At 37.5% G+C, this 57,671-nt stretch carries 57 protein-coding genes and 4 pseudogenes (2 of these 61 running past the window's edge); 37 read left to right on the top strand and 24 right to left on the bottom strand.

Features of this window, described 5'->3' with window-relative positions; all coding sequences use genetic code 11:
* The 6 genes and pseudogenes from pfkB to IV87_RS01380 form a co-directional block, all read left to right on the top strand.
* Positions 1 to 771: the 3' portion of a 1-phosphofructokinase gene (gene pfkB, locus IV87_RS01400; RefSeq protein WP_057805118.1), read on the top strand. 168 nt of this gene lie to the left of the window's left edge; the window shows 771 of its 939 coding nt (coding positions 169-939); its start codon lies beyond the left edge, outside the window; its stop codon occupies positions 769 to 771.
* A 3-nt stretch (positions 772 to 774) separates the two neighbouring features.
* Positions 775 to 1,060: pseudogene (locus tag IV87_RS11350) on the top strand (PTS fructose transporter subunit IIB); the annotation flags it as partial.
* A gap of 107 nt (positions 1,061 to 1,167) precedes the next feature.
* Positions 1,168 to 2,730, top strand: a pseudogene (locus IV87_RS01395) (fructose-specific PTS transporter subunit EIIC); the annotation flags it as partial.
* A gap of 163 nt (positions 2,731 to 2,893) precedes the next feature.
* Positions 2,894 to 3,244 (top strand): hypothetical protein, encoded by a 351-nt coding sequence (locus IV87_RS01390; protein WP_057805116.1) that lies wholly within the window; start codon positions 2,894 to 2,896, stop codon positions 3,242 to 3,244.
* Between the two features lie 31 nt (positions 3,245 to 3,275).
* A complete protein-coding gene (locus IV87_RS01385; protein ID WP_057805115.1) occupies positions 3,276 to 4,862 on the top strand; it encodes an alpha-L-rhamnosidase-related protein in 1,587 nt (528 codons plus the stop codon).
* A 24-nt stretch (positions 4,863 to 4,886) separates the two neighbouring features.
* Entirely contained in the window at positions 4,887 to 6,914 is a 2,028-nt protein-coding gene (locus IV87_RS01380; protein WP_057805114.1) for an alpha-L-rhamnosidase-related protein, read from the top strand.
* 88 nt (positions 6,915 to 7,002) lie between these two features.
* On the opposite strand, the gene IV87_RS01375 is transcribed toward IV87_RS01380, so the two are convergent.
* The 4 genes and pseudogenes from IV87_RS01375 to IV87_RS01360 all read right to left on the bottom strand — a co-directional run bounded on the left by IV87_RS01375 (position 7,003) and on the right by IV87_RS01360 (position 9,613).
* Entirely contained in the window at positions 7,003 to 7,185 is a 183-nt protein-coding gene (locus IV87_RS01375) for a hypothetical protein (RefSeq protein ID WP_057805113.1), read from the bottom strand.
* Positions 7,186 to 7,234: 49 nt separating this feature from the next.
* A pseudogene (locus tag IV87_RS01370) lies at positions 7,235 to 8,651 on the bottom strand (PTS transporter subunit IIC).
* A 105-nt stretch (positions 8,652 to 8,756) separates the two neighbouring features.
* Entirely contained in the window at positions 8,757 to 9,062 is a 306-nt protein-coding gene (locus tag IV87_RS01365) for a PTS sugar transporter subunit IIB (RefSeq protein WP_057748979.1), read from the bottom strand.
* 59 nt (positions 9,063 to 9,121) lie between these two features.
* Positions 9,122 to 9,613 carry a PTS sugar transporter subunit IIA gene (locus IV87_RS01360; protein ID WP_057805112.1) on the bottom strand — a complete coding sequence of 164 codons (492 nt, stop codon included), beginning with the start codon at positions 9,611 to 9,613 and terminating at the stop codon, positions 9,122 to 9,124.
* 231 nt (positions 9,614 to 9,844) lie between these two features.
* On the opposite strand from IV87_RS01360, the gene IV87_RS01355 reads away from it, so the two are divergent.
* From IV87_RS01355 to IV87_RS01325, 8 genes are all read left to right on the top strand, one after another.
* Positions 9,845 to 10,633: a DeoR/GlpR family DNA-binding transcription regulator gene (locus IV87_RS01355; protein ID WP_057805111.1), complete on the top strand. Its 789-nt coding sequence runs from the start codon at positions 9,845 to 9,847 to the stop codon at positions 10,631 to 10,633.
* Entirely contained in the window at positions 10,630 to 11,058 is a 429-nt protein-coding gene (gene lacA, locus IV87_RS01350) for a galactose-6-phosphate isomerase subunit LacA (RefSeq protein ID WP_057805110.1), read from the top strand. Before IV87_RS01355 ends, lacA begins: the two co-directional genes overlap by 4 nt.
* Before the next feature lie 400 nt (positions 11,059 to 11,458).
* Positions 11,459 to 11,977, top strand: coding sequence for a galactose-6-phosphate isomerase subunit LacB (lacB, locus tag IV87_RS01345; protein ID WP_057805109.1), 519 nt, complete (start codon positions 11,459 to 11,461; stop codon positions 11,975 to 11,977).
* 88 nt (positions 11,978 to 12,065) lie between these two features.
* Positions 12,066 to 13,061, top strand: coding sequence for a tagatose-bisphosphate aldolase (gene lacD / locus IV87_RS01340; protein WP_057805108.1), 996 nt, complete (start codon positions 12,066 to 12,068; stop codon positions 13,059 to 13,061).
* 65 nt (positions 13,062 to 13,126) lie between these two features.
* Entirely contained in the window at positions 13,127 to 13,804 is a 678-nt protein-coding gene (locus IV87_RS01335; RefSeq protein ID WP_057805107.1) for a DUF4867 family protein, read from the top strand.
* Positions 13,805 to 13,818: 14 nt separating this feature from the next.
* Positions 13,819 to 13,950, top strand: coding sequence for a hypothetical protein (locus IV87_RS11280; RefSeq protein WP_258390191.1), 132 nt, complete (start codon positions 13,819 to 13,821; stop codon positions 13,948 to 13,950).
* A gap of 158 nt (positions 13,951 to 14,108) precedes the next feature.
* The gene (locus IV87_RS01330) at positions 14,109 to 14,567 is read left to right on the top strand and encodes a MarR family winged helix-turn-helix transcriptional regulator (RefSeq protein WP_057805106.1); all 459 of its coding nucleotides are present in this window, start codon (positions 14,109 to 14,111) and stop codon (positions 14,565 to 14,567) included.
* A gap of 5 nt (positions 14,568 to 14,572) precedes the next feature.
* Positions 14,573 to 15,985: a DHA2 family efflux MFS transporter permease subunit gene (locus IV87_RS01325; RefSeq protein ID WP_057805105.1), complete on the top strand. Its 1,413-nt coding sequence runs from the start codon at positions 14,573 to 14,575 to the stop codon at positions 15,983 to 15,985.
* Positions 15,986 to 16,035: 50 nt separating this feature from the next.
* Here the strand turns inward: IV87_RS01325 and IV87_RS11005 are convergent, their stop codons facing one another.
* The 3 genes from IV87_RS11005 to IV87_RS01315 form a co-directional block, all read right to left on the bottom strand.
* Positions 16,036 to 16,200: a hypothetical protein gene (locus IV87_RS11005; RefSeq protein ID WP_156407365.1), complete on the bottom strand. Its 165-nt coding sequence runs from the start codon at positions 16,198 to 16,200 to the stop codon at positions 16,036 to 16,038.
* Between the two features lie 72 nt (positions 16,201 to 16,272).
* Positions 16,273 to 16,932 carry a histidine phosphatase family protein gene (locus IV87_RS01320; protein ID WP_057805104.1) on the bottom strand — a complete coding sequence of 220 codons (660 nt, stop codon included), beginning with the start codon at positions 16,930 to 16,932 and terminating at the stop codon, positions 16,273 to 16,275.
* Between the two features lie 180 nt (positions 16,933 to 17,112).
* The gene (locus tag IV87_RS01315) at positions 17,113 to 17,994 is read right to left on the bottom strand and encodes an aldose 1-epimerase family protein (RefSeq protein ID WP_057805103.1); all 882 of its coding nucleotides are present in this window, start codon (positions 17,992 to 17,994) and stop codon (positions 17,113 to 17,115) included.
* Positions 17,995 to 18,152: 158 nt separating this feature from the next.
* Between IV87_RS01315 and IV87_RS01310 the strand changes: the two genes are divergently transcribed.
* From IV87_RS01310 to IV87_RS01300, 3 genes are all read left to right on the top strand, one after another.
* On the top strand, positions 18,153 to 18,956 hold the full coding sequence (locus IV87_RS01310; RefSeq protein ID WP_057805160.1) for a Cof-type HAD-IIB family hydrolase: 804 nt from the start codon (positions 18,153 to 18,155) through the stop codon (positions 18,954 to 18,956).
* 298 nt (positions 18,957 to 19,254) lie between these two features.
* Positions 19,255 to 20,295 (top strand): zinc-dependent alcohol dehydrogenase family protein, encoded by a 1,041-nt coding sequence (locus tag IV87_RS01305; protein ID WP_057805102.1) that lies wholly within the window; start codon positions 19,255 to 19,257, stop codon positions 20,293 to 20,295.
* 144 nt (positions 20,296 to 20,439) lie between these two features.
* Positions 20,440 to 21,135, top strand: a complete 696-nt coding sequence (locus IV87_RS01300) for a hypothetical protein (protein WP_057805101.1) — start codon at positions 20,440 to 20,442, stop codon at positions 21,133 to 21,135.
* A gap of 188 nt (positions 21,136 to 21,323) precedes the next feature.
* On the opposite strand, the gene IV87_RS01295 is transcribed toward IV87_RS01300, so the two are convergent.
* The gene (locus IV87_RS01295) at positions 21,324 to 21,899 is read right to left on the bottom strand and encodes a histidine phosphatase family protein (protein WP_057805100.1); all 576 of its coding nucleotides are present in this window, start codon (positions 21,897 to 21,899) and stop codon (positions 21,324 to 21,326) included.
* A gap of 103 nt (positions 21,900 to 22,002) precedes the next feature.
* Here IV87_RS01295 and IV87_RS01290 point away from each other — a divergent pair, with 103 nt between their 5' ends.
* A complete protein-coding gene (locus tag IV87_RS01290; protein WP_057805099.1) occupies positions 22,003 to 22,356 on the top strand; it encodes a MerR family transcriptional regulator in 354 nt (117 codons plus the stop codon).
* A gap of 89 nt (positions 22,357 to 22,445) precedes the next feature.
* Positions 22,446 to 23,408, top strand: a complete 963-nt coding sequence (locus tag IV87_RS01285; RefSeq protein WP_057805098.1) for a zinc-binding alcohol dehydrogenase family protein — start codon at positions 22,446 to 22,448, stop codon at positions 23,406 to 23,408.
* Between the two features lie 93 nt (positions 23,409 to 23,501).
* On the opposite strand, the gene IV87_RS01280 is transcribed toward IV87_RS01285, so the two are convergent.
* The 3 genes from IV87_RS01280 to IV87_RS01270 form a co-directional block, all read right to left on the bottom strand.
* Positions 23,502 to 25,136 (bottom strand): APC family permease, encoded by a 1,635-nt coding sequence (locus IV87_RS01280; RefSeq protein ID WP_057805097.1) that lies wholly within the window; start codon positions 25,134 to 25,136, stop codon positions 23,502 to 23,504.
* A gap of 17 nt (positions 25,137 to 25,153) precedes the next feature.
* Positions 25,154 to 25,819: a histidine phosphatase family protein gene (locus tag IV87_RS01275; protein ID WP_057805096.1), complete on the bottom strand. Its 666-nt coding sequence runs from the start codon at positions 25,817 to 25,819 to the stop codon at positions 25,154 to 25,156.
* A 185-nt stretch (positions 25,820 to 26,004) separates the two neighbouring features.
* Positions 26,005 to 27,861, bottom strand: a complete 1,857-nt coding sequence (locus IV87_RS01270; RefSeq protein WP_057805095.1) for a cation:proton antiporter family protein — start codon at positions 27,859 to 27,861, stop codon at positions 26,005 to 26,007.
* Between the two features lie 257 nt (positions 27,862 to 28,118).
* Between IV87_RS01270 and helD the strand changes: the two genes are divergently transcribed.
* The 4 genes from helD (at position 28,119) to IV87_RS01250 (ending at position 34,308) form a co-directional block, all read left to right on the top strand.
* The gene (helD, locus tag IV87_RS01265; protein WP_057805094.1) at positions 28,119 to 30,413 is read left to right on the top strand and encodes an RNA polymerase recycling motor HelD; all 2,295 of its coding nucleotides are present in this window, start codon (positions 28,119 to 28,121) and stop codon (positions 30,411 to 30,413) included.
* A gap of 21 nt (positions 30,414 to 30,434) precedes the next feature.
* Positions 30,435 to 31,361, top strand: a complete 927-nt coding sequence (gene coaA / locus IV87_RS01260; protein WP_057805093.1) for a type I pantothenate kinase — start codon at positions 30,435 to 30,437, stop codon at positions 31,359 to 31,361.
* Between the two features lie 251 nt (positions 31,362 to 31,612).
* Positions 31,613 to 33,166, top strand: a complete 1,554-nt coding sequence (guaA, locus tag IV87_RS01255; protein ID WP_057805092.1) for a glutamine-hydrolyzing GMP synthase — start codon at positions 31,613 to 31,615, stop codon at positions 33,164 to 33,166.
* 206 nt (positions 33,167 to 33,372) lie between these two features.
* Positions 33,373 to 34,308 (top strand): hypothetical protein, encoded by a 936-nt coding sequence (locus tag IV87_RS01250; RefSeq protein ID WP_057805091.1) that lies wholly within the window; start codon positions 33,373 to 33,375, stop codon positions 34,306 to 34,308.
* 186 nt (positions 34,309 to 34,494) lie between these two features.
* Here IV87_RS01250 and IV87_RS01245 read toward each other — a convergent pair whose 3' ends face one another.
* The 3 genes from IV87_RS01245 to IV87_RS01235 form a co-directional block, all read right to left on the bottom strand.
* Complete coding sequence (locus IV87_RS01245; RefSeq protein WP_057805090.1) at positions 34,495 to 35,331, bottom strand: nucleotidyl transferase AbiEii/AbiGii toxin family protein; 837 nt, start codon at positions 35,329 to 35,331, stop codon at positions 34,495 to 34,497.
* On the bottom strand, positions 35,328 to 35,921 hold the full coding sequence (locus IV87_RS01240; protein WP_057805089.1) for a type IV toxin-antitoxin system AbiEi family antitoxin domain-containing protein: 594 nt from the start codon (positions 35,919 to 35,921) through the stop codon (positions 35,328 to 35,330). The genes IV87_RS01245 and IV87_RS01240 overlap by 4 nt, the downstream gene beginning before the upstream one ends.
* Before the next feature lie 341 nt (positions 35,922 to 36,262).
* A complete protein-coding gene (locus tag IV87_RS01235; protein ID WP_057805088.1) occupies positions 36,263 to 36,769 on the bottom strand; it encodes a MarR family winged helix-turn-helix transcriptional regulator in 507 nt (168 codons plus the stop codon).
* Positions 36,770 to 36,911: 142 nt separating this feature from the next.
* On the opposite strand from IV87_RS01235, the pseudogene IV87_RS01230 reads away from it, so the two are divergent.
* From IV87_RS01230 to IV87_RS01215, 4 genes and pseudogenes are all read left to right on the top strand, one after another.
* Positions 36,912 to 37,853, top strand: a pseudogene (locus IV87_RS01230) (ATP-binding cassette domain-containing protein).
* 13 nt (positions 37,854 to 37,866) lie between these two features.
* Positions 37,867 to 38,643 carry an ABC transporter permease gene (locus tag IV87_RS01225; protein ID WP_057805087.1) on the top strand — a complete coding sequence of 259 codons (777 nt, stop codon included), beginning with the start codon at positions 37,867 to 37,869 and terminating at the stop codon, positions 38,641 to 38,643.
* A gap of 412 nt (positions 38,644 to 39,055) precedes the next feature.
* A complete protein-coding gene (locus tag IV87_RS01220) occupies positions 39,056 to 40,270 on the top strand; it encodes a chloride channel protein (RefSeq protein WP_057805086.1) in 1,215 nt (404 codons plus the stop codon).
* An 89-nt stretch (positions 40,271 to 40,359) separates the two neighbouring features.
* Entirely contained in the window at positions 40,360 to 41,208 is an 849-nt protein-coding gene (locus IV87_RS01215) for an aldo/keto reductase (RefSeq protein WP_057805085.1), read from the top strand.
* Positions 41,209 to 41,386: 178 nt separating this feature from the next.
* On the opposite strand, the gene IV87_RS01210 is transcribed toward IV87_RS01215, so the two are convergent.
* On the bottom strand, positions 41,387 to 42,565 hold the full coding sequence (locus IV87_RS01210; RefSeq protein ID WP_057805084.1) for an SAM-dependent methyltransferase: 1,179 nt from the start codon (positions 42,563 to 42,565) through the stop codon (positions 41,387 to 41,389).
* Between the two features lie 279 nt (positions 42,566 to 42,844).
* Here IV87_RS01210 and IV87_RS01205 point away from each other — a divergent pair, with 279 nt between their 5' ends.
* Positions 42,845 to 43,852: an aldo/keto reductase gene (locus tag IV87_RS01205; protein ID WP_057805159.1), complete on the top strand. Its 1,008-nt coding sequence runs from the start codon at positions 42,845 to 42,847 to the stop codon at positions 43,850 to 43,852.
* 238 nt (positions 43,853 to 44,090) lie between these two features.
* Here IV87_RS01205 and IV87_RS01200 read toward each other — a convergent pair whose 3' ends face one another.
* The 5 genes from IV87_RS01200 to IV87_RS01180 form a co-directional block, all read right to left on the bottom strand.
* Positions 44,091 to 45,485: an FAD-binding oxidoreductase gene (locus IV87_RS01200; protein WP_057805083.1), complete on the bottom strand. Its 1,395-nt coding sequence runs from the start codon at positions 45,483 to 45,485 to the stop codon at positions 44,091 to 44,093.
* Between the two features lie 176 nt (positions 45,486 to 45,661).
* The gene (locus IV87_RS01195; protein WP_057805082.1) at positions 45,662 to 45,880 is read right to left on the bottom strand and encodes a helix-turn-helix domain-containing protein; all 219 of its coding nucleotides are present in this window, start codon (positions 45,878 to 45,880) and stop codon (positions 45,662 to 45,664) included.
* 12 nt (positions 45,881 to 45,892) lie between these two features.
* On the bottom strand, positions 45,893 to 46,363 hold the full coding sequence (locus tag IV87_RS01190) for a DUF2975 domain-containing protein (RefSeq protein ID WP_057805081.1): 471 nt from the start codon (positions 46,361 to 46,363) through the stop codon (positions 45,893 to 45,895).
* Between the two features lie 178 nt (positions 46,364 to 46,541).
* Positions 46,542 to 46,970, bottom strand: coding sequence for an Rrf2 family transcriptional regulator (locus IV87_RS01185; RefSeq protein WP_057805080.1), 429 nt, complete (start codon positions 46,968 to 46,970; stop codon positions 46,542 to 46,544).
* A gap of 8 nt (positions 46,971 to 46,978) precedes the next feature.
* On the bottom strand, positions 46,979 to 47,836 hold the full coding sequence (locus IV87_RS01180; RefSeq protein WP_057805079.1) for an NAD(P)H-binding protein: 858 nt from the start codon (positions 47,834 to 47,836) through the stop codon (positions 46,979 to 46,981).
* A 192-nt stretch (positions 47,837 to 48,028) separates the two neighbouring features.
* Between IV87_RS01180 and IV87_RS01175 the strand changes: the two genes are divergently transcribed.
* Genes IV87_RS01175 through IV87_RS01165 form a run of 3 tightly spaced genes read left to right on the top strand, consistent with a single transcriptional unit; the run spans position 48,029 to position 49,884 of the window.
* Positions 48,029 to 48,622: an NAD-dependent epimerase/dehydratase family protein gene (locus tag IV87_RS01175; RefSeq protein ID WP_057805078.1), complete on the top strand. Its 594-nt coding sequence runs from the start codon at positions 48,029 to 48,031 to the stop codon at positions 48,620 to 48,622.
* Positions 48,622 to 49,371 (top strand): SDR family NAD(P)-dependent oxidoreductase, encoded by a 750-nt coding sequence (locus tag IV87_RS01170; protein ID WP_057805077.1) that lies wholly within the window; start codon positions 48,622 to 48,624, stop codon positions 49,369 to 49,371. Before IV87_RS01175 ends, IV87_RS01170 begins: the two co-directional genes overlap by 1 nt.
* Positions 49,372 to 49,413: 42 nt before the next feature.
* Positions 49,414 to 49,884, top strand: a complete 471-nt coding sequence (locus IV87_RS01165; protein ID WP_057805076.1) for an Rrf2 family transcriptional regulator — start codon at positions 49,414 to 49,416, stop codon at positions 49,882 to 49,884.
* A 47-nt stretch (positions 49,885 to 49,931) separates the two neighbouring features.
* Here the strand turns inward: IV87_RS01165 and IV87_RS01160 are convergent, their stop codons facing one another.
* Positions 49,932 to 50,117, bottom strand: coding sequence for a hypothetical protein (locus IV87_RS01160; RefSeq protein WP_057805075.1), 186 nt, complete (start codon positions 50,115 to 50,117; stop codon positions 49,932 to 49,934).
* Between the two features lie 213 nt (positions 50,118 to 50,330).
* On the opposite strand from IV87_RS01160, the gene IV87_RS01155 reads away from it, so the two are divergent.
* On the top strand, positions 50,331 to 51,356 hold the full coding sequence (locus IV87_RS01155; protein ID WP_057805074.1) for a DUF4767 domain-containing protein: 1,026 nt from the start codon (positions 50,331 to 50,333) through the stop codon (positions 51,354 to 51,356).
* Between the two features lie 236 nt (positions 51,357 to 51,592).
* Positions 51,593 to 52,981 carry an amino acid permease gene (locus tag IV87_RS01150; protein WP_057805073.1) on the top strand — a complete coding sequence of 463 codons (1,389 nt, stop codon included), beginning with the start codon at positions 51,593 to 51,595 and terminating at the stop codon, positions 52,979 to 52,981.
* Positions 52,982 to 53,057: 76 nt separating this feature from the next.
* Here the strand turns inward: IV87_RS01150 and IV87_RS01145 are convergent, their stop codons facing one another.
* The gene (locus tag IV87_RS01145) at positions 53,058 to 53,555 is read right to left on the bottom strand and encodes a GNAT family N-acetyltransferase (RefSeq protein ID WP_057805158.1); all 498 of its coding nucleotides are present in this window, start codon (positions 53,553 to 53,555) and stop codon (positions 53,058 to 53,060) included.
* A 150-nt stretch (positions 53,556 to 53,705) separates the two neighbouring features.
* Positions 53,706 to 54,548, bottom strand: a complete 843-nt coding sequence (locus tag IV87_RS01140) for an oxidoreductase (protein ID WP_057805072.1) — start codon at positions 54,546 to 54,548, stop codon at positions 53,706 to 53,708.
* Positions 54,549 to 54,744: 196 nt separating this feature from the next.
* On the opposite strand from IV87_RS01140, the gene IV87_RS01135 reads away from it, so the two are divergent.
* From IV87_RS01135 to IV87_RS01125, 3 genes are all read left to right on the top strand, one after another.
* Positions 54,745 to 55,500 carry a flavodoxin family protein gene (locus IV87_RS01135; protein ID WP_082623485.1) on the top strand — a complete coding sequence of 252 codons (756 nt, stop codon included), beginning with the start codon at positions 54,745 to 54,747 and terminating at the stop codon, positions 55,498 to 55,500.
* A 227-nt stretch (positions 55,501 to 55,727) separates the two neighbouring features.
* The gene (gene arsC, locus IV87_RS01130; RefSeq protein ID WP_057805071.1) at positions 55,728 to 56,159 is read left to right on the top strand and encodes an arsenate reductase (thioredoxin); all 432 of its coding nucleotides are present in this window, start codon (positions 55,728 to 55,730) and stop codon (positions 56,157 to 56,159) included.
* Between the two features lie 40 nt (positions 56,160 to 56,199).
* Entirely contained in the window at positions 56,200 to 56,763 is a 564-nt protein-coding gene (locus tag IV87_RS01125) for a sugar O-acetyltransferase (RefSeq protein WP_057805070.1), read from the top strand.
* A gap of 68 nt (positions 56,764 to 56,831) precedes the next feature.
* Here the strand turns inward: IV87_RS01125 and IV87_RS01120 are convergent, their stop codons facing one another.
* Positions 56,832 to 57,560, bottom strand: a complete 729-nt coding sequence (locus tag IV87_RS01120) for an SDR family oxidoreductase (protein WP_057805069.1) — start codon at positions 57,558 to 57,560, stop codon at positions 56,832 to 56,834.
* A 93-nt stretch (positions 57,561 to 57,653) separates the two neighbouring features.
* On the opposite strand from IV87_RS01120, the gene IV87_RS01115 reads away from it, so the two are divergent.
* On the top strand, positions 57,654 to 57,671 hold the 5' end (the start) of the coding sequence (locus tag IV87_RS01115) for a MerR family transcriptional regulator (RefSeq protein WP_057805068.1). It continues 465 nt past the right edge of the window; only the first 18 of its 483 coding nucleotides appear in the window; its start codon is at positions 57,654 to 57,656; its stop codon lies beyond the right edge, outside the window.

Here is a 57,671-nt window from a genome sequence, read left to right as displayed (position 1 = left end):
GGAATTGGTGGTGGTTTTACCCTCAATTATATTGAAGAAGTTTTGAATCAAGCCGATATTCAAAATGATTTTGTGCATGTTAAAGATCCAACTCGCATTAACGTATTTACAAGAGTTCAAGATGAAAACCAAGAATATAAATTAGTAAATAAGGGACCACAAACTAATTCGGATCAAGTTTCACAACTGTTAGACAAACTTAGACAACTTGATAAAGATGATGTTTTATCCTTATCTGGCAGTTTTTCGGAGGGCATTCAATCTAGTATTTTAGTTGAAATAGCTAAAATTGCTGCAGCAAAGCAATTTAAATTAGTTCTAGATACTAGCTATAACGAAGTTATGGAGACGTTAAGTTATCACCCTTATTTGATTAAACCTAATGATCATGAATTGTCTAGTTGGTTTGGACTTGATCATGTTCCCAATCAAGAAAAAATAATTGCCATGGGGAAATCGTTAGTTGAAAAAGGTGCTCGAAATGTTTTGATTTCTTTGGGTTCAAAAGGCGCTTTGTTTATAAATGAAGCCACGGTTTTATATGGGAATGCTGCTAAAGGTGACGTTGTTAATACGGCCGGGTCGGGCGATACAATGCTGGGTGCCTTTCTAGGTGGTTTAATCACCGATTTAGACAATCAAGTCAATCTAAAACGAGCTTTAGCTGCAGGTAGTGATACGGCCTTTCAATCATGGATAACAGACTTTAAAAATGTACCTAATTTAGAAAAACAAATTCAAATTCAAGTTATAGAAGATCGGGGGAAATAGGTCATGGGAAAATATAAACTTATTGCGGCAACCGGGTGTGCTACTGGCATTGCACATACTTATATGGCTCAAGAGGCGCTAGAACAGGCCGCAAAAAAAGCTGGTGTTACTATCAAGGTGGAAACGCACGGACAAACCGGTGTTGATGATCCATTAACACAGGCTGAGATTGATGGTGCTAGTGGTGTAATTGTCGCTTCGGATGTGGATGTTGATGCAGACCGTTTTATTGGTAAAAAATTAATTAAAGTCCCAGTTGCACAAGGAATTCGTGAACCTGATAAATTGGTTGATCGCATTTTAAATGATGCAAATGTTCCGGTTTATAAAAGTGGCTCTGTGAAGGAAAAAGTGCAATCTGATTCAAACAAAGGTAAAAATGGCGACTCGCTTTGGAATACGATCTATGTTTCCTTAATGAATGGTGTTTCACATATGTTGCCATTTGTGGTTGCTGGTGGTGTGTTGGTTGCAATTTCCTTTTTCTGGGGAATTAATTCTGCCGACCCTAAGAGTGCAGAATACAATTATTTTGCCTACCTATTGAACACGATTGGATCTAGTACGATGAACTTGATGGTTCCGGTTTTATGCGCATTTATTGCTGAAGCCATCAGTAAACGTTCTGGAATGATTGTCGGTTTTGCAACAGGTATGATTGCTTTTACTAATGGAACTGGCTTTTTGGGCGCAATTGTTGGTGGCTATTTAGCTGGATATACGATCATTTTGTTACAGCATATTTTGAAACCGCTACCAGACAAACTCTTTAGAGGATTAAAAGCTATTTTCTTATATCCAGTTTTAGGTGTGCTTATTTCAGGCATGATTATGTGGTTTATCTCCTTACCGATGAAAGATTTAAATGTCGGGATGATGAATTTCTTAAAAGGGATGGAAAATGGTAGTCCCATTCTCTTGGGTTTGATTATTGGCGTAATGGCGGCTTCTGACTTTGGTGGTCCAATCAATAAAGCAGCCTATCTAACTGGAACTGCCTTACTAGCACAAGGTAATTTCTATTTTATGGCTGGTGTTTCAGCTGCATGTATTGCACCACCATTGGCAACTGGATTTGCAGTATTGTTTAATCCCAAAGCATATTCAAGTAATGAGCGTAGTGCGGGTTACGTTAACTTTCTCTTAGGATCTACACATATTACTGAAGGTGCGATTCCGTTTGCAGCCAAGAACCCGTTATTAAATATTCCGTCATTTATGATTGGTTCCTCAATTGCGGCAATTCTTACGTATATGACGCGTATTCAGGTTCCGGCACCTCATGGTGGTTTCATTATTTTACCTTTAGTTAACCATCCGTTTTTATGGGTTCTATGGATTGTCATTGGAGCTTTAGTTTCCGGAGCGTTGCTAGCCGCAATTGCTGGTCGTCAGGCAAAGAAACATGCAGTTGCCAGTGATGTTGGCGCAATTGATGTTTTGACTGGTGAACGAACAGAAGCTGAACCAGAGCAGTCAGTGCAGGAGTCAGCACCCACTAAAGAAAACGAATCGTTTGATCCAGGTGAGATTTTAACGATTGATAATATTCAATTGAATGTGTCGGCAACTTCAAGAGATGAGGTTTTAAAATATTTAGCTGATTTTGCAGTTCAAAATAATTTAGCGGATGATGCAGATAAAGTATTAACTAAATATTTAAAACGTGAACAAGAGGGCTCAACGGGAATGCAAGATGGAATTGCGATTCCTCATGCACAAGATGCCACCATTCATTCATCTAAAATGTTAGTTATTAAACTAGCTCAACCAGTTGAATGGCAAACATTTGATGATAAGCCAGTTGATACGATTATTTCGTTTTTGATTCCAGCAAACGATAGTGGCGCACATCTCAAATACCTTTCTAACACTGCTAAATTGTTGATGCACAGCGATTTCATACAGGAATTGCATCAAGCCAAGACTAAAGAAGAAATTTTAAATTTGATTAAATAATGAGAACAGGTTTATATCTTAAAAATGTAATCATATTTTTGGTAGTTAGCTATCAAGAAAGTGGTTACATTTTTTAATTAGTTTTATTTGACAGTGCCTCTTAACGCCCACATAATGGAGATATGAAGCGTAAACGACGTTAAAAGAGGGGCAGGCTAACATCATGTATAAACACTTAGTGGCAATTGTGGAAATTAAACAGAAGGGTTACATTTATCATTTTGTGTCTAAGGATGCGCAAAAGGTAAATCAAAGATATTATCAACTTACTCACAAGTTCTCTGATAACCTGTCAGAAAGTCTATACCAGACTTCTATTATTGAAAATAATGATCAGAGTTTAGATTCAGTTTTAAGCACTGACGGAAAAACGCATTCGATTCAATTAGTTAATGATCTAGAAGCCTTTGTAAAGCTGGTTTATGATAAGAAGCTCACCACACTTGGCAAACGGCTACAAGAGCGCGAAATGAATAATGTGGAACAGCTGATAAGATGGTTTAATGGGGATTAATACAAAGAACACATAAGAAAGCGAAGACGATATGGCATTTACTTTTCAAATTAATAACGATATAAAGTTCAAGTATAATCAAGATCTATTGAATAAAGCAAATCAGTATCGACCAACGATAAACTATCATTCTGTAAATGCCACCTCTCTAGGTAACTTGAACAAAAGTACGAATTCATTGGGCGGCTATAACATTAAAAAAGTTGCTGATATAAGCGAATTGCCAAAGCATAGTTTTACACAGGATGAAAAAGTTATCTTGGATTTTGGTGATCATTATGTTGGCCGATTTAGTATGAATATAAAAAAGCTTGGTTCACCTATGGATGCGCCAGTGTTTCTTAAATTTAAATTTGCGGAAATGCCTGTTGAACTTGCTGAAGATAGTGCCAATTATAGGGGATGGCTAAGTAAGTCTTGGATTCAAGAAGAATATATTCATTTGGATACATTACCCACTAGACTTGAATTGCCAAGACGTTATAGTTTTAGATACCTTGAAATAACAATTTTAGGTATTTCATCAAAGTGGCAAGTCGTTTTTGAAAATCCGGTTGTAACCACAGAAAGTTCTGCAGATTTGTCTAAAGTTAGTGTCCCAAAATTAGCAGATTCAGAAATCACTAAGATATATGCGGTAGGTTTAAAGACTTTAGAGGGATGCATGCAAGATGTCTTTGAGGATGGGCCTAAACGGGATCAAAGGTTATGGCTAGGAGATTTACGCTTACAAGCTCTGGCAAACTATGCCACTTTTAAAAACACTGATTTGGTTAAGCGTTGTTTATATCTTTTTGCGGCGATGCCTAGTAGTAACGGATGGCTACCGGCTGACGTGTTTACCAAACCAACTGAAATTCCAGATGATACATTTTTATTCGATTACAGTTTGTTTTTTGTTTCAATTTTAGCAGATTTCGAAAAATTCAGTCATGAAAAAGTGATTCTAAATGATCTTTATGATGTAGCCAAAAAACAGATTAATATAGCTTTGAAGCAAGTTTCAAAGCAAGGAGAATTAAAGTTAAACGATACATATCCCGTGTTTGTTGATTGGTCCAATGAATTTGATAAGACGACCGCTGGACAGGCCATCATGATCTATACTTTGAAGCAATTTATTGCGTTAGCGCGATTAGTTAAAGACCCGGAAACAAGGTTCTATAAGGCAAGGTTGGCAAGCCTAGAGGAATTCACCAAACAGCATTTATTTGATGAAAAAATCGGTTTATTTGTTTCAGGAAATGAACGGGAGATTAATGTAGCTAGTCAAGCTTGGATGGTACTGGCTCATGTTTTTAACGATCAGGAAAATCAGAAACTGATGCAGAACACAGTTCATCAATTGTTTCCAATTAAGAATATTGCAACACCTTATATGTATCATCATGTGACACAAGCTTTATTTGAAGCTAACTTAACTGATGAGGCGGTTAAATTAATGAAATCGTACTGGGGAAAGATGGTCCAACTTGGTGCTGATACTTTTTGGGAAGCATTTAATCCTGAGAAGCCTGAATATTCACCTTATGGAAGTTCGTTGTTAACAAGTTATTGCCATGCATGGAGCTGCACACCGGTTTATTTAATTGAAAAATACTTATTAAAAAATAATTAACGAATGAGTAATGGGAGACTTTTTATGGCTAAATGGATTTGGTATCATGGTGATTTTGAGATTTACCATGCAATGAAACAGAATTTTGATCGTGAAGAACGTGGAATGAAGTGGCCTGCGTATTGGTATACTTCAAACTGGAACCATAATGTGTATTTTTTTAAGGAAGTCCAATTACATCAGGCAGAAGCCTTCACGGTCACCATAAAGGGAGAAGGGTATGGCAAATTAATCAATTTAGAAAATGATGACGAAACTAAGTTTTCATTGATGAATTCACTGATTTGTCCCATTGGCCATTATCGTATCGAAATTTATGTCGCTAATCTTTCTGGATTACCGTGTGCTTATATTCAGGGTCAAAAAATTCAAAGCGATGAAAGTTGGCAAGTTTCTAATTTTTTGGGTAATTCAGTGGATGCTGGAACCAGTAAATATTTTTTGAACGTTGATCAAAATCCGATGAACTTCAAGTACACACATGAAATTAGACATGCAAAAAAAGTAGAAAACATTAAAGGTGGAGTTTTATTTGATTTTGGTCATGATTTAACTGCCAAAACGGTAATTAAATTCAAACGAGTCTTTCAACCACTGGTGCTTTGCTATGGTGAAAGCCGGACTGAGGCTTTGGATGTGCAGGATACCTATTTAGAGCATCAAATTCGACCAGATCATGATCCCGCAGGTAACTACGATAGACAGACCAATTGTTACACAACAAAATTGCGAGCTTTTCGATACATCTATATACCAGATGCTAAAAATTTTGATATGATTGGCACGTTAGCTGTTGATTTTGAATTTGTAAAATTTCCTAGAATTGGAGATTTTTCATCCTCAGATTCGAAGTTAACTAAAATTTGGCAAGTCTCGGATCGCACCTTACGTCTTTGCTCAGGAATTTTCTTTATTGATGGTATTAAACGAGACCGCTGGATTTGGGCCGGTGATGCTTTTCAATGCTTTTACATGAATCGGTATGACTTCTTTGATAAAGAATTAGTGGAACGTACAATTCTTGGGCTCCGTGGTGAGCTTGATATTAAACAGCATTTAGATACCATTGTGGATTATTCTATGTACTGGTTAATTAGTATTGAGCTCTATTATGACACGTTTGCAGATAAGGGCTTTTTAAAAGCCGTTTATCCGAAGATGAAACGTCTGATTGATTTTTCGCTTGAAGCAACGGATGAAAAAGGGTTTATCCATGAACGTAAAGGTGACTGGATTTATATTGATTGGGCTGATTTCGATCATCAAGGTCCTTTGTGTGCTGAACAAATGGTGTTGGCACGTGCTTTACAAAGCGTAATTCGAGTATTTAAACTTTTAAATCAAGACACAAAGGAGTATACGAGACGGTATAAAAAACTCAGAAAGAGTATCGATACATTTTATTGGAATCCACAAAAACATGCTTATATTGATAGTTATGAATCTGGGAAAGATCGAGTTAGTCGACATGCCAATATTTTCGCGATTTTGTTTGATTATGCTGATAAGAAACGAACTACTGAAATTTTACAATATGTTTTATTAAATCCAAAAATTGCACCAATTAACACACCTTATTTTAAATTTTGGGAGTTAGAAGCTTTTGCTAAAATTGGCTATTATAAGAAAGTACTTGATACCATCAAATCGTATTGGGGTGGCATGCTGGATAATGGTGCAACCACTTTTTGGGAATATTTTGATCCAAATGAAAGAGGAACTCCACGCTATGCAATGTACGGTGATAAATATGGTAAAAGCTTGTGTCACGCTTGGGGATCGAGTCCACTGTACTTGATAGGAAGATATTTGATTGGTTTAAAGCCAACGCACCCAGGTTACGTAACGTTTGAATTAAAACCACAATTATCATTGTTAGGCGACTTTAAAGGTAAGTTTCCCATCAATGCTGTTGGTGGCTACGTCGCATTAGAGGTTAAAGGAAATCTGTTGACCATGCAGGCTACCCAAATCGGCGGAACGTTATTAATTGATGATAAAAAGTTAACAATTCCAGTTGAACAGGCACGTTCGATTATTGTCCACAATTAACATAGATGGTTGTAAGTGAAGAGCATACAAAAAGACCAATCCTTGGGAGGAAGGATTGGTCTTTTTAATCTTATTTACACATCATTGTTTAAATTTTTAACACTTCACGAAGAGCAAAGAAGGTAACGACGAGCTGGCCAAGAGTTACCCAAAGATTATGATGTGAAATTGAAGCAATCACAGCTGCAATAATCACAACCACGGCCCACAACATAGTCTTTGTAATTTTTTCTTTCTTTTGTTTGTTACTTAATTCTGGTCTTTCGTTCATTTTTATTGACCTCCTTTGTTCAGTCATAATTAAAAGTTTAAATTAATAATTAGTCTTTGTTATCTGCTAATTCTTTAGCGTAAATAGCATTACGTTTCTTCATTTGACGAGCGTACCACCAGAAGATTAAGCAGTATGCTGCAAGTCCAATAACTGCGTAGAGAATGAATTTAATTTCACCTGTAGATGATTTACCTACTGCGTATGCTAAGAATTGTTCGATAGGACCTTCCTTAGTTGATTCAGCAATCATTGTACCGCCTTTAACACCGGCAGGGAATGCACCAACTGATTTAGCAACTGATGTAATAAATGGAGCACTTAATGTACCAGCCCAAAGGAAGATAGGTAATTCAACGGCACCAATAACGATCATTCGAATGATACGTCCACGAGTTACAACTAAAAGAGCTGGTGTAACACCCATGGCAATGATTCCACCTAAATAAAGGAAGAATATGGTTGCCAGGAAGAACTAAAGCTTCAAGTAAAAGAATAGGTGCAAGGACGTTTGCAGCTGCCCACATTTCAGAACGGCCAGCGATAAATGGCCAGTCAAGACCAATGTTCAACTTACGACCCTTTAAGTGTTTGTTAGCTAAGTCAGTAACACCTTGTGATAATGGTTCAACAGCTTTGATGAACCAAGAACCAATAAGTGAGAATAACTGCAAGCAGACACCACCAGTGAATGATAATGTAAAGATTGATTCAACACCTTGTTGACCAACCAAACCAATAAAGATACCTAAGTAACATCCAATAGCAAAGTTGCTTCCCCAGAAACCAATTTTTTCGTTTAGTTTAGCGGAATCAAAATCAAAACGGTCTAACCAACGGAAGAACAAATCATAAATCTTGTCTAAGAGCATGATCACAGGGTTCATCATGTAGTTTAAATGAGTTGTGGTCATAGGGTTATCGTTATTATGCAATAAATCATTAAAGGTTGGTTTCATTAAATCAGAGTTAACGATCTTTAATGCACCAATCAAAATAATAAGAGCAGTAGCAACCCAGAAGTTAGCTCCAAAGTAAATTGCCATTAAAGCAGTGAATGAAATATGCCAAATATCAAAAATATCAACATCAAGTGTATCAGTCCACTTCAATAACAACATACCGACGTTCAATAGAACCATAAGTAGCAAGCAGAATAGGGTATATGGTGATCCCCAAGTGATCGTTGCTAGTGGTGCCCAACCAACATCAGTGATAGAAAGTTGGATACCTGTTGATTTAACGAAGGCTGTTAAGGCTGGTTGGTAAGTTGTAGTAAGAATATTAATAATAGCACTAATACCAGTCAAAGCGATCGCTAAACGAATACCACCTTCAAGGGCTCTGAAGAACTTAACACCTAAAGCCCAAGCAATCAAGGTTAGAACAATTAACATAACTGGCGCAGCACCCAAATCAATAATTGGCTTGAATACCACGTTGGCAAAATGAATAATGGTCTGCATTTTGTTCAACTCCTTTAGTTTTTATAAAATTTTGTTACCAAATTTAGTGGAAGACTCCATAAAGGAAATATGTAGGTGAAGAGAAATGATTCTCTTCAAAAAATATTAACTTAAATGATTCTTTTTAATGGTGTCTTCAATCTTGTCATATACTGGAGCAGCCATAGCAGGCATTCTGTAGAGAATAGCACCAGCATCAATTTCTGGAACAGTTACATCAAAGCTCAAATCTGGCTTATTAATAGGTAAGAAAATTTGAACACCTTTCATTGTTTCAGGGTTAAGGTCTTTGATTTGAATAGCCTCAACACTAACTTGATAGCCACGTTTCTTCATTTCTGCCTCAACAGCATCCTTAATTTGGTGGCTTGAGTTAACACCAGCACCACAAGCAGTTAACATCTTAATCATAGTAAATTCCTCCTTAGAAATTTTTAAAATTTATTACCATAAGTTAATGAAACGAATATCTAAAACTTGGATTGCAAGAATGAATAGATTGCATCCGCAGAAGTACTCTTGAAGAAAGTCAAAAGCTGATTTTGTGGAGTTTTATTAATGAAATCCATGATCTGTGCAAGCACATTAGATTGTCCTTCAGGATCATTGTTCAAAATCATAAATAAGAAGCTAACTTCAAATTCTTGACTTGGATCAATCATATTGTTGAAAGAAATAGGATTCTTCAACTTAATTGGAACAACTTTACGTTCCTTCACAAACTCGGCTTCCGTATGTGGAATTGCAACGTTAGGGTATTCAGGTGAAACCACTGACAAGTCAATTCCAGTTGGATACTTATCTTCTCGTTCGTTCAAGTTCTTTAAAAAGTCTTTAGTTACGTGTCCCTTTTTATAAAGGTCTTCGGCAACTGACTTAAAAACATCAGCTCGTGAAGTTGCATCACTTACATAAACTGTGTCTCGATCAAAAAGAGAAGTCTCTGCTATCTTATCTGACATAATATATTCACCACCTCAATTACAAATGTGAAGTAATGTTCACTTTTGTTTGATTTCGTTTACAAATCTAATTATATACAAGCGCTTTCAAATGTCGACAAAAAATTTAAGTTTAAAAAATAGTGCGCGGGTATTGACTTTTAGTGAGAGCTCGTCTATTCTATAAATCGAAACATAAATAAACAAAAACGAACATTTTTGTTCTTAAATTATATAAAAGGAGGGAGGCTAGTGCTAAAAAATGAACGAGTAGCTACCATTTTGAGCACGGTCAATCAATCAGGTGTTGTCACCGTTCAGGAATTGGTTGATGCTTTGAATGTTTCGTCAATGACCATTCGACGTGATCTTGATGAACTTGAACAGGAACATCAAATTATTCGAATTCATGGTGGTGCACAAAGCCGACATTTCTCTGATAAACAGGAAGCTTCCTATATACAGAAACGAAAGCTGCATGTAACAGAGAAAAGCAGTATTGCACAACGAGTGGCAGGGATGATTGATGAAAATGAAACCATTTTTTTAGGCCCAGGAACAACAAACGAGTTAGTTTCAAAATATTTGAAGTTGACCAACTTACGTATTGTGACGAATAGTTTGCCAGTATTTGAACGTTTTAGAGATGAACACGGGAGTTATGAATTGTGTCTAGTAGGCGGAACATACCGCGAGCGAAGTGGTGCATTTATAGGAAGTTTAGCAATTGAGCTGTTGAAAAATATCAAGATGCACAAAGCTTTTGTTGGTGTTAATGGTATTAATGGTAACAGCATTATGAATGCTAATTCTGATGAAGGCCAGACGCAGAGCATTGCGTTAGACCAATCACAAGAAAAATTTGTGGTGGCTGATCATTCAAAATTGGATCGAAATGATTTTTATACGTTCTATCAATTAGATAGATGTGACGGTCTAATTACAGATCAGGATGTTGATCCACAGGTTTTGAAGCGATACCAGAAAATAACGCATGTTTTTACTAGCTTAGATAAAAAACAAAAGGAGAGATTTGCATGAAAGTCGTAATTGGCTCAGATAAAAAAGGATTTAATTTAAAGGAACAAGTTAAGAAATACTTGTTGGATCATAGTTATGAAGTTATTGATGTGAGTGAGAAGCCCGCAGATGACTTTGTTGATTCTTCATTGGCTGTTACCAAAGAAGTTTTGAATGGTGATGCTGATAAGGCTGTTATGTTTGATGAATATGGTGTTGGCTCAGCAATGGCAAGTAACAAAGTTAAAGGAATGGTTACTGCTAACGTTGTTGAAGAAAACACAGCTCATATGACAGCTATGCATAATGGTGCCAAGGCAATTGCAATTGGTAGTGGCATTGTTGGTGAAAAGTTAGCTTATAACATTGTTCAATATTATCTAGATACAGAATATGCAGGTGGTCGTCACCAAGTACGTTTGGATATGTTGGAAAAGATGATCTAAAGAGTGCGGAGTGAAGCGGTTATTTGCTGAGCAGAGCCTAACTTATCAATAATCCGGTTTGGGGATTGTTGATAGGTGTAGCTCAGCAGAGGCAAATGCTTCAAGGAGCCGATCTAGATAAGAGTGCGGAGTGAAGCAGTTATTCACCGAGTATGGCCTAGCGTATTAAATGATTCGGGTTAGGAATCGTTTAATATGTGTAGCCAAACGGAGGTGAATGTCTTTTGAAGCCTATCTAGACTAGAGTGTGGAGAAAGATAAGTATCTTTCAAAGCCAAACCAAAATGACCATCTACAAACTCACTTTGTAAAGGCATAAGAGTCTAAGAAAACAATCTCGAAATATAGTACATTCGAAACTGTTTTAGTTTTAAACATTAATATTGAGGAGGATATATACATGATTATTTCTATTGGTAATGACCATATTGTTACAGATGTAAAAATTCAATTATCAAACTTTTTAAAGGCTAACGGTCACACAGTTATTGACGAAGGTACCTATGATACAACGCGGACTCATTATCCCATTTATGGGAAACGTGTTGCTGAAGATGTCGCTGATGGTCGTGCCGATTTAGGTGTTGTTCTTTGCGGAACAGGTATTGGTATCAGTACTGCTGCAGACAAAAACGAAGGTGTCCGTGCAGCTTTAGTTTCAAACTTAGTTGCTGCTCGTTATGCTAAAGAAGAATTAAATGCCAATGTAATTGGTTTTGGTGGTGCAACAGTTGGTGAGCATTTATGTGAAGACATCATCTCTGTATTCTTAGACTCCGAATATAAAGAAACAGATGAAAACAAGAAATTAATCGATAAAATCGATCACATTGCTACTCCAAATCCAGAACAAAAAGATAACCCACATTTCTTTGATGAAGAAAATGAAAAATGGGCTGAAGGCGTTTATCACGATTAGTTGTAAAGTTACCGCTACCGACTTATAATGAAAGCGTTGAAATAAATCATGAGAAATCATGAAAAAACAAAAAAGGGGTAATCATTTTATGTTGAAATTAACACCAGGTAAGGAAAAAGGAATCAAAGCTTTATCAAATAAAGATGGCGTCATTGATGCTTTAGCTATTGACCAACGTGGATCACTCAAAAAGATGATTGGTGCTGCAAGTGGCAAAGAAGCTTCTCAAAAAGAAATTGAAGACTTCAAAGTTGCTGTATCAAGTGAATTGACACAATATGCAACAGGTATTTTGTTGGATCCTCAATATGGACTCCCAGCTTCAAAGGCTCGTGCAGATGGTGCCGGCTTATTACTTGCATACGAACGCACTGGTTATGATGCTACTGAACCTGGTCGTTTCCCAGACATTTTGGATGATTGGTCAGTACGTCGTTTGAAGGAACAAGGCGCTGACGCTATTAAGTTCTTGCTTTACTACGATCCAGACGAAGGCGGCGACATTAATCATCGCAAACAAGTCTTTATCGAACGTTTAGGTAGCGAATGCAAGGGCGAAGATATGCCATTGTTCTTGGAATTAGTATCATACGATGCTAATAACGATGACGCAACAGGCAAAGAATATGCCAAAGTAAAGCCACACAAAGTTATTGAAATGACCAAAGAATTCTCAAAACCTCAATATGGTGTAGATGTATTGAAGCTTGAAGTTCCTGTAAACCAAGCTTATGTTGAAGGATTTGCTAAGAACTCTGATGATGTTGTTTATAGCAAGGCAGATGCTGCTAAGTATTATAAAGAACAAAGTGATGCAACAGACTTACCATTTATCTTCTTGAGTGCTGGTGTTTCTGCTGAATTGTTCCAAGACGAATTGAAGTTCGCTAAAGAAGCAGGCTCAACATTCAATGGTGTGCTTTGTGGCCGTGCAACATGGCGTCATTCAGTTGAACCATTTGCTGGTGAAAGTGAAGCAGCTGGTCGTAAATGGTTACAAACACAAGGTCGTCAAAATATTGAAGACTTGAATAAAGTTTTGGCTGCTACTGCAACTTCATGGTACGACAAGGTTCAAAAATAATTGCTTTTAACCTTAAGGATTGTGCCGAATCGGTGCAATCCTTTTTCTGAAAATGGAGAAAATTTATGAGTAATTTCGATGAAATAAAAAAAGCTAATCCGGATAAGACCATTTATGACGTTAACAGTGATGAATTTGCTGATTTTGGTTTAGTTTATAAACAATATGATTTAAGTAAGGTCACAAGTTATATGGATTCTCAAGTGAAGATTCCAAGTGATCATAACGACTATATTCCTGATGATGAAACTATTGAAAATGATGCTGCTATCAAGCAAATTGCTGCTGATGTTTATGCGGGTATGCCAATTTCTGCTGGTCCTTGTATGGGACAAAGCACTTCATTTTCAGCAATTGAATTTCACCAGGGTAGTGAAGTTAATATTACGTTTACAGACGTTGTAATGGTATTAGGCAAACGACAAGACATTCATAACTATGAGTATAATGCTGAAGAACACGCTAAACTCTTCTTTGTTCCTCGGGGCACTGTTTTTGAAATGTACAGTGATACATTACATTACAGCCCATGCAAGGTAGACGATAGCGGTTTTAAGGCAATTGTGATGGTTTTGCAAGGCACTAATCAACCATTACCAGATGGCTTTAAAGCAACTAATAAAATGATTGTGAAGCAAAACAAGTTTCAAATGGCGCACGCTGTTAGAACTGATAAAATTGCACAGGGAATCTTACCTGGTGTCAAAGGAAAATTAATCGACATTAAGCCAATTCAAAACTAAAGAGGTAGATCGAAATGGCTGACACAGAAAAGAAAACATTATCAACAGAAGAAAAAAACGAAATTGATACCGCTGAAGAACTGCATCAACAAATGATTAAAGAACAAATTGCTGAATTTCCAGTTTCAAAAGTTGGCAGTAGATAATTAAGCTTATTTCTTAAATAGGATTATGATTTTTAACAGAATAATTTCATTAAGTCACCAAGATGATCAGCATCTTGGTGATTTTTTTGCATTTTTAACGTAAATTGTTTTATAATGTAAAACGTTAGCTTGCTAACGAAAATGAGGAGATGAAATTGATGCCAAAAGATCTATCTAAATACGGGCGGTTAGTGAAACATGCCAATAATACGCTTAGTCGCCATATTGATACCTTTGCAGCAGGTTACGGCTTAACTGGTGTTCAGTTATCAATCATTGATTTTCTTGGCAAATATCCGCAGCAAATGTGTTTACAACGTGATATTGAAACCGAATTTGCCATTCGCAGATCAAGTGCAACCACGCTTTTACAACGCATGGAGAAAAAGGGATTGATTCTTCGGTTAGTTGCCAAGGATGATGCACGCCAAAAAGAAATTCAACTGACCAAAAAAGCGCAACCGTTTGTTCAGTTGAATCGCGATTATATGAAAGTTCAGCGTGATAGTCTGGAGACAAACTTTAGTCAGGAGGAACTTTTAACGTTTACAAAAGTTTTGCAATTTTTAATCGTTGATGAAGCCGGAAAAAATTACGGAAAGGAACGCGAGAGATAATAAATATGAAAAATGAAACCAGTCAGCGTATTCGTCCCCAAGTTATTGCGGCTGTAATTGCGACGGGATTAATGTCCTTTAGTGGGGTAATTGTTGAGACTGCCATGAACATTACGTTCCCAACGTTAATGAAAGAATTTAATGTCACAACTAGTATTGTGCAGTGGTTAACAACCGGGTATTTATTGACCGTCGCGATCATTGTGCCATTGTCTTCCGCACTGAAAACACGGTTTAGAACCAAATCTCTATTTATTGTGGCTAACTTGCTATTTTTAACAGGATTAATCATGGATGCGGTAGCACCGATTTTCCCAATTCTATTACTTGGTCGCATTATTCAGGGATGTGGTACTGGGATTGCACTGCCGTTAATGTTTAATATTATTATTGATCAGGTTCCTAGCAGCAAGATTGGCATGATGATGGGGATTGGAACGTTAATTACAGCTGTCGCACCGGCAATTGGGCCCACATTTGGTGGTGTTGTGGTGGCTAGTCTAGGTTGGCGCTTTGTCTTCATCATTTTAGTGCCATTATTATTAATTTCTTTGTTTACGGGAATTAAAACGATTGAACAAAAAAGGCCCACACGAGCTATAAAATTTGATCCCTTGAGTGTTTTATTAATTGCCGCTACCTTTATTGGATTCATTTTAGGATTCAGCAACATGGGCGCGACAAGTTTTATGAGTTTATCCGTTGCAGGTGCAATTGTGGTAGGAGTGATTGGTTTAGTTGGGTTGATTTATCGCAGCTTACATATTGCTCAGCCGGTTATTGATTTACGAGTTTTAGAAAATGTGGCCTTTGCCGCGCATGTGTTTGTGTTTTTCGCATTACAATTAATTTCGCTAGGAATGTCCTTTATTTTGCCCAACTACATGCAATTGGTAAATGGGGCAACTTCCACAACCGCCGGGCTAGTCGTTTTACCAGGAGCTGCCTTAGGAGCAGTCATGTCACCCATTAGTGGACGTATTTTTGATCACTTTGGAGCCAAAAAGCCTTTACTCACGGGAAGTTCAATCGTGTTTATCGGCTTAGTTTTATTTACCGGTTTAGCCTTAAATGTTTCAAATGGATTGATCTTAACTATTTATGTATTTTATATGTTTGGTATCGGGTTGATTTTTGGCAATGTCATGACAAATGGGTTATCCACATTGAAAAACGATCAACAAGCAGATGGTAATGCGATTTTAAACACCATTCAACAGTTTGCGGGTGCGGTTGGTACCTCAATTGTTTCCACCATAATTGGGGCAAGTCAGTTAAGTAAAAGAGGCAATCAAGCTGATTTAACTGCGATAGGCTCACGCCACGCACTGTTAGTTTTGACAATTTTAATGGCGGTGGCAATTGTGGTACTGGTGTACGCAATCAATAAAGCCATTAAACAGAAAAATATAGCTTAAAAAATGAGCATGAGAAAATTGGCTTTCTCACGCTCATTTTTTAAAACTGGTTAATTTTTTTCTGTGGATAACTGACGAGGTGTAATTCCTAATTCTGCGAGTTGGCGATTTACCAATTCGTCGTGAATGCGGGCAAGGCGATCTTGTTCAATTTTATCCTTGCCAGTAGGCTCAATTAAACATGCGGGCATGTCGGTTTGCTTTTTATCAGTCATTTTGCCACCTGCTTTCTATCCTGATTGTCTCATGGTTAGAAACAGAATTAAAATAGTTTGCATAGAAGATTTTTATCTATCATAAGCCACAACTTCAGCGTGATTATCGGTAAAATTAAGAATGTTAAGACTGCCGTTTTTGATTGGTAGGTGAACATCTATTTGTGGGTTCAAGAGCTGAATCAAACTGCGGATGGCATCCATGTGGGAAACAACGAGTAACGTTTCTCCGTCGTGTGCCTGTTCTGCCAATTGATCGACACCAGCCAAAATTCGTTTTTTGAAAGTTTGAGCGTCTTCAGCTACTTTGAATGGATCGGCAGCATGCATAGCATCACGAGCTTCATAAAAAGTGTGTTCACTTAAGAAATCGTCGATGCCGCTGTAGCCTAAAGGTCGACAAATGGTGTCCCAAGTTTCAGGACCATTGGCGCCTTCAAAATAGCCAAAGAAAGCTTCCCGAATATTTTTGAGTTGGGTGATTTGCAAGGAATCATTATGGGTATCCTTTAAAATGATATGAGCGGTATTGACAGCCCGACTCAAGTCACTTGAAAAGGCTTGATCGAAATGGACGTTCAGGACCTTTTGGGCAGCTTGATGGGCATCTTGGATTCCTTTATCGGTTAAGGGAGCATCTGCCCAACCTTGCATGCGATCGAATTTATTGAGATAGGTTTCGCCGTGGCGAATGAGGTAAACAGTAAATTTTTTGATAAGAACGACTTCCATTCTGAGAGTGTCTAAAAAGTATTTAGCTTCTGGTCTATGCGAAAGAAACTGGATTCTTATGAAGCGTTTCTGTGACTTTTAGCAAAAACACTCTCTATATTATTTTATTAGTAAGATAAAAAGAACAGCGCAAAACATACGCTGCTCTTATTTTAACATGTTTAATTTGTAAAAAGTGGGTTATGAAAATTCAATGCCGTATTCAAATGATTGTGTTTCACCAGGTTCAGCAAAGTTGTTACCTTTCTTGTTAGCCCAATCAGTTGGTTGATCACTGGCTTGATCAGGAAGGCCAGCAAATGGTTCGATGCAAAGATAGGGTTCGGTAGCATTTTCCATTGTCCACAAGGTAATGTATGGAAAATGTTTAACGTTAAGTTTGATTTCATGTGCTGTTTGATCAGAGCGTAAGGTAACCGTTTCGATTTTTTTAGCATCTAAAATGATTAAACCGTTATCAAAGGTGCTGTGATCTAACTTCAAAACATTATCTTTATCCACGGCTGTAAATGGTGCTTTGGTGCCATCCCGGAATGGAGCAGGGTTAATGCCCAATTGTTGAATTTCCTTAGGATGAGGGCCAAATGTCAGAGTGTAGTCTTCAAATACACCGTCATCATCAATTGGAATATTGAAACCAGGATGTGAACCCAGAGCATAGGGCATCGTTGTTTTATCATTATTAGTGACACTATATTTAGTTAATAATTGGTTGCCCACTAATTTGTAGTCCACTTGTAAAGTGAAATCAAAAGGATAGTATTCCTTTGTCTTGGGGCTAGCTTTAAGTTGGAGTAAAACTTGATCATCGGCCTTACGAACATTTTCCCACTGTAAGTCACGGGTAAAGCCATGCTGAGGCATTGGATAAGTCTGACCATCCACAACGTAGTGATCATCATTGGATTTGCCAATTGATGGGAATAAAATTGGTGCATGGCGTTTCCAAGCTTTACCATTCCAGATGTAATCAAAGCTACCTTTTGCATCAACCACATGAGTAATTTGAGCACCAAGTTGGTCTATTTCAACTTCTAATTTGTTGTTTTTAATCGTAATCATTCATATTGCCTCTTTTCAATTTATTGGGTACAGGTATATGATGGAACAGTTGACAGATAATGTAAAGGCTTTCTAAAACGAAACTTCACAACTTTAACAAACTTTCAAAAAGTTGGGTTGGTTAACAGTAAAAGCAGGAGGTAGTTGGTTTGATTAAAATGATTGCACTAGATTTGGACAACACTTTGCTTAATGCGGACAAAAAAATAAGTGAAGCAAATACCCAAATTTTAAAGAAGTTGCATAAACAAGGCAAAGAAATTGTGCTATGCACCGGCCGACCAATTAATGCCATTTGGGATTGGCTAACACAGTTAGGTTTAATGGGTGAAAATGATTATTCAGTTAATTTCAATGGTTCGTTAGTTATTCGCAATGTGGACAAAAAGCCGTTGATGGCGGATGGTATGAAAAGAGCACACTTTGGCGACCTGCATAAGTTCTGTTTGGCTAACGAGTATCCTCTTGATATTTTGGATTTTAGCGGTGTGTATCCCATCAATGATTTACCACTCTCAGGTTACGAAAAGCGATTAGGGGGCAACATGCACTTTTTACACGTGCCATTCGCGAAGTTACCAGTCGTTGATTATAGTAAGGCTGTGATTTGTACGGAACCAGCAACGTTGGATCACATCGTGGCGCACATGCCGGCCCAACTCAAACAGGAGTTTCATATCGTGCGTTCGCAGCCAATGATTCTAGAGTTTTTGAAACCAGGAATTGATAAAGGATCCGCATTGGATGTATTGTTGAAACATTTTGAGTGGACACGTGATAATTTGATGACTTTTGGGGATGCTCAAAATGATTTAGAAATGTTAGCTAGTGCAGGTGTAGGCGTCGCAATGGCTAACGGTACCCCAGAAGCTAAACAAACGGCCAATCAGGTGACAGCGGTGGATAATGATCATGATGGCGTTGCAAACTTTTTGACAACTTATTTTGCAGCAAATAATTAAGTTACTTCTAAAGGTTGAAAACATTAAAATCGCTTCAATAACTGATGTTAAATGACTTGGCCTATAAAAAATAGTTAAAGTGCCGTCTTTCAGACCGGGTGAGCTGTAGGACGGCATTTTAATCTAATTTTGTTATCAAGAACACTTTTATATCAGGCAACGAGATGTGTTTTGAGCTTTCAACCTTTAGTTTAATTAAAAAAGCTTACGAAAGAAGCTTGCCTTGAAGTGCACACTAAGGTTTATGATTGTGTTGTTGAGTATTAAAAGTCATTAAAAACATTAGGAGATGGATTTTTTGAAAGCAGCAGTATTTATTGAACCTGGAAAAATGGAAGTTCATGATGTTGACAAACCAAAAATTGAAAAACCAACGGATGCACTTATTAAGATCGTGCGCGCCTGTGTATGTGGTTCTGATCTATGGTGGTATCGTGGTATTGCCAAACGGGAAGCTAATTCATTAGTGGGACATGAAGCAATCGGTGTAGTTGAAGAAGTAGGTGCCGACGTTTCTGATATTAAGACTGGTGACTTTGTGGTAGTTCCATTTACACATGGTTGTGGACATTGTGCGGCCTGCTTAGCTGGTTTTGATGGGGATTGTTTAAACCAAGAGGCCGGTGGCAACGGTGGTTATCAAGGTGAATATTTACGTTACACAAACGCTAACTGGGGATTAGTCAAGATTCCTGGTAAACCAGCTGATTATTCAGATGAACAATTAAACTCACTCTTAACTTTGGCTGATGTGATGGCAACCGGTTATCATGCAGCTGCCAGTGCAGAAGTTAAAAAAGGTGACACAGTTGTTGTCATGGGTGATGGTGCCGTTGGTTTATGTGGCGTAATTTCGGCTAAGTTACGCGGTGCAAAACGAATTATTGCAATGAGCCGTCATGAAGATCGTCAAAAATTAGCGCGTGAATTTGGTGCAACGGACATCATCCCAGAACGTGGGGATGACGCAGTTAAGAAGGTTATGGAATTAACTGGTAGTGGTGCTGATGCGGTTTTGGAATGTGTCGGTACGGAGCAATCCGTTGATACTGCGGTTAAGGTTGGTCGTCCTGGCGCAGTAGTTGGTCGGGTTGGCGTTCCTCAAAAAGCAGAAATGAACACGAACAATCTTTTCTGGCGTAACATTGGTTTACGTGGTGGTATTGCTTCGGTTACAACAGATGACAAGGCAGTTTTGTTAGATGCTGTTTTAAGCGGCAAGATCAATCCTGGAAAGGTCTTTACAAAACGTTTTGATTTGGATCACATTCAAGACGCCTATGAGGCTATGGACAAACGAACAGCTATCAAATCATTGTTAGTGATTAGTGAAGGTTAAATCAGACAAAACAAAAAATCTCGATGCAGTTTGGTAAGGTGCCAACTGTGTTGAGATTTTTTTATCTAAAAAGGGTGGCATTATATAGTGTGTTCAAGGTACAATATTAAGGCAGCAAAAATATAGAGAGTAGGGGATTTGTGCATGAAAAAACACAAGTTAGGTTATATATTGGGAACAATTTTGATAGTGATTGTTTTGATCATTGGAGGAGTGACAATCTACCATCAAGGAGTACAAGAGGGTAAACGAATTGCAGCAAAAACGATTCTGTCAGCTACGAATGAAAAAAGTAGTTCAACTGAAACGGAATCTGATAGTTCAGGAACAGATAGTTCTGAAGATTCAGAGAGTTCCGAGTCAGATGACAATACAATCACATTGGATGATGAGGATTATGAAGTCACAGATTCTAAGGATTATAAGCCCGTATTTAGTGATAGCTCATGGACAAACACAAAAGTGGGAATCGATGAAGTAAAGGTTCTTCAGTCTGATGGTACTACAGAGGACTCAGATGGCAACGAAGTCAATGGTATAGTGGCTGTGCATTATACAATCGATGCTGGAAAGGATATTAATATGTATCCAACCCAAGGAACCATGAATACGAATTCGGGAGAGCAGGTAGAAGCTGATATGTCTGCAAGTGATGATTTTGATGGCGAATTGAACAGCGGCGCAAGCGTTGATGGTTGGGTCATTTATTTCTTAAAAAAATTAGATTCTATTAAGGATTTAACGTCGGTTCGTCTTAAATGGGATGCTGATTATGATACAGATGATATTGACGATGATAATTTCAGTCATACTTATGATGCAACGGTACAATTAAATTAACTAATGCCAGAGTATTTCTTACTTTACCTAAATTTCAACAACAAGTGACTCAACAGGCAATCAATAACTAAGCTGATGAAAGATACGCAGTAGTTATGAGTAATAACTAAAAATATAAACAGAAAATGTGGTGAATTAACAATTGTTAGTTCACCACATTTTTAAATAGTTCAAGATTAAAAAGTTTATTATTGGTTCTGATCGGGACGAATAACTTTTGCTAATTGAAATTTTCCTTGATCAAAATGATAGACAAAAATCGTGCCATTGGAAAAGCCTTTTTTCAACTCTTCGGTGGGATCCTGTAACATACGTAAAAAGTTGAAGCAGGCTCCACTGTGGGAAACGGCTAAAACATTTTGGTGATCTGCTTTAGACATAATAGTAGTTAAACAGTGCAACATTCGTTTACCGACATCATTAGAGGACTCGCCACCATAGGGTAGGAAAAAGGTTTCAAAATCTTTAGGTGTTTTCGGGCTAAGTGTTTCACTTTCACCTTCAAAAACACCATAGTTTTGTTCTTTTAAAGCTTTTACTCTTGTGTATGTTAAACGGTTCTGCAAAATTAGTTCAGTCGTATCACAGCATCGTTCTGAAGTTGAACTATAGGCATGATCAATGGAAATTTCTTTGAAGAATTCTCCTAACCGACTGGCTTGTGCAATACCGTTTGAAGTCAGTGGCGAGTCACACCATCCCTGAATTTTATGTTCCACATTAAAAAGAGTTTCACCATGCCGTACAAGATATAAAGTTTTCATTTTTTTGCCTTCTTCTAAAAATCTTTTAGTGATTCGTTATTTTTCGATCTCTATTTATAAATCATAATCCTTGAAGTATACTTCAAGTCAAGAGGTGAGAATCTTGAAAATTGACGCAGTAGCAAAACAATTTAATATTTCCACAGCCACCATTCGTTACTATGAGCGTGAAGGACTATTAGGACCGGTTAAACGGGTAAACAGCATACGTCAGTTTGAATCAACTGATCTTGATCGTATTGATTTTATTTTGTGTGTCAAAGAATGCGGTATGACTCTGGGACAGATCAAATATTTTCTGGCAATTTATCAAAAGGGTGACGACACAATTGGAGAAAGATTGACCATTTTACAGGACCAGCTGGTGCAGTCCGAAGAAAAAGTGAAACAGTTGAAAAGATCCATGCAGCACTTAAAGACTAAAATTGAAGATGTCAAACAATTACAAGTAAAGTAAGATGGCAATTGTTCTAGTCATCGAGTTCATTTAAATGCGTTCTTAAAATAAACTTGTTGTTTTATACAACTTATAGGAAGGAAAAGAATATGAAAGCATATGTGGTGAATCACGCAGGTGGACCAGAAGTTTTAGAACTAATGAACGTGAAAACTCCCAAAGTAAAACCGGGATGGACGCGCATCAAAGTCTTAGGGTTTGGCATTAATCATTCCGAAATTTTTACGCGCGAAGGAAAGTCACCCTCGGTTAGGTTTCCCCGAATTCTTGGTATTGAAGTTGTTGGCGAAGTTGATGAAACTACGAATACTAGTGCCTTTACCAGAGATCAAAAAGTGATTTCAATTATGGGTGAGATGGGGCGTGCATTTGACGGTAGTTATGCAGAATATGTATTATTACCCGACAAACAAATTTATCCAGTTGAAACGAAATTGTCGATTGAGGAACTTGCAGCTGTGCCAGAAACGTATTATACCGCCTATGGTATTTTTAAAAGTTTACAGATTAAATCAACTGATAAGGTACTGATTAGAGCGGCTACTAGTGGAGTGGGATTAGCCGATTTACATTTGATTAAAGGATTAAATTCCTTGATTAAAGTTACCGGGACCACACGCAATCAAAATAAGGTGCAATCCTTGTTGGACGCTGGTTTTGATCAGGTAATTGTTGCACCAGATAGTGATAAATTGCCCGAACATACCGGATATTTTGATAAAATTATTGATTTGATCGGTCCTCTAAGCGTTCGGGATACTTTAAAACATCTAACTGAATTTGGCATTGTGAGTGCAACTGGTGAACTAGGTGGAGTGTGGAATCTGAATAATTTCGATCCAATTACAGACATTCCTAACAATCGTTATTTGACTGGTTTTTACTCTGGAGATGTTTCTCAACAAAAAATTCAGGAAATGTTAAATTTCATCGACACCTATCATGTTGACGTGAAACCGACAAAAGTATTTGATTTTTCCCAGGTTGTCCAGGCACATGCGTATTTGGAAAGTTCACATAGTTTTGGCAAAGTAGTTGTGACAGTGAATTAATTAGTTAAAAAGATGGACTACAGTAATCCTGTATTTAGACCTGCTGATTTCACAGGGCTAATACAAAAGATTATGTAGTCCATCTTTTTTAATTTAGTTATTTGTCGATTGATTGCGTGTAATGAACTTAAACGTGAGTTGATAAATAATGATAAACAAGACGACGTTCAAAGCCCAACTAAGAATCATAGTAGCAATGCTGGCACCAGTTAAGTGCTGAGTTAATACAAAGCCAACAATGATAAATACAACTAAAGCCAAAGGTGTGGATAACCACGCCTGTTTAGCCAAATGCTCACGGCCAATTTTTGCCATGTAAGGTAAAACTGCCGAAAGTGCAATAAAAATAATAGGGATGACAATATTCAAAGTTAATTCCTTTGTGTATAACACCGTTCCAGGGGTGGCATCCGTTGGCCGAATTCCCATAACTGAAAATACCAGTGTAATGACCAAACACCATAGTCCAACTAACCAAGCAAAACGATCGTTTTTAATAAATCTGTATTCTGAAGGATAGTCTTTACTCTTAGCACGAATGCGCATGAAGGCATAGAATACAAAACTTGTGACGAATGGCGACACAATGCCGTTAATGTTTAATAACCAGTTGAACATATCATTGATACTTGGTAACCAATTACTTAGGAATAAAACCAATGAAACAATTGCGGTGGTCAGCCAGTAACCGTTAATTGGCAGGCCATCATTATTCAATTTAGTTAAACGTTTTGGTAAGTATTTTTTTGAAACATTAGAGATAAAAATTCGTGTGCTGGCATCCAAAATAACCGCTAATTGGGCACACATGTAAATGAACTGGGCGACCGCAAAGATATACATTAAAGTGTTGCCCATGCCAAATTGTTTACCTAGTGCTTGGAAGGCATAATAAGAACCGTTCATTTTCAAGTCATAAGGTAAGTGGTGCGCATTGAAGAAAACACCTAGTGAGAAGGAACCAAAGACGGTTAAGAAACCGGTCATAATTAAAAGCATCATCATGGCTTTAGGAAAATCGCGATTTCCATGTTTCATTTGTTTGACATAAGGTCCAGCCAACTCGGCACCATTAATGGCAAAAATTAATAAACCAAAGGTGGAAAGAAAATGGCCGTTAATCTTAGGGATGAATGCGCCCAGATTGAAAGGCTGAGTTTCAATGTGGCGTCCATACATTAGAGCAGCAACCGTCATGACAACGAACAAGATGGTCATAACAAACATGGCGCCACCGCCGATTGTACTCATGATTTCCAAGGATTTGTTTTTAAATAAATGCTGGAACCAGATAAAACCAAGGAAAACCACGGCCGTAAAAATAGCAAACATAAAAGTCGACATATACTTGTTGAGATCGCCATTACCTTTGATGAGCCAACTAATGGAAACCACGACTGAGTTGGCAACATCCACGACGTAAGGTAAACCGGCAATCCAATAAAGGAAGGCTACCATGTAACCGGCAAGATCTCCATTAGTGGAGCGAATCCATGAGGACAAACCGCCACCTTCGTTTTGAAAGGCAGAACCAAGTTGGCCAACCATCATTTCGTATGGCCAAACAAAGAGGATTAACATAATAATCCAGGTTGTCACGATTGCCAAACCTTGATTATGGAAGTTATAAATTAAGTCATCAAAACCAATAACGGTAACAAAGTCCATTAGGGCCACAACTGGCCAACTGATAAAGTGTTTATTTGTATCGAGTGGTGAATTTTTCATTTTAATAATTCTCCTGATTATTTAATTGTGGAATCGTTGTTATTGAAATAATCAACAGAAATTTGAGAATCACGAATGGTTATTTTTGTGACGCTACCATTACTAGGACTAGTGGTAATATCCATGTCCGGTGCGTAACGTCCAACAATGCTGCGAATGGTCGTGCCGTGTGAAACGACTAAAATTTTGTCGTGATCATGGCTGTGATCAATTAGATATTGAAATCCTTTGTCCAAACGTTTCCAAAAATCAATGTGATCTTCGGCATCATGAAACGGATCAGCCAACTTAACGGCATTTTTAGATTCGCTGATATTATGGTGCATTAAAAAATCATGAAAAGTACGGACTTGACTAACCGGTTGTAAAACTTGAAACCAGGTTTGTGCTGAATCTGCACCTTCAAAGTAACCATAAAATTCTTCCCGAAATTCTGCTAATTGCTGCACCTTCAGTCCAGGAGACTTATTACTATGCGCAATTGTATTAGCGGTATTAAATGCACGTGTGGTGTCACTGGAATAGGCAGCATTAAAGGCAATATTTGCTAGTTTTTGACCCGCAGTTTTAGCATCCTGCCAACCTTTTTCCGTCAATGGTGAGTCTGACCAACCTTGCATGCGATTGTAACGGTTGAAGAAGGTTTGTCCGTGACGTACAAAATAGACTTCAATTGTTTTCAAAAGATGACCTCCTCTCATCTAAATGTCCAGAAGCTATTGTATCATAGGCTATGAGTGCATTTATAACATTTTTTCAATTCAATTGGGTTAATTCAAAAAGAAAACGATACCATTTTTAAAAGATATCGTTTGAAGGAAAATTATTTAATTTTTGCGCTTTTAACTGTCAGTTTTATAATCTAAATTTAATTCATTTTTCCAAGTTCATGCCGAATTTCTTCGATATCATTTTTGCTACCAGTAAAAATGAGGCGATCATTTAATTCTAATTGGGTGGTCCCCACCGGACGAATAAGACGATGATTTCGAAAAATTTGGCTAATTGTGATTTTATCAATAAAAGGCAGATTCTTAATTTCAAGACCTGTGTACTTTCGATTATGAACCTGAACTTCAAAAATGGTGTTAGTTGTATCATTTAAAAGAAGCATAGTTGAAGGGGTTTCAATTAATCCGCGCAGCATCGCAATGTTGACCTCAGGCGTATTATAAATTTCAATGCCCAAATCATGTAATTCTTTTTCATGCTTATTTAAAATATTACGATCTTCAAAACGGACAATCACGCGTTCAACGCCATAAGCCTTAGCTGCCTTGGCTAATAGGTAGTTCTCTTGGGCACGAAAATGACCAACCACCAAAATATCAGTGTCAAAAATACCCTGTTTGATCATTTCTTCGGCGTTTAAGTTTTCTAAAAGATGAATTTGAATTTCGCTATTGTAGGTGCGATAGTTTTTTTCATTATCTGTGTACATTTGAATGTCATACCATCCCTGTGTCAGTTGCTGGGCAACGGGTACGGTGAAAATATTGGCTCCAATGAAGTGAACAGTCTGTTTCTTTAAATCTTCAGCTTCCGGACGATAGGCTTTGCTAAAAATCAAAGGTGAAAAGACACAGGTTAAAATGGCCGCTAATAAAAAGGCACCAGATTGATGGGCATTGATCACATGCATATTTTTGGCAACCTGCAAAATTGCAACAACCATTGTAATTGTAGCGGCTGATAAACTAGTCCCCGCAATGGCGTTGGCACTTTTAAAACGCAGGCTTAAAACCGGATAAATGGCCAATTTAGCAATGACATAGGCTAAGAAAAATAACGGAATCAAAGTCAAGGCTTGTGGATCACTTAGTAAGGTACGCAGGTTTAGGCCGATACCACTCATCATGAAAAAGATCGGAATGAAAAAACCGTAACCAATGGAATCCAGTTTATCCTTTGTACTTTCGCTAGGACGCAGGAGTTTGAGAATAATTCCGGCAATAAATGCCCCAAGAATATTTTCGGCACCCACTGAGGAAGCAACAGTGACCATAGCGACAATTAAAAAGAATGCTAAGCGAATATCAAGTTGGGTTGTCGATTTATTGATCTGTTCGAAAAAGTTAAAGAAAAATTTAAAACGACGCAGGAGAAAAATGGCGGCAACAATTATAAGAAGCAATAACCAAAGACTCTTACTACTGCTACCAAAAACGGAAGCATAAAAAGTTAGACCGAGCATTGGTACAACTTCACCAAGCACAGCGATTAGGAGGACAGTTTGTCCAAAGGCTTTACTTAATAACTCGTTTTCTTTTAAGGTTGCGATGACAATTCCTAGTGAGATAGTTGCAAACAGAATGGCTGCCAACCAGAAATCAGAGAAAAGATTTGCCCATTTAAAAAGACCCGCTAAGACTAGTGAGATGACGATAATTGTTGAATACGCCAGACAGGCAAGAATGACTGGCGACCATTTTGAATTTTGAACGGCGTTTTTCTGTGCTAATGGTGAAGGCGTACCCTGTGGTTTTTTAAACAGATCAAAGTCAATTTCCATTCCACTAAGAAACAAAAGAATGATGACACCAATATCAGATAGTTGTTTTAAGATATTAGTTGTGTGAACTAAACCCAATAAACTGGGCCCTAAAACGATACCGAGAATAATTTCAACCACGGCGGTTGGCAAAAAGGTGATTTTAAATCGTGCCATTAACATGGGCGTGATTAAAGCTGCAAAAAGCATAATTAATAACGAAACTTGATTCATAGTATTTTTCCTCCCGGAACCATCATAAATATTTGACCAGGATAGCACAAGTTATAAGCGAAAAACAATGATTATCTTTGAGTTAATGGGCGAAAAGTGGTAAGATATTTACTTAAATTATAGGTAATGCATAACTACCTTGAAGTAATTTAATTGTTTAGTTTTAGCGTGAAAGTTTAAAGCAAAAAACTTTCGATTTACTAGGAGAGCAACTGAATGATTCAGTGTCTTAAATGTCAATTATTTGGAGGGTTTTCATGACTGATTCAATACAAAAGTACGAACAGACCCATTTAAATGAAGTAATTACCAAGATTCAAGAGGCAATTCAAAAGGCCACTAAAGATGTGAAAACAGCGGAGACTGACTCCAAAGCGATTGATAAAAATTTTAGTAATGAAGTTCGCATGAACACCAGCACATATTCTGGCATGATGGATACGGCAATTTCGGTGCGGCAACAACAACAACTGTTGTCAGAACGGCAAAATAGTTGGCGTCATGCGAGCCAACAGTTGGACGTTTTGAAACGCCTTGAAAAACGACCTTATTTTGCGCGCATCGATTTTCATGAAGAAGGTGAAAAAAATGACGAGACCATTTACATTGGCCTTGGCTCATTTTCGGATACACCAGAACATTTCTTGATTTATGATTGGCGAGCACCAATTTCAAGTGTTTACTATGATGGTAAGTTGGGAAATGTATCCTATGAAACGCCTGATGGCACTCAGGAAGTAAACGTTAAATTAAAACGACAATTCACGATTGAAAATAGTAAAATTGTCACAATTTTTGATACCGATGAAACGATTGGTGATCAAATGTTGTTGCAAGCACTGGGCAATTCTTCTGATACCAAAATGAAGAGTATCGTTTCTACGATTCAAAAGGAACAAAATCAAATTATCCGAGATACACATTCGGACTTACTGTTTGTGCAAGGTGCTGCTGGTTCAGGTAAAACAGCGGCTATTTTGCAACGAGTAGCTTACCTGTTGTATCGCTATCGCGGCAATTTAACGGCTAGTCAAGTGATTATGTTTTCACCAAACCAAATCTTTAATGATTATGTGGATCAGGTGTTACCTGAACTTGGGGAACATAATATGGTTCAAATGACTTATTATCAATTCACCAAACGACGCATTCCTAACATGGAAGTTGAAACCCTTCAGCAGCGATTTGAAAGCCGCACTGATCCAGTTTCTAAAAAGATCCGCCGGTTGGAAAATAGTTTAGTTTACTTCAATGCAGTAACTAAATACGCTAAGCATTTAGAATCAGCGGATATGAAATTCCGCAACCTGATGTTTAGAGAAAAACCATTTGCTGATCAAGCACGACTAAACGATATTTACTATAGTTTTAATGAAAATTATCATTTAGGAAATCGTTTGGATGCGACTAAGGAAACGTTATTGAAATCTTTGAATCACCGTATTGGTGGCGAAGTCCGTTCTAAATGGGCTGAACAAGCCGTTCAATCTTTGAATCATGAAGATCTTGAGAAGTTATACGGTGGGGAACCGCGTGAGTTTGATGACAGTGATAAAGAATTCAAATTCTTAGCACGTAAACTAGTTATTCAAGCTTTGCAGCCGGTTCGTAACGCGATTGTGCATAATCGTTTTCTCAATATTAATGCGCAGTACGTTCACTTTTTACGAAGTGTGCCGCATTTAGTAAATTTAGAAAAATTTGGCTTAACGGAATCTGATTGGCGTACCTATGTAAATGAAACGGTGGAGGGCTTGAAGAATCATGCCATTTCATTAAATAACACCTCGGCCTATCTTTACTTGTATGATTTGATTGTAGGTAAAAAAGGCGAACGTGATATGCGCTACGTATTTATTGATGAAATTCAGGATTACACGGCCTTTCAGCTAGCCTATCTGAAATTTAATTATCCACGCGCAAAATTCACATTATTGGGTGATTTAAATCAGTCTATTTATAGTAATGAAAGTACGACCACGTTACTGGCAGAACTATCAACTATGTTTGATAAAGAGAAAACGCGTGTGATCCAACTGGAGAAATCTTATCGTTCTACGCAACAGATCACAGACTTTACCAAAGAAATTTTAGTCAATGGAGAAGCAATTGAGGCCTTCCAGCGTGAAGGTGAGTTGCCAACGATTAGTGTCAGAAAAGATCTTGATGCAGCAGTAAAACGCGTCCAACAACAGCTGACTAAAAATGATCAAGATGGTGAAACCACCGCGATTATCGGCAAATCAGTTGCTGCCTGTGAGGAAATTACTAATGCGTTGCGCGCAGCCGGGGAAAGAGTAACGTTGATTCATACCGAAAATCAGCGTTTGGCACAAGGAATTGTCGTTGTGCCTTCGTTCTTAGCAAAGGGACTTGAATTTGATGCGGTAATTGTTTGGGATGCTTCTGATAAGACATATCATGATGAAGACGAGCGTCAACTTCTTTATACCATTTGTTCACGAGCGATGCACCGGTTGACCATTGTGGCAACAGGAAAACAATCGCGTTTGTTAGACCGTGTAAATACCAAATTATATGCAAACGACTAAAAGTTTATTGAGGAAATAAAAATGGTAGAAGAAGACCAAAGTTACTATCGATTTCTAAAAGACGATTGGAAAAAATTGGCACCTGAAGCAAAGCTGCCATTATCTGACCAACAATTAAAAGCAATTAAAGCGTTGAATGACCGCATCTCTTTACAGGATGTCCAAGATATTTATGTCCCGTTGGTACACTTGTTGATAAAAAAATTTCGGAGTTTTCAAGATTGGCAAGCTACCAAAACTGATTTTTTACAATTACCAGAAAAACGGGTCCCGTTTGTGATTGGTATTTCTGGAAGTGTAGCGGTTGGAAAGAGCACCACGGCGCGTTTGCTTCAAGTACTGTTGACCAATTTTTTTCCTGAATTACACTCACAGTTAATCACAACGGATGGTTTTTTATATCCCAATGCTGAACTGAAAAAACGACAAATTTTGAATCGCAAAGGATTTCCCGAAAGCTATGATATGGCGAGTTTGTTGGACTTTATGGGTTCAGTTAAGAATGGTCAGGCCAAAATTCAGGTGCCGTTATACTCTCATCAAAGTTACGATATTGTTCCAGATCAGTTTGAAATAGTTGATAATCCGGATATCTTGATTGTTGAAGGGATCAACGTATTGCAACTGCCTTCCAACCAAACCATTTATATCAGTGACTTTTTTGATTGGTCAATTTATGTGGATGCTAATCCAGAATTAATTGAAAAGTGGTTTTTGGAACGCTTTGGCATTTTGTTAGATACGGCCTTTCATAATCCGGATGATTACTATTATGAATTTGCGCAATGGCCACGAGAAAAGGCCTTTGCAGAAGCTAAAAAAGTTTGGCAACGAGTTGATCTCCCCAATTTAGACGAGTTTATTTTGCCAACTCGTTCCCGAGCCAACTTAATTTTGCATAAAGTAGAACATCACACAATGGATGCCGTTTATTTAAGAAAATATTAGAAATTTAGAAGCCAGTTTGACGAGAATCAATTTCAAACTGGCTTTACTTTAAGCATTATTATCAGTAGAATTGATACTAGATGTTGAATAACTAAACTTTAAAAAATTATAGAGTAAACGTGCCAAACTAAGCAGCTTCTTCCGTTTTGCTACGGAAAGCAAACGATTCCTAACCCGAATCATTTGCCTTCCTAGGAAATACTCGGAAGCTGGGCGCTTAGTTTGACACTCTCTAATCATGAGGTGAAAACTTGGCTAATTTAGATTTGTCACAATTCGACAAGATCATTGTTTTAGACTTTGGCAGTCAGTACAACCAACTCATCACACGCCGAATCCGTGAATTTGGCGTCTATTCCGAATTACTTTCTCACAACATCACCGCCGATGAAATTCGGAAAATTAACCCCAAAGGCATCGTCTTCTCCGGTGGTCCCAACAGTGTTTACGATGACGACGCTTTTCGTGTTGATCCCGAAATTTATCAACTCGGCATTCCTATCTTAGGAATCTGCTATGGCATGCAATTAATGGCCTATAACCTAGGTGGTAAAGTCGAGTCCGCTAACAACCGCGAGTATGGGCATGCTGACATTGATGTCACTGATGCGCAAACGCCTTTATTTAAAGGATTACCAAGCCATCAGACGGTTTGGATGAGTCATGGTGATCTTGTTAAACAAGTACCTGAAGGCTTTACTTCTGTGGCTACTAGCAAGAATTGTCCAATTGCTTCCATAGAAGACCCTAAACGAAAATTTTATGGCATTCAGTTTCATGCGGAGGTTCGCAATACGCAGTATGGTAACGAGATTCTTAAACATTTTGCGTTTGATGTTTGTGAAGCCAAAGCTAACTGGTCGATGAACGATTTTATTGATTTACAGATTAAAAAAATTCGTGAAGAGGTTGGCGATCGCAAGGTCTTATTGGGCCTTTCTGGTGGTGTCGATTCCAGTGTGGTGGGTGTGTTACTGCACAAAGCCATTGGCAATCAATTGACCAGTATTTTTGTGGACCACGGACTGTTGCGTAAAGGTGAAGCCAAACAAGTAATGGATAGCTTGGAAGGCAAGTTTGGCCTGAACGTGGTTAAAGTTGATGCTCAAAAACGGTTCATGGATAAATTAGTTGGGGTTTCCGATCCGGAAAAGAAACGTAAAATTATTGGTAACGAATTTATTCAAGTGTTTAACGATGAAGCTCAAAAACTGCACGGCATTGATTTCTTGGCACAAGGTACCTTGTATACAGATGTGATTGAGAGTGGTACGGATACCGCGCAAACGATTAAATCGCATCATAACGTGGGCGGCTTGCCCAAAGACATGCACTTTACTTTAATTGAACCTTTGCGAACGTTGTTTAAGGATGAAGCTCGCGACTTGGGTGAAAAACTGGGGATGCCATCTGATTTAGTTTGGCGGCAACCATTCCCAGGTCCTGGTTTAGGGATTCGGGTGCTCGGTGAAATTACTGAGGATAAGTTAAACATTGTGCGTGATTCGGACTGGATTTTACGGGATGAAATTAAAAAAGCCGGCTTAGATCGTGATATTTGGCAGTACTTTACCGTTTTACCAGGCATTAAGAGTGTTGGGGTCATGGGTGATGGCCGAACATATGACTATACAGTCGGTATTCGAGCTGTGGATTCTGTCGATGGCATGACAGCCGATTTTGCCCGCATTCCATGGGATGTGTTGCAGAAGATTTCTGTACGCATTGTAAACGAAGTCGATCATGTCAATCGTATCGTGTATGATATTACGAGTAAGCCCCCGGCAACGGTGGAGTGGGAATAATTTAGATATAAAAATTGAAGCCGAAATGTTGATTTAACGGCATTTGTGAACTTGCAAAATGGATAAGTCGTTGTTGAATCTGAAAGTTTCTCCACCAAAAGCCCCACCAAGAATCGTGGAAGTCTTCAGTCACTTAAGAGTGATTGAAAAGCTCCCACGATTTTTTGACTAAATGCTAAAAAGTGTGGTACAAGGGAGGAAATGTTATGCGTAAGTTTAATTATGAAGATTGGGATATAGAACCGGAGTTAGAAACTGGGAATGATGATTTTGTATTTGGTAATTATGTTGATTGGGATAGATTTAGGCAGGACGAAGAAGAAAATCTGCTAGCGTATTTTGACATTCAATTACCCTGGGGCGAGGAATTGTTTTTATCAGAGTATTTTGAGCTTCTCAGACAAGAAGTATTTCAGAATACATCTATTGTTGAGGACTGCGATTTAGACAAATTGAAAATCACAACACAGAGCAATATTATTTCAGAAATGGTCATTCAGTTTCCAAGACGTAAGGACAGTAAGTCAGATGAAATTATTTCTGCTGTCTTTGATTATTATGGAATTCCATCGGGGACGGAATATGAATATGAACTACCAGAAAAGCTACAGTATTGGCATAACATGTTAGAGAATGGCGATCTTGAAAGTGAATATGAAAACTATAGAAAATACCCCCTTAAATTTGGGGCCTATAAGAAAACAATATCCGAGATAGCATTAAAAGTTAGTAATACTTCTGATACTATGACTAAAAAATCATTAATTCTATCATCGTTTATTATTAGTGAAAGCTTACTAAAGTCTGCAATTGTTTCTAAAATTCCAAAAGAAACAGCAATTAGCAAGTTCAGCAAGGAAATTTTGTCAAAGGAAATTGATAATAGGCTTCGAGGAAGTGTTAATAAACGAAATGAGCTATTTAAGCAACTTTTCAATGAAAAGGCTCCAAAGCAAGAATGGATTAATCTTAGGAACTCATTAGCCCATGATATAGAATCCTCAACCATACAAGGTAACGAAATAAGCTATATTAGTTTCATTGATCATAAGAAATACACGGTTAATTTTGATAATTTGTTTAAACAGCAGATGGATTTTTACAAAAAACTACGACAGATTATGAAAAACGATGACGAATGAACAAAATAGAATATACTCACGTTAAATGTCGATTAAAACTATAATTTTGAAGCACTTCAGTGTACTTAGCATGTTGCTTTCGAGTCGTTTCTGACTGCACAGATAATAAGAATCTATAAAATGGATTTTTTCGATGTTTTTTTGAAAGTCAGGTAGATTTTAGTTTTATTTCTCTGTGTATTAATTCTAAATTTTTTTCATTAAACTGAAAAGTGTTTCTAATGCAGTTGTGTAACTGATTGATTGAGCGTAGTCATATTGCTGCTGGTACTGTTGCCAAGAAGTTTTTAAACTTTCGGAATCGGATAGAGCACTGATTTCGGTTAAGCGGTTTTCGATCGTTTTGTTTGGAATATGATCAAACGCTACACTTTTGAAAAACTCTTTTTTTAAAAGCACAAGATCAATGTCAGTTCGATAGAGAATGGACAATGAGTAAACGTCAAACAAATCCTTAGCACGAGTGTTTAACATACCATGATTTAGAAATGCTGATAATTTGTCTGCCAAGATTTTTTCAACGGGGATGCCGTAAATTGGAAACTTTTCATCGGCGTTTAAAATACTTTGGTGATCAAGCATGATTGGAATTGTCTCATAGGGATTACCTTTTGAAATATCCAGCTTTACACTGATTTTACTTTTTCCCATTTGTGCCAGCAGATTGACACGAATTCCAGGATAATCATCATCAAGTTGTTTTTGTTCAATCGACTTGATTGTAAAACTGACATAATCGGTAGATTGCTCGAAGATTTCATTCAAAACGGTTGCTAATTTATCTGGTTGCAAGGCTGGCCCAATATAGATTGCATCAAGATCTTGGGTCATTCTGTTTTCAATTCCGACAAGGCTTTGGATTTCAAACCCACCTTTGAGAACAAAGTAACGACGATAATTAGAATCAGAAATCTGCTTTAAAAAGTGTTCTAGAAAAAAGAGTTTCTGAAAATGTTGAATATTGTAGCCAAGTTCACGAGCACGTTTACTGATCATTGGTAGAATTTTATTAACTTCACTCATTGCAGGTAGACCTCCATGACTTTTAATAAAGTACTGTTTGGGTATAATTTGTTCTTTATTTTGGTTAAATCTTTAAATCTTTCTGTGCTGGGTGAACTTGCTAGATATTTTTTAAGCGCATCATTCTTGATGTAAGGCTGAATTTGTTTTGATTCCCAAACATCTAATAACGTGCGTTCCTTTGAATAAACTTGAACAGTACCGCCATTTTCGGTTTGGGCGGTTTCGATACCAAGTAAATAGCGTTTTTTTGATAGATATCTGGCTTTAATATGATACTTCTTCAGTGATGCTGCGTTAGGATGATATCCTTGTGGGAATATCAGATCATAATGAAGTGGCATTTCATCAGTCAAGTCATGGATGATTAAAGCACTAACTAACGAGAAGATACCGCGCGAGAATTTTTGACTGATCAAGCTAAATTCATCGAGCAGGTAATCTGGGAAAATATAGATACCACGATCAATCTTTTTAATGGTGCCATCAGTTGATAGTTCATGAATTTCATCTTTGGATAAACCGTATGCTTGTGCGGTTTTGTAAATGAACGTTGGGTAATCATGTTCCAGTTGAGTTAAGGTATTCATTGTTATTAATCACATCCCTTATATACTATAATTTCTTATATTTATAGTATATAGGTTGAAAAATTAATTTGCAACTTTCAGTATGACTATGTTTCGGCTTGATTTATAAATAACTTTCCGTCATTGGTAGGAGAGCAATTTTCTTGTTTCATGAGATTATGTTTTTTCTTTTCATTGTCTAACTTTCCTAAATTTTTTGTGACTTACTGGAACGAGATCATTCGATTTGAAATATCATGAAACGGCTATGCCAATACCAAACTCATCAGAAGTGACAACATTTAATTACGCATCATTTAAACTAAAAGCTATCAATTGCAAATCCTACCTGCAATTGATAGCTATTTTTTAAACTGTTTTAAATATCGACTAGCAAATAATTTATGAAACTTCACTCCCAATGTGGGATTAGCCGCATCAATATCGGCATACATCGCTGTTGTGATTTTGGTCATGAGCACTGATAGTTGTTCTAATTCGCTATCTGAGAGAGTTCGCACAAAGGGAGGAACCTCTTGGGCGGCAGATTCAATTTCTTGTCGGCCTGTGGGGGTCAAATTGACTAAGTTGACTCGACGATCTTTTGACGATTTGGTTAAAGTCACTAAGTCTCGTTTAACCAGTTTGTAGACAAATTCGCTCGTGGATTGGGGTGACATGCCTAAACGGGTGGCCAGCTGGCGTTGAGAAAGATGATCTTCATCTGTTAACGCTAATAAAATTTTACCCTGGCCTTCAACGGTTAAACGAGGGCGCGCCTGTTTGACAATATCATCATAAATTTTACTGAGTTGTTCGTATTCAGCTAACTTTCCAGCGGCTAATTCAGCCTTAATTTCATTTGCCACGCTGTGTCACTCCATTCATTCGGTGTTTTCTTAAGTATACAACATTCTGAAATTCACGGCGATGCTTAGCTTGACATTTTAATCAGGTACCCTTACTATGTATTTAGTCAGATCACCTGATTAAATATAAGGAGGTCGCAATATGAATCAAGAGTGTGTTATTAAAGTAAGCAATTTAAAAAAACAATTTGGAAATAAAGTTGCTGTGAAAAATGTGTCGTTTGAAATCAAAAAAGGTGAGATTTTTGGTTTACTGGGACCCAATGGGGCGGGGAAGACCACTACTTTAAAAATGATGACGACTTTATTACGTTAAGATGCGGGTAATGTTTTGCTGAATGGCTTTGATACATTGACCCAGAGCCGTTTAGCACGGCAACAGTTTAGTATAACGGGTCAAACTGCAGCGATTGATCAAGATTTGACTGCACGTGAAAATTTAATGATCTTCGGTAAATTGAATGGCTTAACGCGTACCGCTGCCAAAGCACGTGCCACTGCATTATTAACCGATTTTGATTTGACTCAGTCCGCTGATCAAACATTGGCCACCTTTTCCGGTGGGATGCGGCGTCGCTTAGATTTAGCGATCAGTTTGATTGGCAAACCCGCGATCCTTTTTTTAGATGAACCGACTACCGGTTTGGATCCACGCACCCGAATGCAGATGTGGCAAGCTATTCAAAAACTAGTGGCTGAAGGATCGACAGTTTTGTTAACCACGCAATATTTGGAAGAAGCTGATCATCTGGCTGATCGAATTGCACTCATTGATCACGGAAAACTAGTCGCAATGGGAACGCCAAATGACTTAAAACAACAAATTGGCGGCATGCAACTACGAATTGAAGTCACAAATTTGCAAGGGCAGCAACAGGCCAGAAAAATTATTCAGGATGTTTTGGCCCTACCGGTTAGTGTCAACGACCACACTTTGACCGTATTACTAGACAATACAAAAATGCAGAAGGTTTCACGAGTTCTAAGTCAGCTCCAAGGCGCAGCTATTTCCATTAATAGTTTTGCTGTCGAAACACCGCCGTTAGATGAAGTTTTCTTGAAGATGACTGTTGGTAAAAATTAAGGAGAGAAAAATTATGAAAATGGTAACAACTAAAAATCAAATTGTTAGCAATATACTGACGATGACACACCGTAACTTGCTCAAAACGTTGCATAATCCAGACAGTCTTAGTGATGTTGTGATTGAACCGGTGATCTTTACACTTCTGTTTGGATACTTGTTTGGCGGCGTCATTGCGGGTAGTGTGCATGCATACTTACCAATGCTGGTATCGGGAATTCTGATTCAAAGTATTTTAAATGCTGCTTCGGGTTCCGGACAGCAGCTGCGTGAAGATATTAACGCCGGGGTCTTTGATCGATTTAAAACTTTGCCGATATCGCCAATTGCACCATTGGCAGGCCAATTGGTTGGCGATAGCTTACGACTCTTCCTTTCAGGGATGATGGCCTTAATCACATCCTTTTTGATGGGATGGCGACCAACAGTTGGCTTGCCGACCCTAGGAGCAGTTCTGTTATTGGCCATTTTTATTGGATGGGCGACTTCCTGGATTTTTGCTTTGGTTGGTCTCATGGCTAAGAATGCCGAATTGATTGGCAGTTTATCTATGATTATTATTTTAGTTCTGACTTTTTTATCAAATGCTTTTATTCCGGTAAAAACTTTGCCTCGATATATCCAAGCCGTTGTTAAAATTAATCCGGTTAGTTTAACCATCAGTGCAATCAGGACAATGTTGAAAACTGGTAATTGGGGAAGTAATGCAACGTTGGTATTTATTAGTGGTGGAATCATTATTTTGATCTTTATGCCATTAACGGTTTTCGTTTATCAACACCGTGACTAGAAGACAATGGATTACAAGCATTGAGCGAGAATTTTTAGACTAATTTACTCAACTTCAGTTCATGGTATAAAAACAGGTAAATCAATTAAAAGTATGTTTTAGATTGTATAATAGGGCTATACATTAGATATCTTTGTATTCAACAAACGGGCAGTTCACGTTATCATAAAATAGACTTCAAAGATGTTGGAAGAACTCCAAACGATTTAGTGTTGAATGGAAAAAGCATGAATGTCAGTAAAAAACGATTGACAAGATTGGCATTTTCGAATTAAATAAAACGGTGAACTTAACTTTATTTAGTCGTATTGTCAGTAAGTGAACTAACGAAAAGGCATATTTTAGTTTTTTAATGGCAATCAAAATTTCGAGTTCATTTCAACACACAATAAAATTGGGAGGAGGTAACCCGATGAAACTTAAATTGGTTTTTGTCATCGACTGTCTAATCATGGGATTTATGGTGGGTGTAATTGCGGCGCTATTCCTTACTGTAGTTGATTTTTTAATCAACTTTGTTTGGGTGGCTATTCCTACTTTCATACATGCACCGACTTACTATCCATTAGTTGCTGGCTTGATCGGTGGTGGACTAGTGGGAATTTTTCAAAGAAGGTTGGCCGGTTATCCCAGAACGATTGATGAAACAATTGAAGAATTTAAGACAGCCAATAAAATAAACTACAAAAGAGATTTACCGCGAAACTTTATTATGGCAATTATTGTCCTAACGTTTGGGGCAAGCTTGGGGCCAGAAGCGGCCTTAGCAAGTATTCTGGGTGGATTAATCAGTTGGATTGGTGACCGCATGAAACTTACGATGATCAGAAGAAATGAATTACTTGATCTGGGAATTGGTGCAATGATGTCTGCCATATTCTATGCGCCACTGGTTGGGGTTAGTAAATCATTTGAGAAAAAGTTTGTTAGTGATCAGTTTAGTAGTAAAGGTCGAAAAATTAGTTTGTACGCCATTACTACAATTGCCGGTATATCGGGATTTACCTTGATCCGATACATAGTCCCAAAAGAAACGGTGTTTGCAATTCGAATGCCTGCAGTTGTTTGGGATTCTAAGGTATTGTTGGTAATTTTACCGGCTTTACTTGTTGGAATTGCCTTTGGTTACTTATTTCAACTTTTTGAAAAAATTAGTGAAATAATTGCCGCTCAAATTAACCGCCCGGTGTTACTGGCTGTGTTAGCAGGATTGCTGATTGGTATTTTAGGCATGATTTCTCCCTATTTCTTGTTTTCGGGAGAACATGAAGTATTCAAGTTTTCTCATGAAGTAACTACGCTAGGACTACCGCTGATTTTGACAATTGCGGTTGGTAAGGCTCTGTTAACTAATTTGTGTTTTGCATTTGGTTGGCGAGGTGGAAAAATCTTTCCGATTATTTTTTCCAGTACCGCAACGGGGTTTGCATTGGCGAGCCTCTTTTCCTATACACCTGGATTGATTGTGAGTATTGTTGTGGCGGCTAGCGTGACTATTGTGGTTAAGCAACCATACGTAACTGGTGCCTTGCTACTATTATTATTTCCCATTCAATTCTTTCCGTTTATTATTGCAGCATGTTTGATAACGAATAAATTCTCAAAAATTGTGAATGAATTCCAATAGTAACTTATTTAATAGCTGGCAAGCTTAATAGTTAGAAAGTGTTTGTATTAAGAGCCTAAAATGAACTTGTTGGAAAGGAGTTAGTCATGATGAAACAAGTAAATTTTAATGGTACAACTTTACCTGCAATTGGAATTGGCACTTGGCATATGGGTGATAGTCCACAAACCTATACACAGGAAAAAGCCACAATCCTTTATGGACTGCAGCATGGTGCTACTGTCATTGATACAGCGGAAATGTATGGTGAAGGCAATGCCGAAAAGTTAGTGGGGGATGTCCTACAAAATTTTGATCGTTCAAAAGTCTTTTTGATTAGTAAATTTTACCCGCAAAATGCTACTAAAGACAAAATGAAACAAGCCTTGAATCGAAGTTTAAAACGATTAAAAACTGACTATCTTGATTTGTATTTACTACATTGGCGTGGACCAGTACCCCTGGCAGAGACTGTTGCCGGATTAGTTGAACTTCAAAAGGCAGGTAAAATCCGTTATTGGGGTGTTTCCAATTTTGATACAGCTGATTTGAAAGAACTTTATGCACAACCGCAGGGAGATCAAGTTTTTGCCAATGAGGATTTGTATAATTTGGCTAATCGGGGAATTGAATATGACTTGCTACCGTGGCAACGACGTCATCAGTTACCCTTAATTGCCTATGCACCAATTGATCAGGGTGATTCTCGTGGCCAAAAGTTGACCAAAAATAGTACGATTCAACAAATTGCGCAGGCCCATCAAGTGACACCAATGCAAATTTTATTGGCATGGACGATTCAGGCAAAGGATATCATGGCAATTCCGCAAACCAGTAATGTTGACCATATGAAACAAAACATTTTGGTGGGTGGCATTGATTTATCGAACCAAGAAATGCAACAAATCGATTCACAATTTTCAGCTCCGGTTTTTAAACAACCGTTACAAATGATCTGATTTATGATTGAAACGATCATTCGCAGTATTATTTGAATTACGCCATACGATATCGATTCTTATTGAAAAAATAGCTAAAAATTTTGTACCCCGTTTTAGTGAAATTAGCATGTAGTATAAAATAAATCCTGTTAATCACCACTTAATTAGTGATTAACAGGATTTTTGATGAAATTAATTATTTTTCTGTGTACATATAATTACGAGTCATTGGTAACCCATCACCACTAGGGGCTTTGGTTAACAGATATTGCATGACATCAATGTTACCAGCTTCAAACGAAGCAGCCGCTGCCTGGAGATAAAGATCCCACATGCGGCAGAAGCGTTCATCAAACATGTTGCGAACCTGATCCCGTACCTGATTAAAATTATGATCCCAGATTTCAAGTGTTTTTTGATAGTGACGCCGTAATGGTTCCAAATCATCAATTTGAAGATCAGCGTCAATCATGTAATCGAGATTCTTGGAAACACTAGGAATGTAGCCACCTGGGAAAATATATTTTGTTAACCATGGATCTACACCGGCGCCATTGTGTTGTCCGGTAATGCCATGAATAAGTGCCCTTGCACCTGGTTTTAATAACTCATTTACTTTCTTAAAGTAGCCAGGAAGATTATCTTTGCCCACATGTTCAAACATACCAACACTAGTAATGTAATCGAATTGACCTTTGATTTCGCGATAGTCTTCTAATTGCACATCAACTAAGTCCTCTAAGCCACGTTTTTTAATTTGCGCTTTTGTATATTGGTACTGTTCTTTACTTAAGGTAACCCCAGTGGCATGCAGTCCATAAGTTTCAGCAGCAATATACAGGAGGGTTCCCCAACCAGAGCCGATATCTAATAAAGTCTTTCCGCGTTCTGGTTTTAATTTTTTTAAAATGTGATGAATCTTATTTAATTGTGCTTGTTCCAAAGTATCATCGTCATTTTCAAAGTAGGCACATGAATAGGTTAAGGTTGGATCTAACCATAATTTGTAAAAATCATTACCGATATCGTAATGACTTTGAATATCTTTTTCGTTTTCCGCTTCGGAATGTCCCTGTTTCGGGAGAAATTTCATAAAGCTTTTATCATGCATAAAACTGCTAGATTGACGATAAGCAGAAGCCACAACTTGTTGAATAGATCCTTTAATATCAATATCGCCATCCATGTAAGCTTCTCCAAGCGTCAAAGTTGCATGTTTAGCCACGTCTTTCATCGCTAATTTCTTGTTAATGTCAATTTCTGCTTGCGGTGTGCCTTCACCATAAGTTTCAGACTGACCATCCCAATACTTAACTGTGACGGGAAAATCAAAGGCATGACTCAATAATTTTTTGTAAACTGGTTTTTCTAACACGACTTTTCACTCCAATTCAAATTGTTTACACGGTCATTTTAAACTTTTTTACGTTAAGACGTAATTAATTTGAATGAGATAACAAATTAGATATAAAAGTATTTAATAATTATTTGCAGATAGAATGGCATATTACTTGACTTGAAGTGCACTTCAAGGAGTACCATTTAGATAGTCAATATAGCGTTACTACTATCATTAAAAATGGTTAGCTAGTTTTCAAAATTTGTTTGTAAGACTTAAAATTTGAAGAGGAGTTATAAAATGACAAATGAAAATATGCAGTATACCAAAGTAGGAAATACAGATATTCAGGTTTCAAAGATTTGTATTGGGGCGATGAGCTTTGGTAAACCAGGAACCATGCATGACTGGAGTCTTGAATATCCAGATAGTGAAAAAATCATCAAACATGCTTTAAATTTAGGAATTAATTTCTTTGACACAGCCAATACATATTCTAAGGGTACTAGTGAAGAATATTTAGGTCGTGCTTTAAAGGAAAATAATGTTGCGCGTGATAAAGTTGTTCTTGCATCGAAAGTCTATTTCAATCCTGGCCGACTTTCTAGTGAAGCCATTCATCGCGAAATTGATGGCTCGCTAAAACGGTTAGGAACAGATTATCTAGATTTATACATCATTCATCGTTTTGATTATGATACGCCAATTGAAGAAACCATGTCGGCGCTCAATGATTTGGTTAAATCTGGAAAAGTTCGTGCAATTGGGGCTTCGGCGATGTATGGTTATCAGTTTAATAATATGCAACAAGTGGCCAAGGATCATGGCTGGGCACAATTTCAAGCAATGGAAAATCACTATAATTTGTTGTATCGCGAAGATGAACGTGAATTAATTCCCGTTTGCAAACAATGGGGTGTTTCGTTAATGCCATATAGTCCTTTGGCTGCAGGTCATTTGAGTCATCGCGAGTGGCAAGTTAACACGTTACGTAGCCAGACTGATCGCGTGGCAATAGGCAAGTATGATCGCGCAGAAACTGAGGATTTACGAATTGTGAAACGTGTCGATGAACTAGCCAAGAAATACAATGTTTCCATGAGTCAAATCGCATTAGCTTGGCAATGGGCGAAGGGAGTAATGGCACCAATTGTTGGTTCAACTAAAGCTAAACATTTAGACGATGCCGTTGAGGCTTTATCGATCAAATTAACTAAAGAAGATGTTGATTACTTAGAAGAACCTTATTTACCACATGAAATTGTGGGCGCCATTGATCATAATCCTGACCAAGGAACGGTATTGATTGACGAGAAAAAATAAAATTTCTTTTGATCAAAGATGAAATATACAGAGTTAAACAAAGAGGCTGGAAAAGAATTCCCAGTCTCCTTTTTATTTTCGAACTTTAATAGTTGAAATCGGGGAAAAAGGTTGATTTCTCCGCATAGCTACAAAACCCATGGCAACTTACCACTTTAGTAATATTAGTTGCATGGACAACGTAGTATGCACGAAGTAAACACACTTTTTCTCACTTTTATTCTATTGATTTAAATAACTAATTAATCTTTCGTTTTGGATTAAGAATTCCCATCGGATCAAAGAGATGTTTAACAGCATGCTGTAGTTCATCAACATCAAAACCTAATTCAGCATTCGTCCATTGATTTTTTAGCATTCCAACTGCATGTTCCCCTGAAATGGTGCCGCCAAGGGCGAGTGTTTTTTTCAATAAGAGCCGGGTGGCTTCGATCACTTTTTTCGGTGGATTAGGTTCATCTTTAGACCATACTAAACTAGGATGAACGTTGCCATCACCAGCATGACCGGCCGTATAAATTTCAACATTTAGTTCATCACTAACTTTTGAAATGTAATTCATCATTTCAGCTAGTTTGGACAAGGGAACAGCCATGTCTTCCATGATGTGATTATTGTTAATAAAAATTGCTGGGAGCATATCCTGACGCAGTTTTAATAAATCGTCTGCTTTTTGTGAATCGGTAGTGATTTCAATATTTGTGGCATGATCACTTGTTAAAGTTTCTTTGGCAATTTGTAAGCTTTCCTGACCACCTGCATCAAGTTTAAAAATCAGCATGGCAGAAGTACCGTTTGTATAGTGTTTGTTTTCATACTTATCTAAGGCGGCAACTGTTTTGCTGTCTAAGGCTTCCAACATAACAGGGGCAATCCCGGACATGCGCAAATCCTTAACGGCCACAGAAAGCGCCACCATATCTTTGAAAAAGGCAATTCCTGTAACTGAGTTTCCAACCGGAATAGGCAATAACCGAACCGTAATTTCTGTGATGATTCCCAAAGTGCCTTCTGAACCGACGAATAACTGGGTTAAATCATATCCAAAAGCTTGTTTATAAGTTTGACCACCGAGGGTGAGTTCACGGCCATCAGCCAAAATAACTTTTAAACCGAGCACCGCATCTTTGGTTGCACCATACTTAACGGTACTCATACCACCAGCATTTGTAGCCACATTACCACCAATTGTTGAAAGGGGTCGAGAAACCGGATCGGGTGCATAAAACAAGCCTTGTTTACGAGCTGCTTTATCTAAATCACCATTAACAACACCAGGTTCAACGACGGCAATTCCATCATCTGGACTGATTTTTTTAATGTGGTTTAACTTAACGGTTGATAAAATAATACCACCGTCAATCCCGTCTGCACCAATGACAGTGGAGGTATCACCACTTTGAGGAATAACAGGTAGATGAAACTTGCGTGCTGTTTTTAAAACGCCTTTAATATCGTCTGTGTCACTAACGGCCACGTAAGCTAACAGGTTGCCTTCCATTTCATTTGTGGCCCGGCAGTTAGCTGCATGTTGATGACTAACTTCATCTTGAACATGAATCTGAGCGTGAGGTGCCTGTTTTTTTAAATAGGTTATCATTTCATCTTTTGTGTATTCGTAAAATACCAACATTTTGAAAATCTCCTTATCTTTATCAAAGCTACTTATTTTATAAATTTTTTGTACAGATTCATCTTAACGCTTTTTAAAACTGGCGAAATACTTTTCCGCAAATATTGGATTGAAACATAAAAAATCGAAGTTGAAAGAATTTTCTCAACTTCGGCTTTAAGTATTCTGTTTAAAAATTACTGTTCTTCGTGATCCGGCACATATTTTAAAATATCTCCAGGTTGACAGTCAAGAACTTCACAAATTTTTTCTAAGGTGGAAAAACGAATTGCTCTTGCTTTACCCGTTTTTAAAATGGAAATATTTGCCATCGTAATACCCACCGCGCTAGCTAATTGGGTTACAGTCATCTTTTTTTGAGCCATAACGACGTCCAGATCGATTTGAATTGCCATTTAAAAACCTCCTCACACTGTCAAATCGTGATCTTTTTGTAGATTGAAAGCACTTATAAAAAGATCTTCGATAATTTGAGAAAGGATATAGACAGCAAATGGGACGCAAATTAGAGCAAATCCCATGAGACCAACACCAGGAGCATTTTCGATATTAGCAATGGTTATAAAAAAAGGCATGGCAAAAATAAAACAAACACTAATAAAACCAATATTACGGCGAATTTTTTTTACTAATTTAATGGATTTTTGAGAAAAGGCCTGATGATCAATGATTAACCGGAGCATGCGATGCAAGAAAAACATGATTTGCGTTCCAAAAATAACGGTTCCCAAAATGGTGATTCCTAAAAAACTAATGACAACGGGATGCTCAAGACTCTTAGAAGTGAAAATTTGAATTAGATACAAAAAGCCAACCAGCCAAATGACACCTGTGATAAAAAGTAAAGCTAAATCTAAAATTGTGCGTCGAAATTTCATGATGATCACCTCAGTTTTTGAATAAGCTGATTATAGCATTCAGATTATCGATAAACAATATATAATTATTCATAAACAATAAAATAAAACTTTTTCTCCGATTTTGATCACTAAAGTTCGGAGACAAATAAAGAGACTGGAAAAATTTTTCAGTCTCTTGTTTGTTCATATGCTTGTATCATTTTGTTTTTTGGCGGGTCAAAATATCGTCAGTGATGTCTTGAATGGTAATTTCATTCATTCGTTGAAAAGCAGTTTCTTCAATATCTGCATAGTACTTATTTAATGTGTCTTGAATATTACCACCCACAATACACTGTGGATTTGTTTTAGGATCAATGTGTAGTAAATTATGATCCATACTAATGGCTTGATAAACATTCAAAAGGGTAATCTGTTTGGGATCAACATTCAGTGTGGTGTTTGCACTTCCAGGTTGCGTACGAATTAACCCGGCTTTTCGCAAATCAGACATCAAATTCCGGACAACACTCGCATTTGCTTCAATACTTGCAGCAATTGCCTTGCTAGAAAGATCGCCGTCTTTGTAAACGATGAGATAAGCCAGGATATGAATAGCGTCGCTTAACTTGTGGGAGTACTTCATGATTGCACCTAGTTTCGATTAAGAATTTCGTTGATTGCATCCGGCAAGTTAGTGAGTTCGTGGCCGAGGACAGTTTCTAAGTCATTTGAATTTTCATTCAAAGAGCCATCATTGATTGGTTCTTGAAATGAAGTGAAGAGGGCCGCCATGTTGCTATCCAATCCAGTTTTTTCTAATCCGGCTTGATATTCTTTGGCAGTAACTTGTTTGACTTCAAAATCATTACCTGTTGCTTGTTTTAATGCTGCGCCCAGATCTTCGTAGGAACGCGCCGAACCTGCAAACTCGTAAACTTCCTTTGGATCGCTTAATGTTAACACTTTGGCAGCTGCTGTGGCAAATTCACGTTCTAACGCCCAGCCAGCATTACCATTGGCCCAGTAAGTAGCATATTGATTTGCAGCTCCACTTTTTAAGAAGCCAATTTCGTTTTCAAGATACCAGTTGTTACGAAGAAAGGCATGGGCAACGCCAGTTTCTTTAATGGCGTTTTCAGTTAGTTTATGATCATCAGCCAATGCACTAGTAGAGGTTTGTGCATTTGGAAAACTGGTGTAAGCAACAAAACTAACTTTGTTGGCTGCTAAAGCTTTAACAACATTTTGATGTTGAGCGGCACGAGTCACTTTACCACCAGGTTGAGAAGAAATGAAGAGTAAACGATCGACACTTTGCAATGCTTTTTCCATAGAAGCTTCATCCGCATAATCACCTTGACGGATTTCAATACCTTGAGGCAATAGTTTTTTTGCTTTTTCGACATTGCGGGCGATAGCAATAACGTTATCGCTACCTGCAGATTTTAAAAGTTCTTGTACAGCAGTTTGACCAAAGTTACCAGTTGCAGCAGTAATTGCATAATTCATAAATAAATTCTTCCTTTCAAATTAACGTGTTGTTTTATAATCAACATCTATATCATACCACGTGTTGTTTTTAAGTCAACAGGTAACTTTGAATTTTGTTGATTTTTTTAAACGAAAAAATTGACAAAATTAATTATCGAGGATATTATGTATCCATGGATATATAATATCTATAGAAAAGAGGCTATTTAAATGAAAAAAATAATTGTATTACTTGGTGGAAATGGGTATATTGGCCGCGAGTTAACGAAAGCATGGCACGACAGGGACAAATCGGCACAATTTATTGTGCTTTCCAGATCAGGAAATAATCAACTTAAATTGCCTGAAATCACAAATGTTGCAGTAGATTTAACTGATCATGGTGCGGTCGATGACGCGTTACCAACAAAATTTGACTACATTGTGGACTTGATCGGACGACCAGAAAAAGATGTTATTTTATCGAAAAAAGTGAATGATCAACCTGCGATGTTAATGAAACGACTTGCTGAAACACACAATGCCAAGGCAATGGGGTTCATTGGTGGTAAGCTTGGTCCGAAGTATTTTTTGAATACTAAAAAACGATTGATTGGGGATTTGCGACAAAGTACAGTACCACTTGCAATTGTGGAACCCACTTTAGTCTATGGTGCGGGTAGAAAAGACCAAATGAGTCGCATGGTACCATTACTTCGTTTCTTTGGTATTTTCAATGTAAATATGAAACCTGTTGAAATTCACCATGTTGTAAATGAATTACTTGAGGGACTTTTAACAGTTGGTGAAGAGGAGGTTAAATAATGAAAAAAGTTATGATTATGGGTGTTGGACCAGGCTTTGGCTTGGCTTTAGCACAAAAATTTGGTGAACAAGGTAATACAATTGTGTTGGTTGCCAGAAATTCGGGGCGCTTAACAGAATATCAAGAAGAACTTGCTGAGAATGAAATTAAGGCCAGTTGTCATGCAGTGGATGTCACTAAACATGAGCAAGTACAGCAACTATTTCAGGATGAGTCTGAAGTGGATACATTAATTTATAATGTTGGCAACACAGCGTTGGATGATCCTTTGACCTCTTCATTAGATGATATTAAAGCGACATTTGAAACAAATGTTTTGGGATGCATTGATGCTTGTCAACAATTTGTGAACACAAAACGACCTCAAACAATTTTGGTGACAGGTGGCGGAGCAGCATTACACCCAAGTGCTTTGACCACTACATTATCCTTAACAAAAGCTGCACTGCGAAGCTATGTTTTGTCACTTCACGATGTACTTAAAGAAAAAGGAATTTATGTGGGTTTATTAACTATTCAAGGAATCGCAGATGTGGGTGCTGCAATGCAACCTATTAAAGTTGCAAATGCGTATGTTGAGGCAGCTCAACAGCGAAATAACGCCGAAATTTTTTATCCCAATAATCAGGGCAGTAAACTGTCTGAATTTGAACAACTCCAACAATTAGCTAAAGATCCAAAAACGGTTGAAAAAGTTCTTAAAAATCATCCGGAGTTTGCCAAATATTTGGATTATTTTAAAAACTAATCAGTTAAAATGGAGATAAACTAACGGAACGGAAGGGTAACGATGAAACTAAATAAAAGCGTTGAACAGGGAATTTATGTCATTCTAATTTTGGCTTTGCAAAAGGATCACCTGCCCTTAAAAAGTCAGTTACTCAGTCAACGATTAAAAGTATCCGATTCATATTTGAAAAAAGTTTTAAGAAAATTAGTGGTGGCCGGTTTGGTCAATTCAAGCGCAAATAAAGATGGGGGCTATACCCTTAAAAGACCAGTGACTGAAATTTCTTTATATGATATTAGTCAGGCTGTTGATAATGTTGGGACATTGCAGTTACCGGAGCTTCATTTGGCAAAACAAGTATTTCCGGGCGATGATGCTCATATTCAGCGTAGCGAAGCGCTGGCGCATACTACTTTTCAAAAAGCGCAGGAGGACTTTAATACAGTTTTGAAAAAGGCTCTAGTCAGTAGCTTGTTAGAACCAAGCAGTTATGAAAATGGTAAGATCGATTGGCGAGAAACTGATTTTTAATAAGACAAGAGTTAAGTCAGAATAATTGATTAGATAATTTTATGAGCTTAAGAATGCCAGAATTTTCGAAACGTTGGGCTAAAGATTGTTAGTAAAGCTGTGATAGAAACGGTAACGATTAAATAAAGGACAAAATTAACAAGCAAGTTAGCATCCGTAAATTTTAGTAATTTAGTTAAGACAAAGGTGATAATTACACTGCTAAGAATAATAAATGAAATATATTTTGTCATAATGATCCCGTTTCCTTTAGGAGATTAGTTTAAGCTAAAAATAGCATGTTTGCTTATGATAAACAAATTTTAGAGTTAGATTGATTTCTAGTATTGTAAAAGCATAGTAATTAATACCACTTATAGTGATATAATTATTGTGTGATTTATATTTAAAACAATTAGAAGGTAGGGGGAAATAACCAAACGTGCGGGAATGGTTATTTAAATGTTATGAAAAAAATATGGTGGAGTTTATTGGTTAGCTTACTTGTTTTGACTGGATGTTCAACTAACGCTAACAAACAGGCAAGTAAGGGTAGTTCAAAAACGGTGCAGTCGACAACTGTAAAAAAGAATGGCCAGGCGGCTAAAAAAACTAGTTCAAGTAAGTCTGCTAAACGGGTAACTACAAAAACAAAAGTAGCAACGACCGTTTGGAATCAAACAAAGCGGCAAAAATTAGCGAAATTCATGCAAACGTGGCAAACAGATATGGGCCAAACTTATAAGGGAACTTATAAAGGAGATCAACCAGATCATTTGGGATTTATATTTCCAAAAGTGCTTGAAAATGGTGATCTTGACGGCCACGTTAAATGGGGAAGCACCTCAGTACATTTAACTTGGTCTAAAAATGGCGAAAATGGTAGTGAATACCAAATTGTGGAAGTTGCAACCGGTGGTGTTTCTGGAACACATTTTCCAACAACCTATTTATTCTGCATTCATAATGGCCAGCCAGTTGTATTTATGACACAAACTACAAATGGTGGCGTTTTGGATATTCAAGACACACAAAATTCGGCTCTCCAGACAGGTTTCGCAAAAATTTTGACGGGTAGTGAACCAGCAGTTTTAACTGACGCTTCTTTAAATAGTGATGTAAGTAGTGACGTAAATTCATCGCCTCAGCAGTGGCCAAGTGCTTATAAAGGAACTTGGTACTACTACGATACTTATAGCAAGAATGTAGAACATGTAACTTCAGAAAAAATAAGTGATGTAAAACTAAGCTACCTCAAGAGTACCAAATCAAAATGGCTAAATATTCGTGGTGCGCATCAAAATGCGGGTGATGGGGATTCAGAATATGTCCGCTATCATTATTATGATGGTCGACAAATTCCAGTAATGATGATGGCAAGTGGGGCCGCTCCATGGTTTGATAGTAATGCGTATCGTAGTGAAGCGCTTGCCAAACAAATGAAAGATTTTCAGTTCGGTGATGAGGTCAAAACCAGAGACGAAGATCAATAAAAATTTTTTTAAAAGTACAAATTAAAAATATCAAACTGAAAACAGCCTAAGATTGGTCATAAAATTAATCTTAGGCTGTTTTTTTGAACTAGGTTCATTTGATCTTAAAAATTAAAATTTGATTAAGGCAAAATTATATTTTACTATATTAATATTATCTTTATTTGTCGTGAATAGATTCAAGTAATAAAAGGTGCCACGCGTTACTTGAAAAACGACGGTCTTTAGGAGGAATAATGAAACAAAATTCAAATCAGGCACCAAAGTTACAACGTTCAATGACGGCTGGTCAAATGGAAATGATTTCTTTAGGCGGCGCTATAGGTGTTGGCCTGTTTATGGGATCAGCCTCCACAATCAAGTGGACGGGACCATCCGTTTTACTAGCATATATGTTTGTTGGCCTAATTCTTTATATTGTCATGCGAGCGCTTGGTGAAATGATCTATATTAATCCGGGCACTGGCTCTTTCGCAGATTATGCGACTGAATATGTCCATCCTATTGCAGGTTATCTAGCAAAGTGGGCCAATGTTTTTGAATATATTGTAGTTGGCATGTCCGAAGTTGTTGCGGCGACTGAGTACCTTAAATACTGGTGGCCTAATATCAATTCTTTTGTTGCTGGAATTCTCATTATTTTATTTTTAGTACTTGCTAATCTAGCCAGCGCCAAAGCCTATGGGTCACTAGAGTTTTGGTTTGCAATGATTAAAGTCATCACAATTATCATGATGATTGTTTTAGGCTTCATGGTTATCTTTTTTGGCTTTGGTAATGGCGGCCATCCAACTGGTTTCAGTAATCTTTGGCGTCATGGCGGCTTCTTTACTGGTGGTTTCAAAGGATTCTTCTTTTCTATGTCGATTATTGTTGGTTCTTATCAAGGCATTGAACTTCTTGGAATTTCAGCTGGAGAAGTTGCTAATCCTCAAGAAGCAATCGTGAAATCTGTAAAATCGGTGCTTTGGCGTATTTTAATTTTTTATGTGGGTGCAATTTTTGTAATTGTGACAATTTATCCGTGGAATCACCTTAGTGCAGTTGGATCACCCTTTGTGTCAACCTTTGCAAAAGTCGGCATTACCTCAGCTGCGGCGGTCATCAATTTTGTTGTTCTAACAGCTGCTTTATCTGGTGCCAATTCTGGTATTTATTCCTCAAGCCGCATGCTTTTTAAGTTAGCTCACGAAGGAGAAGCACCAAAGTTGTTTGGTCGGTTATCTAAACAAGTGGTTCCAAACATTGCCATTCTTGGCATTTCAGGTGGAATTTTGATCGGTTTCATTATTGATACAGTGACTTCGATTTTCAGTAAATCGACTTCCAACTTATTTGTGGTTGTTTTTAGTTCATCAGTTTTACCTGGAATGGTACCGTGGTTTGTCATCCTTTTAGCCGAACTGCGTTTTCGAGAAAATAATGCGAGTTTGATGGGTACACATCCATTCAAATTGCCATTTTTCCCTTATTCCAATTACTTTGCGATTGTGATGTTGACTGTTATTGTGGTTTTTATGTTCATTAATCCGGATACACGTATTTCCGTTATTGTAGGAGCTGTGGTTTTAATAATGGCTACTTTGATCTATCTTATTCGGCACAGACATGAACGTATTAAGTAACTTAAAAAAGACGATTTAGGTTTTAAAAACTGAATCGTCTTTTGATATCTAAACAAGGAGCACAAATGTACTATGATTAGTTTGGTAATTCTAATACCATATCGTACCAGATTTCACCTGCATGTTGTGATGAAGATTTTCCGTCAACTTGATAACCATTTTTCTCATAATAGGGAATTAGCCTGTGCAAGCAAGTTAATGTGATTCCTTGTCTTTTATTTTTTAAACTAATTTGTTTGAGTTCTGTTAGTAACTGACTGGCAATTCCTAAATTTTGCCATTGCGGGGCAACCGCTAAACTCAAAATGCTTTGATAACCACCGATTGTGGGATTTTTAGTAGTTTGTTGAAATAAATTATCGGTCAAATGGCGTTCATTGATAACTGGACCAACGACGTAGCCTAAAGGCAAGTTTTCATGATTACAAGCCACGATGAAACTGTCGCTGATCATTTGAATACGATTTTGCATGGCACTTTCGGTGGCAGCCTCTTGTTTGGAAAAACCAGTATTTTCGATTTGCATGATAGTAGGTAAATCAGTTAAAGTAGCAGAACGAAATTTTATGTTCATTTTCAAAAATCCTTTCTCCTTTTAAAATACTAGATAAATTATAAATGACTGAAAAGTATTATGCCAGCCTAGTTAATTTATTTGAGTGAACAAAAAGTCACGTAATTAATCAAATGATTACGTGACTTTTTAGAGTTAGTAGTGAAATGCTTATTCTGGTTGATCTGCTGATGCGGACAAATCGTGTAATTTTTTGAAGTGTGCCAAGGATTTTGTATATTTATCAATAGCTGTATCAGTAGAAAGTTTGCCTAATGGTAAACGTAATGGAAGTTCTGCAGTGTGATTAACAACTTGATCAAAAATGATTTGCACGGCCTTTTCGGGATCGCCTGGTTCATGATGAGCACTTTCAGCGTTATCTATAATTGTTTGTTTGAATTGTTGATAATCTGCAATTTTAGGAAGCGCTTTATCAGAAGAACGGCCGGCCCAATCGGTTCTAAAACCACTGGGTTCAACCAGCATAACCTTAATATTGCAATCGGTAACTTCTTTAGATAGTGCCTCGCTAATTCCTTCAATGGCATATTTTGTACCACTATAAAATGAAAGTGTTGGAAATGAATACAGTCCTGCTAAGGAAGAAAAATTGATAATGATACCAGATTTTTGTTGACGCATTACTGGTAATACACTGCGAGTCATATCGACAAGTCCCCATACATTAACATCAAACATATATTTGACCGTGTCGCGATTACTCTCTTCAAAAGTTCCAAAATAACCTAATCCAGCGTTGTTAACAAGTACATCAATTGTGCCAAATTTTGCTTGTGCTTGTGTAACCACAGACTTGATTTCTTGTTGATTAGTCACATCTAAAGTTAATTTTTGAATTTGACCATGATCAAACTCGTTTAAGTAAGCTAACTTTTTTGTGTTGCGGGCTGTAGCGACTAAATTGATATTTGATTGTTTTGCTAAAAATGTTGCTAAGGTTCTTCCAAACCCTGTTGAAGTTCCGGTAATTAACCATGTTTTATTTGCCATGAAATAGCTCCTTTTATTAATTCTTTTTGTTTATGTAAGTATCATACGACTTAAACTATGGTTTAAGTCAAATATAAAAATTTGTAGTTGCATTGGTGTTCAGACGAAGGTATATGATGTGACTAATGAGTGAAGAAGATGCTTAGAAATAACATTATGTGGCTCAAAATAATACGAAAATAAGGCGGCGGGAAAAATGTATCAGAGAAAGATTGGTGTGATAATCTTGATTGGTTGCCTTGTGTTTGGAATAGGGAGATTAACAATTATATCGTTTATAAATTATGATCAACAAAATGAGGAAAATCGAAAAGTTGCCGGAAGAATTGATGGCAATCCTATCTATGCACCACAACTGACTAAGTCAAATAGTGAGTGGCGTAATGGTTATGGGACTAAATCTGATGGGCAAGATACGAATAGTGAAAATCAACCGACACGTAAGCTGACTAAAAATGCGAAGAGTCTTATTATCTATTTCTCTCGTTCAGGAAGTACCGAATTGTTGGCAAGCAAAATTGCTAAAGAAACTAATGCGGATATTCTAGAAATTATTGTCAAGAATCCTTATGCTGGCAATTATCAAAAAACACTTTCAAGAGCTAATTCGGAACGAGAAAGTCAGAATTATCCTAAAATAGATATGAATGTACCAGATTTATCTCAGTATCAGACAGTTTATTTAGGTTATCCTATTTGGGCGATGACGTTATCGCATCCCATGACGGCCTTTTTGACTGAGTATGGTAATCAGTTGTCTGACAAGAAAATTGCACCGTTTATGACGGAAGGCGGTTATGGGCAAGGAGATAGTGTGGATCGCATCAAAGAAATCTTGCGTCAACAGGGTGCTAAGCAAGATACTTTTACGAATGCTTTAGTTGTTGATGGCAATAAGGTTGATCACGCAGATAGTCGAGTCATGCAATGGGTGAAGCAGGTAACCAATTAAATTTAGATAATAGTCGTAATATTCAAGTCATCTCAAATTATATTAGGGATGGTTTTTTTGTTTATTAATCAGCAAAACATTTGTATACTTAAGCTAAATAAAATGAAGAAAAACGGCTTGTTGCCAAAAAAAGTAAGACTTATACGCAAAAGCAACTTACTGTGAAAATTCAATTTTTAGAAAAGTATTTTAATTCCTCCATTGAATTGCTATAGGAGTGTTTAATAATGAAGCAAATTTATTTTTTATGCACGGGTAATTCCTGCCGAAGTCAAATGGCAGAAGGATTTGCAAAGAAAATTCTCGGTGATCAATGGCGAGTAGCCAGTGCCGGTATTGAAACTCATGGCTTAAACCAACGAGCAGTTAAAGTTATGGCAGAAAAACAAATCGATATTTCGAAAAACAACTCAAAATTAATTGATCTACAGTATTTAAATACGAGTGATTTAGTGGTGACCCTTTGCGGTGATGCCCGGGATCGGTGCCCAGTTACCCCAGCAACTGTTCGAAAGCTGCACTGGCCATTACCAGATCCTGCTCAAGCTCAGGGAAGCGAGACAGAAATTCTGCAGGTCTTTAGAAAAGTTCGTGATGAGATTGAACAACGAATTAAACAATTAGCTCAAACAAAAAATAGGTTTAATGACTGGACTTAAACCCGGGTTTAAGTGATAGTCTTAACTCTGAGGTGATTAGATGACTGAATTGGGAAAATTAGTAGCCGGAGAAGAATATTACTTTTTGGATGATGAAGTGGCTAAACGCAAAGCACGGGCCGCTAAATTATGCCAGGAATTTAATGAAATCTCCGCAACTGACCCTAAGGCACAAACACAAAAAATTAAGGAGATATTTGGTTCAACGGGTGAGCAAATTTCAGTTCAAGCTAGTTTTAATTGTGATTATGGCAAAAATATTCATGTGGGTGAAGACTTTTTGAGTAATTATAATTTGACTATTTTGGATATTGCCCCGGTTAGTATTGGTAGTCACGTGATGATTGGTCCGAATGTTGATATTTATACGGTGAATCATCCGATGACTGCTGAGGGACGCAGAAAGTATTTAGCACAAGCATCGCCAGTTACAATTGGGGATGATGTGTGGATTGGTGGTAAAGTTTCGATTATGCCAGGAGTAACAATTGGAAGTAATGTCGTCATTGCTGCGGGTGCGGTGGTGACTAAGGATGTTGCCGATAATGTTTTAGTGGGTGGCGTTCCAGCCCGCAAAATTAAAGATTTACCAATAGAAAACTAAAACAATGACTGATATGTCAAAATGGGCCTCAAAAAGAAACTTTGAACGTTTCTCTTTGGGGTCTATTTTTAGTACTTAACGTTGTTTGAAGCTAATCGTAACTCCACAATACGAGAATTCTTAGTTTGAACACAGACACTCAGTAGGGCTTGACCAACATCCTCTGGGGTCAAAAAGCCAGATTTTGCAACTCCCTCCTTAGTACGACCGTAGCCGACTTCAAATTCAGTCGCCCCAGCATGCAGACAGAAGACACAAGTTCGAATACCTTTATCTAACAGTTCTTTATCTAGAGCCTGACCAAAGCCACGTAATGCGAATTTACTGCAGGTATAGGCAGTTTCATTGGCGTGCCCAACAATACCAGTCACCGATGAAACTAAGATAATTTGACCATCATGACGTTTCAGCATATCTGGCACGGCAGCTTTGGTAAATGCAAAGGCACTTCTGACATTGGTATTCATAATCAAATCGTAATCTGATAGGGATGTTTCGGTTAACGAAAGGGTTCGCCCAATGCCAGCATTATTGATTAAAATGTCAATTTTTCCAAAAGTTTGAATAGCTAAGTTAACTGTTTTAATAGCGGTATCTTCCTCCTGGGCATCACTCGCATAGTACGTCGCTTTCACACCTAATTTTTCGCACTGTGCGACAACTTCTTGTAATCTTTGTTTTCTGCGAGCTGTGATTACTAAATTACAGCCTTCTTTGGCAAAGGCAAGTGCAACTCCACGGCCAAAGCCAGAACTAGCACCTGTAATAACAGCAACTTTTCCTGATAATCTTCCCATAATAAGATCTCCTTTTGTTTATTATTACTTGATTCTTTGTTATCATACGACTTGAACTCAGGTTTAAGTCAAACGAAAAATGGAGATAAAAAAATGAATTATTCAATTGGT

The organism is Pediococcus ethanolidurans, from assembly GCF_001437405.1.
Classification (GTDB): domain Bacteria; phylum Bacillota; class Bacilli; order Lactobacillales; family Lactobacillaceae; genus Pediococcus; species Pediococcus ethanolidurans.
Note: the sequence above shows the minus strand (reverse complement) of the source record. Positions and strands in the feature narration are given on the sequence as shown.

Coding starts and splice junctions, on each gene's coding strand:
- IV87_RS01390 (WP_057805116.1), top strand. CDS start 2,894: ATGTATAAACACTTAGTGGCAATTGTGGAAATTAAACAGAAGGGTTAC.
- IV87_RS01385 (WP_057805115.1), top strand. CDS start 3,276: ATGGCATTTACTTTTCAAATTAATAACGATATAAAGTTCAAGTATAAT.
- IV87_RS01380 (WP_057805114.1), top strand. CDS start 4,887: ATGGCTAAATGGATTTGGTATCATGGTGATTTTGAGATTTACCATGCA.
- IV87_RS01375 (WP_057805113.1), bottom strand. CDS start 7,185: ATGAACGAAAGACCAGAATTAAGTAACAAACAAAAGAAAGAAAAAATT.
- IV87_RS01365 (WP_057748979.1), bottom strand. CDS start 9,062: ATGATTAAGATGTTAACTGCTTGTGGTGCTGGTGTTAACTCAAGCCAC.
- IV87_RS01360 (WP_057805112.1), bottom strand. CDS start 9,613: ATGTCAGATAAGATAGCAGAGACTTCTCTTTTTGATCGAGACACAGTT.
- lacA (WP_057805110.1), top strand. CDS start 10,630: ATGAAAGTCGTAATTGGCTCAGATAAAAAAGGATTTAATTTAAAGGAA.
- lacB (WP_057805109.1), top strand. CDS start 11,459: ATGATTATTTCTATTGGTAATGACCATATTGTTACAGATGTAAAAATT.
- lacD (WP_057805108.1), top strand. CDS start 12,066: ATGTTGAAATTAACACCAGGTAAGGAAAAAGGAATCAAAGCTTTATCA.
- IV87_RS01335 (WP_057805107.1), top strand. CDS start 13,127: ATGAGTAATTTCGATGAAATAAAAAAAGCTAATCCGGATAAGACCATT.
- IV87_RS11280 (WP_258390191.1), top strand. CDS start 13,819: ATGGCTGACACAGAAAAGAAAACATTATCAACAGAAGAAAAAAACGAA.
- IV87_RS01330 (WP_057805106.1), top strand. CDS start 14,109: ATGCCAAAAGATCTATCTAAATACGGGCGGTTAGTGAAACATGCCAAT.
- IV87_RS01325 (WP_057805105.1), top strand. CDS start 14,573: ATGAAAAATGAAACCAGTCAGCGTATTCGTCCCCAAGTTATTGCGGCT.
- IV87_RS11005 (WP_156407365.1), bottom strand. CDS start 16,200: ATGACTGATAAAAAGCAAACCGACATGCCCGCATGTTTAATTGAGCCT.
- IV87_RS01320 (WP_057805104.1), bottom strand. CDS start 16,932: ATGGAAGTCGTTCTTATCAAAAAATTTACTGTTTACCTCATTCGCCAC.
- IV87_RS01315 (WP_057805103.1), bottom strand. CDS start 17,994: ATGATTACGATTAAAAACAACAAATTAGAAGTTGAAATAGACCAACTT.
- IV87_RS01310 (WP_057805160.1), top strand. CDS start 18,153: ATGATTGCACTAGATTTGGACAACACTTTGCTTAATGCGGACAAAAAA.
- IV87_RS01300 (WP_057805101.1), top strand. CDS start 20,440: ATGAAAAAACACAAGTTAGGTTATATATTGGGAACAATTTTGATAGTG.
- IV87_RS01295 (WP_057805100.1), bottom strand. CDS start 21,899: ATGAAAACTTTATATCTTGTACGGCATGGTGAAACTCTTTTTAATGTG.
- IV87_RS01285 (WP_057805098.1), top strand. CDS start 22,446: ATGAAAGCATATGTGGTGAATCACGCAGGTGGACCAGAAGTTTTAGAA.
- IV87_RS01280 (WP_057805097.1), bottom strand. CDS start 25,136: ATGAAAAATTCACCACTCGATACAAATAAACACTTTATCAGTTGGCCA.
- IV87_RS01270 (WP_057805095.1), bottom strand. CDS start 27,861: ATGAATCAAGTTTCGTTATTAATTATGCTTTTTGCAGCTTTAATCACG.
- helD (WP_057805094.1), top strand. CDS start 28,119: ATGACTGATTCAATACAAAAGTACGAACAGACCCATTTAAATGAAGTA.
- coaA (WP_057805093.1), top strand. CDS start 30,435: ATGGTAGAAGAAGACCAAAGTTACTATCGATTTCTAAAAGACGATTGG.
- IV87_RS01250 (WP_057805091.1), top strand. CDS start 33,373: ATGCGTAAGTTTAATTATGAAGATTGGGATATAGAACCGGAGTTAGAA.
- IV87_RS01245 (WP_057805090.1), bottom strand. CDS start 35,331: ATGAGTGAAGTTAATAAAATTCTACCAATGATCAGTAAACGTGCTCGT.
- IV87_RS01240 (WP_057805089.1), bottom strand. CDS start 35,921: ATGAATACCTTAACTCAACTGGAACATGATTACCCAACGTTCATTTAC.
- IV87_RS01225 (WP_057805087.1), top strand. CDS start 37,867: ATGAAAATGGTAACAACTAAAAATCAAATTGTTAGCAATATACTGACG.
- IV87_RS01220 (WP_057805086.1), top strand. CDS start 39,056: ATGAAACTTAAATTGGTTTTTGTCATCGACTGTCTAATCATGGGATTT.
- IV87_RS01215 (WP_057805085.1), top strand. CDS start 40,360: ATGAAACAAGTAAATTTTAATGGTACAACTTTACCTGCAATTGGAATT.
- IV87_RS01205 (WP_057805159.1), top strand. CDS start 42,845: ATGCAGTATACCAAAGTAGGAAATACAGATATTCAGGTTTCAAAGATT.
- IV87_RS01200 (WP_057805083.1), bottom strand. CDS start 45,485: ATGTTGGTATTTTACGAATACACAAAAGATGAAATGATAACCTATTTA.
- IV87_RS01195 (WP_057805082.1), bottom strand. CDS start 45,880: ATGGCAATTCAAATCGATCTGGACGTCGTTATGGCTCAAAAAAAGATG.
- IV87_RS01190 (WP_057805081.1), bottom strand. CDS start 46,363: ATGAAATTTCGACGCACAATTTTAGATTTAGCTTTACTTTTTATCACA.
- IV87_RS01185 (WP_057805080.1), bottom strand. CDS start 46,970: ATGAAGTACTCCCACAAGTTAAGCGACGCTATTCATATCCTGGCTTAT.
- IV87_RS01180 (WP_057805079.1), bottom strand. CDS start 47,836: ATGAATTATGCAATTACTGCTGCAACTGGTAACTTTGGTCAAACTGCT.
- IV87_RS01175 (WP_057805078.1), top strand. CDS start 48,029: ATGAAAAAAATAATTGTATTACTTGGTGGAAATGGGTATATTGGCCGC.
- IV87_RS01170 (WP_057805077.1), top strand. CDS start 48,622: ATGAAAAAAGTTATGATTATGGGTGTTGGACCAGGCTTTGGCTTGGCT.
- IV87_RS01165 (WP_057805076.1), top strand. CDS start 49,414: ATGAAACTAAATAAAAGCGTTGAACAGGGAATTTATGTCATTCTAATT.
- IV87_RS01160 (WP_057805075.1), bottom strand. CDS start 50,117: ATGACAAAATATATTTCATTTATTATTCTTAGCAGTGTAATTATCACC.
- IV87_RS01155 (WP_057805074.1), top strand. CDS start 50,331: ATGAAAAAAATATGGTGGAGTTTATTGGTTAGCTTACTTGTTTTGACT.
- IV87_RS01150 (WP_057805073.1), top strand. CDS start 51,593: ATGAAACAAAATTCAAATCAGGCACCAAAGTTACAACGTTCAATGACG.
- IV87_RS01145 (WP_057805158.1), bottom strand. CDS start 53,555: ATGAACATAAAATTTCGTTCTGCTACTTTAACTGATTTACCTACTATC.
- IV87_RS01140 (WP_057805072.1), bottom strand. CDS start 54,548: ATGGCAAATAAAACATGGTTAATTACCGGAACTTCAACAGGGTTTGGA.
- IV87_RS01135 (WP_082623485.1), top strand. CDS start 54,745: ATGTATCAGAGAAAGATTGGTGTGATAATCTTGATTGGTTGCCTTGTG.
- arsC (WP_057805071.1), top strand. CDS start 55,728: ATGAAGCAAATTTATTTTTTATGCACGGGTAATTCCTGCCGAAGTCAA.
- IV87_RS01125 (WP_057805070.1), top strand. CDS start 56,200: ATGACTGAATTGGGAAAATTAGTAGCCGGAGAAGAATATTACTTTTTG.
- IV87_RS01120 (WP_057805069.1), bottom strand. CDS start 57,560: ATGGGAAGATTATCAGGAAAAGTTGCTGTTATTACAGGTGCTAGTTCT.